At 71.6% G+C, this 56,219-nt stretch carries 55 protein-coding genes and 1 pseudogene (1 of these 56 running past the window's edge); 32 read left to right on the top strand and 24 right to left on the bottom strand.

Features of this window, described 5'->3' with window-relative positions:
• From AB0368_RS22635 to AB0368_RS22620, 4 genes are all read left to right on the top strand, one after another.
• A protein-coding gene (locus AB0368_RS22635; RefSeq protein WP_366155917.1) for a cytochrome c oxidase assembly protein crosses the window boundary here: on the top strand, positions 1 to 133 show its final stretch. 854 nt of this gene lie to the left of the window's left edge; 133 of the gene's 987 nt are visible here — the last part of the coding sequence; its start codon lies off the left edge, out of view; its stop codon occupies positions 131 to 133.
• Positions 134 to 186: 53 nt separating this feature from the next.
• Positions 187 to 633, top strand: coding sequence for a hypothetical protein (locus AB0368_RS22630; RefSeq protein WP_366155916.1), 447 nt, complete (start codon positions 187 to 189; stop codon positions 631 to 633).
• 44 nt (positions 634 to 677) lie between these two features.
• Positions 678 to 1,742 (top strand): anthranilate phosphoribosyltransferase, encoded by a 1,065-nt coding sequence (gene trpD, locus AB0368_RS22625; protein ID WP_366155915.1) that lies wholly within the window; start codon positions 678 to 680, stop codon positions 1,740 to 1,742.
• A 133-nt stretch (positions 1,743 to 1,875) separates the two neighbouring features.
• A complete protein-coding gene (locus AB0368_RS22620; RefSeq protein ID WP_366155914.1) occupies positions 1,876 to 2,082 on the top strand; it encodes a hypothetical protein in 207 nt (68 codons plus the stop codon).
• 106 nt (positions 2,083 to 2,188) lie between these two features.
• On the opposite strand, the gene AB0368_RS22615 is transcribed toward AB0368_RS22620, so the two are convergent.
• Positions 2,189 to 2,611, bottom strand: a complete 423-nt coding sequence (locus tag AB0368_RS22615) for a cytochrome c oxidase subunit 4 (RefSeq protein WP_366155913.1) — start codon at positions 2,609 to 2,611, stop codon at positions 2,189 to 2,191.
• A gap of 10 nt (positions 2,612 to 2,621) precedes the next feature.
• Positions 2,622 to 3,488 carry a cytochrome c oxidase subunit II gene (coxB, locus tag AB0368_RS22610; RefSeq protein ID WP_366156143.1) on the bottom strand — a complete coding sequence of 289 codons (867 nt, stop codon included), beginning with the start codon at positions 3,486 to 3,488 and terminating at the stop codon, positions 2,622 to 2,624.
• Positions 3,489 to 3,730: 242 nt separating this feature from the next.
• Here coxB and AB0368_RS22605 point away from each other — a divergent pair, with 242 nt between their 5' ends.
• Positions 3,731 to 4,879, top strand: coding sequence for an aminotransferase class V-fold PLP-dependent enzyme (locus AB0368_RS22605; RefSeq protein ID WP_366155912.1), 1,149 nt, complete (start codon positions 3,731 to 3,733; stop codon positions 4,877 to 4,879).
• Entirely contained in the window at positions 4,876 to 5,088 is a 213-nt protein-coding gene (locus AB0368_RS22600) for a sulfurtransferase TusA family protein (protein WP_366155911.1), read from the top strand. The genes AB0368_RS22605 and AB0368_RS22600 overlap by 4 nt, the downstream gene beginning before the upstream one ends.
• Here AB0368_RS22600 and AB0368_RS22595 read toward each other — a convergent pair.
• The 4 genes from AB0368_RS22595 to AB0368_RS22580 form a co-directional block, all read right to left on the bottom strand.
• Positions 5,081 to 5,581, bottom strand: a complete 501-nt coding sequence (locus tag AB0368_RS22595; RefSeq protein WP_366155910.1) for an ATP-binding protein — start codon at positions 5,579 to 5,581, stop codon at positions 5,081 to 5,083. The two genes, AB0368_RS22600 and AB0368_RS22595, sit on opposite strands and share 8 nt — an antisense overlap.
• A gap of 5 nt (positions 5,582 to 5,586) precedes the next feature.
• Positions 5,587 to 6,564, bottom strand: coding sequence for a carbohydrate kinase family protein (locus AB0368_RS22590; RefSeq protein ID WP_366155909.1), 978 nt, complete (start codon positions 6,562 to 6,564; stop codon positions 5,587 to 5,589).
• A 132-nt stretch (positions 6,565 to 6,696) separates the two neighbouring features.
• Positions 6,697 to 7,071, bottom strand: a complete 375-nt coding sequence (gene erpA / locus AB0368_RS22585; protein WP_366155908.1) for an iron-sulfur cluster insertion protein ErpA — start codon at positions 7,069 to 7,071, stop codon at positions 6,697 to 6,699.
• 103 nt (positions 7,072 to 7,174) lie between these two features.
• Positions 7,175 to 8,335, bottom strand: a complete 1,161-nt coding sequence (locus tag AB0368_RS22580) for a glycerate kinase (RefSeq protein WP_366155907.1) — start codon at positions 8,333 to 8,335, stop codon at positions 7,175 to 7,177.
• A 1-nt stretch (position 8,336) separates the two neighbouring features.
• Between AB0368_RS22580 and AB0368_RS22575 the strand changes: the two genes are divergently transcribed.
• From AB0368_RS22575 to AB0368_RS22560, 4 genes are all read left to right on the top strand, one after another.
• A complete protein-coding gene (locus tag AB0368_RS22575) occupies positions 8,337 to 8,486 on the top strand; it encodes a hypothetical protein (protein WP_366155906.1) in 150 nt (49 codons plus the stop codon).
• 52 nt (positions 8,487 to 8,538) lie between these two features.
• Positions 8,539 to 9,717, top strand: a complete 1,179-nt coding sequence (gene nadA, locus AB0368_RS22570; protein ID WP_366155905.1) for a quinolinate synthase NadA — start codon at positions 8,539 to 8,541, stop codon at positions 9,715 to 9,717.
• A 217-nt stretch (positions 9,718 to 9,934) separates the two neighbouring features.
• Positions 9,935 to 11,290, top strand: coding sequence for a UDP-N-acetylglucosamine 1-carboxyvinyltransferase (gene murA, locus AB0368_RS22565; protein ID WP_366155904.1), 1,356 nt, complete (start codon positions 9,935 to 9,937; stop codon positions 11,288 to 11,290).
• A 121-nt stretch (positions 11,291 to 11,411) separates the two neighbouring features.
• On the top strand, positions 11,412 to 12,044 hold the full coding sequence (locus AB0368_RS22560; RefSeq protein ID WP_366155903.1) for a DUF3043 domain-containing protein: 633 nt from the start codon (positions 11,412 to 11,414) through the stop codon (positions 12,042 to 12,044).
• A 1-nt stretch (position 12,045) separates the two neighbouring features.
• Here AB0368_RS22560 and AB0368_RS22555 read toward each other — a convergent pair whose 3' ends face one another.
• Entirely contained in the window at positions 12,046 to 12,354 is a 309-nt protein-coding gene (locus tag AB0368_RS22555; RefSeq protein WP_366155902.1) for an AzlD domain-containing protein, read from the bottom strand.
• Positions 12,348 to 13,055 (bottom strand): AzlC family ABC transporter permease, encoded by a 708-nt coding sequence (locus AB0368_RS22550; protein WP_366155901.1) that lies wholly within the window; start codon positions 13,053 to 13,055, stop codon positions 12,348 to 12,350. Before AB0368_RS22550 ends, AB0368_RS22555 begins: the two co-directional genes overlap by 7 nt.
• Positions 13,056 to 13,120: 65 nt before the next feature.
• Here AB0368_RS22550 and AB0368_RS22545 point away from each other — a divergent pair, with 65 nt between their 5' ends.
• A complete protein-coding gene (locus tag AB0368_RS22545; RefSeq protein WP_366155900.1) occupies positions 13,121 to 13,669 on the top strand; it encodes an XRE family transcriptional regulator in 549 nt (182 codons plus the stop codon).
• A gap of 33 nt (positions 13,670 to 13,702) precedes the next feature.
• Here the strand turns inward: AB0368_RS22545 and AB0368_RS22540 are convergent, their stop codons facing one another.
• Positions 13,703 to 15,028, bottom strand: coding sequence for a helix-turn-helix domain-containing protein (locus AB0368_RS22540; protein WP_366155899.1), 1,326 nt, complete (start codon positions 15,026 to 15,028; stop codon positions 13,703 to 13,705).
• Positions 15,029 to 15,324: 296 nt separating this feature from the next.
• Positions 15,325 to 16,312: pseudogene (locus tag AB0368_RS22535) on the bottom strand (ABC-2 family transporter protein).
• 2,413 nt (positions 16,313 to 18,725) lie between these two features.
• Here AB0368_RS22535 and AB0368_RS22530 point away from each other — a divergent pair.
• Positions 18,726 to 21,344 carry a WG repeat-containing protein gene (locus tag AB0368_RS22530; RefSeq protein ID WP_366155898.1) on the top strand — a complete coding sequence of 873 codons (2,619 nt, stop codon included), beginning with the start codon at positions 18,726 to 18,728 and terminating at the stop codon, positions 21,342 to 21,344.
• Between the two features lie 21 nt (positions 21,345 to 21,365).
• Positions 21,366 to 22,364 (top strand): aldo/keto reductase family protein, encoded by a 999-nt coding sequence (locus AB0368_RS22525; RefSeq protein WP_366155897.1) that lies wholly within the window; start codon positions 21,366 to 21,368, stop codon positions 22,362 to 22,364.
• A gap of 51 nt (positions 22,365 to 22,415) precedes the next feature.
• Here AB0368_RS22525 and AB0368_RS22520 read toward each other — a convergent pair whose 3' ends face one another.
• Both AB0368_RS22520 and AB0368_RS22515 read right to left on the bottom strand, forming a co-directional pair.
• Complete coding sequence (locus AB0368_RS22520; protein WP_366156142.1) at positions 22,416 to 23,189, bottom strand: site-2 protease family protein; 774 nt, start codon at positions 23,187 to 23,189, stop codon at positions 22,416 to 22,418.
• A 41-nt stretch (positions 23,190 to 23,230) separates the two neighbouring features.
• On the bottom strand, positions 23,231 to 23,428 hold the full coding sequence (locus AB0368_RS22515; RefSeq protein ID WP_106126848.1) for a hypothetical protein: 198 nt from the start codon (positions 23,426 to 23,428) through the stop codon (positions 23,231 to 23,233).
• Positions 23,429 to 23,693: 265 nt separating this feature from the next.
• Between AB0368_RS22515 and AB0368_RS22510 the strand changes: the two genes are divergently transcribed.
• Both AB0368_RS22510 and cobS read left to right on the top strand, forming a co-directional pair.
• Entirely contained in the window at positions 23,694 to 25,535 is a 1,842-nt protein-coding gene (locus AB0368_RS22510; RefSeq protein ID WP_366155896.1) for a bifunctional adenosylcobinamide kinase/adenosylcobinamide-phosphate guanylyltransferase, read from the top strand.
• The gene (cobS, locus tag AB0368_RS22505; RefSeq protein ID WP_366155895.1) at positions 25,528 to 26,250 is read left to right on the top strand and encodes an adenosylcobinamide-GDP ribazoletransferase; all 723 of its coding nucleotides are present in this window, start codon (positions 25,528 to 25,530) and stop codon (positions 26,248 to 26,250) included. Before AB0368_RS22510 ends, cobS begins: the two co-directional genes overlap by 8 nt.
• On the opposite strand, the gene AB0368_RS22500 is transcribed toward cobS, so the two are convergent.
• Together AB0368_RS22500 and gcvT are read right to left on the bottom strand one after the other, a co-directional pair.
• A complete protein-coding gene (locus AB0368_RS22500; protein WP_366155894.1) occupies positions 26,236 to 26,589 on the bottom strand; it encodes an MmcQ/YjbR family DNA-binding protein in 354 nt (117 codons plus the stop codon). The genes cobS and AB0368_RS22500 overlap by 15 nt on opposite strands.
• Position 26,590: 1 nt before the next feature.
• Positions 26,591 to 27,691, bottom strand: a complete 1,101-nt coding sequence (gene gcvT / locus AB0368_RS22495; protein ID WP_366155893.1) for a glycine cleavage system aminomethyltransferase GcvT — start codon at positions 27,689 to 27,691, stop codon at positions 26,591 to 26,593.
• Between the two features lie 141 nt (positions 27,692 to 27,832).
• Here gcvT and AB0368_RS22490 point away from each other — a divergent pair, with 141 nt between their 5' ends.
• Positions 27,833 to 29,383 (top strand): leucyl aminopeptidase, encoded by a 1,551-nt coding sequence (locus AB0368_RS22490; RefSeq protein ID WP_366155892.1) that lies wholly within the window; start codon positions 27,833 to 27,835, stop codon positions 29,381 to 29,383.
• Between the two features lie 92 nt (positions 29,384 to 29,475).
• Here AB0368_RS22490 and AB0368_RS22485 read toward each other — a convergent pair whose 3' ends face one another.
• The gene (locus tag AB0368_RS22485) at positions 29,476 to 29,796 is read right to left on the bottom strand and encodes a hypothetical protein (protein WP_366155891.1); all 321 of its coding nucleotides are present in this window, start codon (positions 29,794 to 29,796) and stop codon (positions 29,476 to 29,478) included.
• A 131-nt stretch (positions 29,797 to 29,927) separates the two neighbouring features.
• Here AB0368_RS22485 and lpdA point away from each other — a divergent pair, with 131 nt between their 5' ends.
• From lpdA to AB0368_RS22450, 7 genes are all read left to right on the top strand, one after another.
• The gene (gene lpdA / locus AB0368_RS22480; RefSeq protein ID WP_366155890.1) at positions 29,928 to 31,361 is read left to right on the top strand and encodes a dihydrolipoyl dehydrogenase; all 1,434 of its coding nucleotides are present in this window, start codon (positions 29,928 to 29,930) and stop codon (positions 31,359 to 31,361) included.
• A 79-nt stretch (positions 31,362 to 31,440) separates the two neighbouring features.
• Complete coding sequence (gene sucB / locus AB0368_RS22475; RefSeq protein ID WP_366155889.1) at positions 31,441 to 33,342, top strand: 2-oxoglutarate dehydrogenase, E2 component, dihydrolipoamide succinyltransferase; 1,902 nt, start codon at positions 31,441 to 31,443, stop codon at positions 33,340 to 33,342.
• Positions 33,343 to 33,421: 79 nt separating this feature from the next.
• Positions 33,422 to 34,339: a TIGR01777 family oxidoreductase gene (locus AB0368_RS22470; RefSeq protein ID WP_366155888.1), complete on the top strand. Its 918-nt coding sequence runs from the start codon at positions 33,422 to 33,424 to the stop codon at positions 34,337 to 34,339.
• A 61-nt stretch (positions 34,340 to 34,400) separates the two neighbouring features.
• Complete coding sequence (locus AB0368_RS22465) at positions 34,401 to 36,272, top strand: DUF2079 domain-containing protein (RefSeq protein ID WP_366155887.1); 1,872 nt, start codon at positions 34,401 to 34,403, stop codon at positions 36,270 to 36,272.
• A gap of 44 nt (positions 36,273 to 36,316) precedes the next feature.
• Entirely contained in the window at positions 36,317 to 38,218 is a 1,902-nt protein-coding gene (locus AB0368_RS22460; protein ID WP_366155886.1) for a DUF2079 domain-containing protein, read from the top strand.
• Between the two features lie 45 nt (positions 38,219 to 38,263).
• Positions 38,264 to 38,881: a lipoyl(octanoyl) transferase LipB gene (gene lipB / locus AB0368_RS22455; protein WP_366156141.1), complete on the top strand. Its 618-nt coding sequence runs from the start codon at positions 38,264 to 38,266 to the stop codon at positions 38,879 to 38,881.
• Positions 38,878 to 39,042 carry a peptide ABC transporter substrate-binding protein gene (locus AB0368_RS22450; protein WP_366155885.1) on the top strand — a complete coding sequence of 55 codons (165 nt, stop codon included), beginning with the start codon at positions 38,878 to 38,880 and terminating at the stop codon, positions 39,040 to 39,042. The genes lipB and AB0368_RS22450 overlap by 4 nt, the downstream gene beginning before the upstream one ends.
• A 50-nt stretch (positions 39,043 to 39,092) precedes the next feature.
• Here the strand turns inward: AB0368_RS22450 and aspS are convergent, their stop codons facing one another.
• Entirely contained in the window at positions 39,093 to 40,349 is a 1,257-nt protein-coding gene (gene aspS / locus AB0368_RS22445) for an aspartate--tRNA(Asn) ligase (protein ID WP_366155884.1), read from the bottom strand.
• A gap of 383 nt (positions 40,350 to 40,732) precedes the next feature.
• Between aspS and lipA the strand changes: the two genes are divergently transcribed.
• Positions 40,733 to 41,629 carry a lipoyl synthase gene (lipA, locus tag AB0368_RS22440; protein WP_366156140.1) on the top strand — a complete coding sequence of 299 codons (897 nt, stop codon included), beginning with the start codon at positions 40,733 to 40,735 and terminating at the stop codon, positions 41,627 to 41,629.
• 114 nt (positions 41,630 to 41,743) lie between these two features.
• On the opposite strand, the gene AB0368_RS22435 is transcribed toward lipA, so the two are convergent.
• The 3 genes from AB0368_RS22435 to AB0368_RS22425 all read right to left on the bottom strand — a co-directional run bounded on the left by AB0368_RS22435 (position 41,744) and on the right by AB0368_RS22425 (position 46,455).
• A complete protein-coding gene (locus AB0368_RS22435) occupies positions 41,744 to 43,282 on the bottom strand; it encodes an ATP-binding protein (RefSeq protein WP_366155883.1) in 1,539 nt (512 codons plus the stop codon).
• 82 nt (positions 43,283 to 43,364) lie between these two features.
• Positions 43,365 to 46,250: an AAA family ATPase gene (locus AB0368_RS22430; protein ID WP_366155882.1), complete on the bottom strand. Its 2,886-nt coding sequence runs from the start codon at positions 46,248 to 46,250 to the stop codon at positions 43,365 to 43,367.
• Positions 46,251 to 46,269: 19 nt separating this feature from the next.
• The gene (locus AB0368_RS22425) at positions 46,270 to 46,455 is read right to left on the bottom strand and encodes a hypothetical protein (protein ID WP_366155881.1); all 186 of its coding nucleotides are present in this window, start codon (positions 46,453 to 46,455) and stop codon (positions 46,270 to 46,272) included.
• A gap of 157 nt (positions 46,456 to 46,612) precedes the next feature.
• Here AB0368_RS22425 and AB0368_RS22420 point away from each other — a divergent pair, with 157 nt between their 5' ends.
• Complete coding sequence (locus tag AB0368_RS22420; RefSeq protein ID WP_366155880.1) at positions 46,613 to 47,305, top strand: DUF4191 domain-containing protein; 693 nt, start codon at positions 46,613 to 46,615, stop codon at positions 47,303 to 47,305.
• Here the strand turns inward: AB0368_RS22420 and AB0368_RS22415 are convergent, their stop codons facing one another.
• A complete protein-coding gene (locus AB0368_RS22415) occupies positions 47,306 to 48,481 on the bottom strand; it encodes an AI-2E family transporter (RefSeq protein WP_366155879.1) in 1,176 nt (391 codons plus the stop codon). It abuts the gene before it with no gap.
• Positions 48,482 to 48,561: 80 nt separating this feature from the next.
• On the opposite strand from AB0368_RS22415, the gene AB0368_RS22410 reads away from it, so the two are divergent.
• From AB0368_RS22410 to AB0368_RS22390, 5 genes are read left to right on the top strand one after another with little or no spacing between them, the layout of a single operon-like run.
• On the top strand, positions 48,562 to 49,254 hold the full coding sequence (locus AB0368_RS22410; protein WP_366155878.1) for a hypothetical protein: 693 nt from the start codon (positions 48,562 to 48,564) through the stop codon (positions 49,252 to 49,254).
• Positions 49,251 to 49,607 carry a hypothetical protein gene (locus AB0368_RS22405; protein ID WP_366155877.1) on the top strand — a complete coding sequence of 119 codons (357 nt, stop codon included), beginning with the start codon at positions 49,251 to 49,253 and terminating at the stop codon, positions 49,605 to 49,607. The genes AB0368_RS22410 and AB0368_RS22405 overlap by 4 nt, the downstream gene beginning before the upstream one ends.
• Positions 49,608 to 49,620: 13 nt before the next feature.
• Positions 49,621 to 50,478, top strand: coding sequence for a hypothetical protein (locus AB0368_RS22400; protein WP_366155876.1), 858 nt, complete (start codon positions 49,621 to 49,623; stop codon positions 50,476 to 50,478).
• Positions 50,475 to 51,053, top strand: a complete 579-nt coding sequence (locus AB0368_RS22395) for a hypothetical protein (RefSeq protein ID WP_366155875.1) — start codon at positions 50,475 to 50,477, stop codon at positions 51,051 to 51,053. The genes AB0368_RS22400 and AB0368_RS22395 overlap by 4 nt, the downstream gene beginning before the upstream one ends.
• Positions 51,050 to 51,292, top strand: a complete 243-nt coding sequence (locus tag AB0368_RS22390; RefSeq protein ID WP_366155874.1) for a hypothetical protein — start codon at positions 51,050 to 51,052, stop codon at positions 51,290 to 51,292. The genes AB0368_RS22395 and AB0368_RS22390 overlap by 4 nt, the downstream gene beginning before the upstream one ends.
• A gap of 13 nt (positions 51,293 to 51,305) precedes the next feature.
• Here AB0368_RS22390 and AB0368_RS22385 read toward each other — a convergent pair whose 3' ends face one another.
• The 3 genes from AB0368_RS22385 to AB0368_RS22375 form a co-directional block, all read right to left on the bottom strand.
• Entirely contained in the window at positions 51,306 to 52,691 is a 1,386-nt protein-coding gene (locus tag AB0368_RS22385; protein WP_366155873.1) for a TIR domain-containing protein, read from the bottom strand.
• Complete coding sequence (locus AB0368_RS22380; RefSeq protein WP_366155872.1) at positions 52,673 to 53,305, bottom strand: toll/interleukin-1 receptor domain-containing protein; 633 nt, start codon at positions 53,303 to 53,305, stop codon at positions 52,673 to 52,675. Before AB0368_RS22380 ends, AB0368_RS22385 begins: the two co-directional genes overlap by 19 nt.
• Positions 53,306 to 53,405: 100 nt before the next feature.
• Complete coding sequence (locus AB0368_RS22375) at positions 53,406 to 53,759, bottom strand: hypothetical protein (RefSeq protein WP_366155871.1); 354 nt, start codon at positions 53,757 to 53,759, stop codon at positions 53,406 to 53,408.
• 60 nt (positions 53,760 to 53,819) lie between these two features.
• On the opposite strand from AB0368_RS22375, the gene AB0368_RS22370 reads away from it, so the two are divergent.
• A complete protein-coding gene (locus AB0368_RS22370) occupies positions 53,820 to 54,518 on the top strand; it encodes a hypothetical protein (protein ID WP_366155870.1) in 699 nt (232 codons plus the stop codon).
• Complete coding sequence (locus AB0368_RS22365; protein WP_366155869.1) at positions 54,515 to 54,853, top strand: transcriptional regulator; 339 nt, start codon at positions 54,515 to 54,517, stop codon at positions 54,851 to 54,853. The genes AB0368_RS22370 and AB0368_RS22365 overlap by 4 nt, the downstream gene beginning before the upstream one ends.
• Positions 54,854 to 54,897: 44 nt before the next feature.
• Here the strand turns inward: AB0368_RS22365 and fxsT are convergent.
• Positions 54,898 to 56,219, bottom strand: a 1,322-nt coding sequence (fxsT, locus tag AB0368_RS22360) for an FxSxx-COOH system tetratricopeptide repeat protein (RefSeq protein ID WP_366155868.1), incomplete at its 5' end; no start/stop codon positions are given.

Here is a 56,219-nt window from a genome sequence, read left to right as displayed (position 1 = left end):
CGAGCGCGAGGCCAAGCGGATCGACCGCGCCCTGGACCGGGCGGAGGCCGAGGAACGCGCCGCGGCCGCGCCTGCCGCGACCAAGATCACAACCGAGACGACGACGGTACGCCCACAGCCCGACGCCGAATGACCGGTTGGGTACGATCAGCTCGCACCTACGAGCGTGGGAACCGGGGCACATTCATGAGCGACGTCACCAAGCGTGAGCCGGACAAGTACACGGTCCTGCTGTACAGCGACGACATCAAGGTCCGCGACAAGATCCGGCTGGCGATCGGCGTACGCCCCGCGGTCGATCTCGCCGTCGAGTTCGTCGACGCCTCCACCTGGGAGGAGTGCCGGCGCCTGCTCGACGACTACGAGATCGACCTGATGGTCCTCGACGGCGAGGCCTCCCCCGCCGGCGGCCTGGGCATCGCCCGCCAGACCAAGGACGAGTACGCCGAGCCGCCGCCCGTCTGCGTGGTGATCGCCCGCGCGGCCGACCGCTGGCTGGCCGCGTACGCCCAGGTCGACGCGACCCTGATCTACCCACTCGACCCGGTGGCCACGGGCCAGACGATCGCCGGCATGCTGCGCGCCCGCCGCAACGGTGCGGTCCCGCTCGGCACCCTCGGCACGCTGGGCTGACCGCTCCACACCCCCCGCACGCACCTCGCCCTCCGGAGGCCCCCATGGGCGCACCTACCTGGCCCGATCTGCTGAGCGCCCTGCTGCGGGGCGAGGAGCTGCCGACCCAGGACACCGCCTGGGCCATGGGCGAGATCATGGCGGGCAACGCCACCCCGGTCCAGGTGGCCGGGTTCGCCGTGGCCCTGCGGGCGAAGGGCGAGACGCCGGTGGAGCTCGCCGGCCTGGTCCAGGCGATGCTGGCCAACGCCACCGTTGTCGACCTCCCCGAGGACGTCCGGACCGACGCGGTCGACGTGGTGGGCACCGGCGGCGACCGGGCCCACACGGTGAACATCTCCACGATGGCCGCGATCATCGTGGCGGCGGCCGGCGTCAAGGTGGTCAAGCACGGCAACCGCGCGGCCTCCTCGGCCTGCGGCACCGCCGACCTGCTGGAGTACTTCGGCATCCCGCTCGACCTCGGCCCCGCGGGCGTGGCCCGCACCGTGGCCGAGGCGGGCATCGGCTTCTGCTTCGCGGCCCGCTTCCACCCGGGCATGCGGCACGCCTCGGTGACCCGCCGCGAACTGGGCCACCCGACGTTCTTCAACGTGCTCGGACCGCTGACCAACCCGGCGCGCCCGCGCAGCGCCGCGGTCGGCTGCTTCGACCAGCGGATGGCCCCGGTGATGGCCGAGGTCTTCGCCCGCCGCGGCGACTCGGCCCTGGTCATGCGCGGCGAGGACGGCCTGGACGAGTTCACCACGGCCGCGCCGACCCGGGTGTGGACGGTCAAGGACGGCACGGTCACCGAGTCGGTGGTGGACGCCGTAGACCTGGGCATCCCCCGCAGCAACCCGGGCGACCTGCGCGGCGGCGATGCGGCGTTCAACGCCGACGCGGCCCTGCGCACGTTCGCCGGCGAGAGCGGGCCGGTCCGCGACGCGGTGCTCGTCAACGCGGCGGCGGCGTTCGCGGCCCACGCGGGATTCCCGGGCAGCTTCGCCGACACGATGCGGGCCGGCATCGCCCGGGCGGCCGAGGCCGTCGACTCGGGCGCGGCCACCGCACTGCTCGGCCGCTGGGTCGAGGCGGCGAAGGCGGCCAAGGCCGCCGAACATGCGTGACCCCGGCCCGCCGACCGGCGGGACCGGCTTTTGTCCCAACACGCCGGGGCGCGTCCACCGCTGCCCGGCCAACCCGTGACAACGTTTGAATGACATTCGGGTAATTCCACCTTCCGACGAAGAGGAGCCACCCGTGGACGAACGAGAGCTGCGCTGCATCATCTGCGATGCGGAGATGCCGTTCGAGGTGCCGCCCTGCGGCGACGGCCACGACAAGGACTGTCCCGAGCTGGTCTGCACCCGCTGCGGTGCCGCCGAGATCCTGGCCCCGCTGGAGATCCGGGTCTGGCTGCGGCCCGGCGGCGACCGCATCGCCCCGCTGCAGCGCCGCGCCGCCTGAGGGTTGGTTCAGGGATACCGAGCGCTTCCGGCACCCGCAGCGCGCCGCTCAGCCCATGCAAAAGGCCCGCACCTAGTTCAGGTGCGGGCCTTTCGACGTCGAAAGCTCAGTGCTCGGCGGGGTGCCGGCTTCCCGAGTAGTACTCGAACAGCAGGCCGCAGGCGGCGAAGATCACCATGATCAGGCCGACCATGATCAGCCACCACTGCCAGTACACCAGGCCCATGGCGGCGGTCGCCGCGGACAGCGCCAGCCCGAACGGCCAGTAGCTGCCCGGGCTGAAGAAGCCCACCTCGCCGGCGCCCTCGGCGATCTCGCCGTCCTCGCGGTCCTCCGGGCGCAGGTCGATGCGCCGGGCGACGAACCAGAAGAAGCCGCCGCACATCGCGCACAGCAGGCCGGAGAGGATCAGCGCCACGGTGCCGACCCACTCGGTGTGGCCGGTGCCCTTGGTGTAGAGGCTGTAGACGATGGCGGCGCCGAAGAGGAATGCGGAGACGCCCGCGAAGATCTTGTATTCGGTCTTCAACTCGGTTCCCCTACTTCCGTGCGGCCGCGGACTCGCCGGACTGGTTCCACGAGTGCCCGTGGCGGCGCGTGTCGAACGGGCGGGTCTTCACGGCGAAGCGCTCGTCGCCGGAGTAGCCGATCGCCTCCATGGCGTCCTGCGTGTTCTTGCCGCCCTGCTTGGCCTTCAGGAACTGGTCGAAGCGATCCGGCGACACCACGACGAGCTCGAACTGCATGAAGGCGTGGTAGGTGCCGCACAGCTCGGCGCACCGGCCGACGTAGCGGCCCTCCTTGTCGAGGGTGACCTCGAAGACGTTGCGCACGCTGCCGGGGAAGACGTCCCGCTTGAACAGCATCTCCGGCACCCAGAACGAGTGGATGACGTCGCGGCTGGTCTCCTCGAACCGGATCTTGCGTCCGGTGGGGAGCACGAGCAGCGGGATGACGTCGGACGAGCCGAGCGTCGACGCCACCGTGTGGGCGTCCTCGCCGGGCGCGTCACGGTAGTTGAACTGCCAGTTCCACTTGAACGCGACGACCTCGACGGTCTGGTCCGGCTTGGCCGACAGCTTGTCCACATCGGTCTGCACGATCGCCGTGTAGTAGAAGAGCACCGCGACGATCAGCACCGGCGTGACCGTGTACAGGACCTCCATCGGCATGTTGAACCGCGTCTGCACGGGGAGGTTGTCGCCACGCTTGCGGTAGCGGATCACGCACCAGAAGATCAGGCCCCACACGAAACAGCCGACGACCAGGGCCGCGATGGTGGCGGCGATCCACATGTCGTACATCTTGTGGGCCTGCAGCGTGATGCCGTGCCGGGGCCAGCCGAAGCCGCCCAGCTTGTCACCGATCGCGTTGGCGGAACAGCCGGACAGCAGGGCCAGCAGCATGGCACCGCCGACACCGAGCCCGGCGAGCCGTACGACCCGGGGCCGTGCGACCGAACTCCTTGAGACCACCTGCTCCTGCCTCCCTAGAGCACCGCCCGGTGCGGCTTAATCCGGACACCGGCGGCAAGGTGTCACCGACGGTCGCACACTACTCGACCTGGCCCGGCCGTCCGGTTACCGGGGGTCGGATCTTCGACCGGGCGTGCGTACCCCCCGATCCTGTGGACGATACCGTTCCGGAGGTGGAATACACGCCGGAACAAGCCGGTGCACCCGCCTACCTGGACGCGGCCGGCGGGGCACCGATGCATCCCGTGGCGCGGCAGGCCCTCCTCGCCGCCCTGGACGACGGCTGGGCCGACCCGGACCGGCTCTATTCCGCCGGCCGGCGGGCCCAGCAGCTGAGGGAGGCGGCGACGGCCACGGCGGCCGAATGCCTGGGGGTACGCCCGGACGAACTGACCTTCCTCTCCTCGGGCACGGCCGCGGTGCACGCCGCCGTCCTGGGTGGGCTCGCCGGACGTGTCCGAGCTGGTCAGACGTTCGTCCACTCGGCCATCGAGCATTCCTCGGTGCTGCACGCGGCGGCCCGGCACGGCACGTCCGCGGAGGTCGGTGTGGACCGGCTGGGGCGCCTCGATCTGGACGCCTGGCGGGACGCCGTGGCGGACCCTGGCGTCGCCCTCGCGAGCCTGATCAGCGCCAGCCACGAGGCCGGTACGGTGCAGCCGGTCGCGGCCGCCGCGGAGGCCTGCGCGGAGGCGGGGGTGCCGCTGCACGTGGACGCCGCCCAGTCGATCGGTCACGCGCCGGTGCCGCCGGGCTGGTCCCTGCTCACCGCCAGCGCCCGCAAGTGGGGCGGGCCGGCCGGGGTGGGGCTGCTCGTGGTCCGCAAGGGCGTTCGCTGGCTGTCCCCGTACCCCGGTGATGATCTTCACAGGCCGCACCCACAGGGTGCGCTGAACCTGCCCGCCGTGGTCGCCGCCGCAGCGAGCCTGCGGGCCGTGCTGGCCGAGGCGCAGACCGAGGCCGTACGCCTGTCCGCCCTGGTCGACCGGATCCGGACGACCGTGGCGGCGACCGTGGCGGACGTCGAGATCGTCGGCGACCCGGTGGAACGGTTGCCGCACCTGGTCACGTTCTCGTGCCTGTACGCCGACGGCGAGGCGCTGCTGCACGCGCTGGACCGGCACGGCTTCGCGGTGTCGTCCGGCTCCTCGTGCACGGCGTCCACGCTGCGGCCCAGTCACGTGCTGGAGGCGATGGGGGTGCTCAGCCACGGCAATGTTCGGGTCTCGCTGCACCGGGGCACCACGGAGGCCGACGTCGACAGGTTCCTGGCGGTGCTGCCCGGCGTGGTCGAGGAGATCCGAAAGGAGGCGGGGATGTGATCGAGGTGGACTCCCGGGGCCGGCGCTGCCCGCTGCCCGTCATCGACCTCGCGAAGCGGATGCCGACCGTGGACGTCGGCGAGGTGGTGCGGGTCCTGGCCGACGACCCGGCGGCGGCCAACGACATCCCGGCCTGGTGCCGGATGAAGGGCCAGGAGTACGTGGGCAGCCCCGCCCCGGACGCCTACGACGTGCGCCGGCTCACCTGAGGTAGTCGACGACCGGCCCGACCGGGTCCTCCGCCAGGTGCGTGTCGACGACCAGGCGGGGACCCAGGTACGGCTCGTACTCCTTCTGCCGCTCGACGACCCGCACCCAGTCCGGGACGCCGTCGTGGTCGCGGGCCGCGTACCGGGCCTCGACCCGGCGGCGGTGCTCGGCGTCGTCGGCGCAGACCACCTCGACGACCCGCAGCGGGACGCCGAGGCGCTCGGCGAGCTCGATCCAGAGCTGCCGGGCCGCCTTCACCGGGTTGACCGCGTCGATGATCACACTGTGGCCCATGGTGAGCTGCGTCTCGGCGAGCGCCGCCACCACCCCGTACGCGGCGTAGCCGGGACGGGGCTCGGTGACGTCGTAGGCCTGGAGCGTGAAGTCGACGGTGTCGACGGCGAGGACGGCTGCTGGCAGCGCCGTCCCCACCTTGTGCGCGAGCGTGCTCTTGCCCACGCCCGGCAGGCCGGCGAAGACGGCGAGGACCATCGTCGTTACGCGGGCAGGTGCGGCTGGATCTCGGCGGCGGCCTCGTCACCGTACGAGTCGGCGAGGCGCTTGAGGAACTCGTCGGCCCTGACGTCGTACTCCTGCGGGCCGACGGTCTCCAGCACCAGGGCGGCGACCAGCGAACCCACCTGCGCGGCGCGCTCGAGGCCGATCCCCCAGCTGAGGGCGGAGAAGAAGCCGGCCCGGAAGCCGTCGCCGACGCCCGTCGGGTCGTCCGGCACCACGCCGCGGGCGACCGGCACGTGGATGCGCTCGAGCGCGCGCCCGGTGATCTCCACGCCGTCCTTGCCCAGCGTGGTGACCCGGATCTTGACGTGCTGAAGCACCTGGTCCGCGCTCAGGCCGGCCTTGGTCTCGAGCAGCGAGCGCTCGTAGTCGTTGGTGAGCAGATACTCCGCGCCCTCGATGAGCGCCATCACGTCGCTGCCCTCCATGCGGGCGAGCTGCTGCGACGGGTCGGCGGCGAAGGCGTAGCCGCGGGCACGGCACTCCTGCGAGTGGCGGATCATCGCGGCCGGGTCGTTGGCGCTGACCAGGACCAGATCCAGGCCGCCGGCGCGGGCGGCGACCGGCGCGAGCTCGATGTTGCGGGCCTCAGCCATCGCACCCGCGTAGAACGAGGCGATCTGGTTGAGGTCGTCGTCGGTGGTGCACACGAAGCGTGCGGTGTGCGCGACCTCGCTGACGTGCACCGAGTCGCAGTCGACCCCGTGCCGCTCGAGCCACGAACGGTAGTCGGCGAAGTCCGCGCCGACCGCGCCGACCAGGATCGGCCGCAGGCCCAGCTTGCCCATGCCGTACGCGATGTTCGACGCCACGCCGCCGCGGCGGACCACGAGGTCGTCGACGAGGAAGGAGAGCGAGACCTTGTGGAGCTGATCGGCGATGAGCTGCTCGGCGAACCTGCCCGGGAAGTGCATCAGATGGTCGGTGGCGATCGAGCCGGTGACGGCGATCTTCATGTCGGCCCTCGGGGGTCGGGTGCGATTACCCCCGGAGCCTACCGGCCGTTCGCACGCCGGACATCCCCGCGTCACGGCGGAGGGCCGCCCACCCCGGCGGGATGGACGGCCCTCGAAGCCTTGCGCAGCAGGTCAGTGGAAGGAGTCACCGCAGGCGCAGGAATTCTGCGCGTTCGGGTTGTCGATCGTGAAGCCCTGCGCGTCGATGCGGTCGGCGAAGTCGATCGTGGCACCCGCCAGGTAGGGGGAGCTCATCCGGTCGACGACGACCTCGACGCCGTCGAAGTCGCTGACGACGTCCCCGTCGAGGGAACGCTCGTCGAAGAACAGCTGGTACCGCAGGCCGGAACAGCCGCCGGGCTGCACGGCGATGCGCAGGCGCAGGTCGTCGCGGCCTTCCTGCTCGATCAGGGCCTTGACCTTGGTCGCCGCGAAATCGGTCAAAATGACGCCGGTCGGCGGAGCCGTGGTGGCCTCGGTCGCCTCGGTGTGCGCTTCAGTAGACACGTGCGGTTCTCCCTGCCGGTCCGGTGATGTGCCGTACCGGCTAACGCTAGCTCTCCCGGGCCCTATTCCCAATTCGGTAGGGCGAGATGTCCGACACCGTCCCTCACCTGCTCCATTGCCCGGCCAGGCGGGCCGCGACCTCGCGCAGGCCCCGGGCCGGCTCGGCAAGCGCCCGTTCCTCCGAGCCGAAGTGTTCCACCAGGGCGTACGTCTCCGTGACGCCCGCGTTGGCGGCTTCGCGGTAGCCGGTCTCGTTGCGCCCGGCGACCACCACGCAGGGCAGCCCCCGGTCGCGGGCGCCGTTCGCGATCCCGGCCGCCACCTTGCCGCGCAGCGACTGGTGGTCGAAGGACCCCTCCCCCGTGATCACCAGGTCGGCCCGGTCGAGCTGCTCCTCGAGGCCGATGAGGCGGCTGACCAGGCCGATACCGGACACCACCCGGCCACCGAGGGCCAGCAGGGCGGCGCCGATCCCGCCGGCCGCACCGGCGCCGGGCATCGCTGCCAGGCCCCCGATGCCGAACGCCCGCTCCAGGACGCCGGAGAAGTGCTCCAGCGCGGCGTCCAGCCGCAGCACGTCCTCCCTGGTGGCACCCTTCTGCGGGCCGTACACGTTGCTGGCGCCGTGCAGGCCGAGCAGCGGGTTGTCGACGTCGGTGGCGGCGACCAGGCGCACCTGACGCAGCCGGGGCTCTCCCTCGAGGCCGGCCGCCACGCCGAGGGCCGCACCGCCGTACGGCAGCGCGTACCCGCTCTCGTCCAGGGGGGCGGCACCCAGCGCGGCCAGCATCCCGGCGCCGGCGTCGTTGACGGCGGAGCCGCCCAGCCCGACCACCACCTCGGCCGCGCCCGCCTCCACGGCCGCCGTCAGCAGCAGGCCCAGGCCGTACGAGGTGGCGGCGTTGGGGTCCCGCTCGTCCCTGCTCAGCAGGTGCAGGCCGCAGGCCTGGGCGCTCTCGACGTAGGCGGTGGTGCCCACGACGAGCACCTCACCCCGGGCCGGGCGGCCGAGCGGGTCGACGGTTTCGACCGGGATCCGCCGGCCGTCCAGCGCCGCGCCGACGACCTCCAGGAAGCCGGGGCCGCCGTCGGAGAGCGGCCGCAGCACGCAGTCGTCGTCCGGGGCCACGGAACGCCATCCCTCGACGAGCGCGGCGGCCACCTCGGAGGCGGTCAGCGTGCCGGCGAACTTGTCCGGACAGATCAGTACGCGCACGAGGAGAAAGTACAGGTTTCGCGCAGGCACGCCCGGCAACGTTGGCATCATGGCCACTCTCATGCAGCGACTCCAGAAGTTCCTCCGCAGCCCCCAGGGGCAGCGCCTGATCCATGAGGGTCAGCGCCAGCTGGCGAAGCCGGAGAACCAGGCCCGGCTGCGCCGGCTGGCGACCCGTATCCAGGGCCGCCGCCGCTGAGTGGTCCACAACACCGCTGCGACCGGCCAGAGCGGTGCGCCGTTGTGGAACCATGGTTGGCGTGACGTCGACCTGGACCGAACCCGCGAACACCCCTCTCGCGCTGCTGCTGCTCGGCAAGGGCACCGATCCCGCCAGCGAGCGCGGCGTCGACTGCCCCGGCGACCTCCCCGCGCCCAGCGACCCGGACCTGGTCGCCCGGGCCGCCGCCGCCAAGGCCGCGCTCGGTGACCGAGTCTTCGTGCTCGGCCACCACTACCAGCGCGACGAGGTCATCCAGTTCGCTGACGTCACCGGCGACTCGTTCAAGCTGGCCCGCGAGGCCGCCGCGCGCCCCGGCGCCGAGTTCATCGTCTTCTGCGGCGTGCACTTCATGGCCGAGAGCGCCGACATCCTCACCGGCGACGCCCAGAAGGTGGTGCTCCCCGACCTGGCGGCCGGCTGCTCGATGGCCGACATGGCGGTGCTGGGCCAGGTCGAGACGGCCTGGGACCACTTCACCGACCTGGGGATCGCGGACGAGGTCGTCCCGGTCACGTACATGAACAGCTCGGCCGACATCAAGGGCTTCGTGGGCCGCAACGGCGGGGTGGTCTGCACCTCGTCCAACGCCAAGCGTGCCCTGACCTGGGCCTTCGAGCAGGGCCAGAAGGTGTTCTTCCTGCCCGACCAGCACCTGGGCCGCAACACGGCGGTGCTGGAGATGGGCTTCTCGCTCGACGACTGCGTGCTCTACGACCCGCACAAGCCGCAGGGCGGCCTCACCCCCGAGCAGCTGCGCGACGCCCGGATGATCCTCTGGCGCGGCCACTGCTCGGTGCACGGGCGCTTCACGGTCGACAGCGTCCGCGAGGTCCGCGAGCGGGTTCCCGAGGTCACGGTCCTCGTCCACCCGGAATGCCGGCATGAGGTCGTGCGCGCCGCCGACCAGGTCGGCTCGACCGAGTACATCATCAAGGCCCTGGACGCCGCGCCGGCCGGCTCGGCCTGGGCGATCGGCACCGAGCTCAACCTGGTCCGCCGCCTGGCGCTGGCGCACCCGGACAAGCAGATCATGTTCCTCGACCGGACGGTCTGCTACTGCTCGACGATGAACCGCATCGATCTCCCCCACCTCGTGTGGGCCCTCGAGGAGCTCGTGGCGGGTCGCGTGCCCAACCAGATCACCGTCGACGAGGACACCGCGAAGTACGCCCGGATCGCCCTCGACCAGATGCTGGCACTCCCCTAATTCATCACTCTGGGTGATTGCCAAAGAGCCCTACGCTCCGCCACACCTTTTTGTTGACTTAATCATCAGCAATTCGTGCCGTCCTGGGCGTTCTGATCATTTCTGCAACGGTCACGCAGGGCTATGCTTCCCCGGCGACTGCCGTGGGTCCCCCTCCCGCGCAGCACCCCTCAATCGCTTCGGGCGCGGACCTCCTCGCCCGCCTCTGGAGGTTGCGTTGACCGACGACGTCCTGGCCGTACACGGCGGTGCGCCGCTGCACGGGCAGATCCGGGTCCGTGGCGCCAAGAACCTGGTTTCCAAGGCCATGGTGGCCGCCCTGCTGGGCGAGACACCGAGCCGCCTCTTCGACGTGCCGCGCATCCGCGACGTGGAGGTCGTCCGCGGCCTTCTCGGCCTGCACGGCGTCAAGGTGTCCGACGGCGCCGACGACGGCGAGCTGGTGATGGACCCCACCAACGTGGAGAGCGCCAGCAGCGACGAGATCAACGTGCACGCCGGCTCGTCGCGGATCCCGATCCTGTTCTGCGGCCCGCTGCTGCACCGGCTCGGGCACGCGTTCATCCCGGACCTCGGCGGCTGCCACATCGGCCCGCGCCCGATCGACTTCCACATCCAGGCGCTGCGGCAGTTCGGCGCGGTCGTCGACAAGACGCCCGAGGGCATGCACCTCACCGCCCCCAACGGCCTGCACGGCACGAAGCTCGAGCTGCCGTACCCGAGCGTCGGCGCGACCGAGCAGGTACTGCTGACCGCCGTACGCGCCGAGGGCGTCACCGAGCTGCGCAACGCCGCCATCGAGCCGGAGATCATCGACCTCATCTGCGTGCTGCAGAAGATGGGCGCGATCATCACCGTGCACACCGACCGGGTCATCGAGATCCTCGGCGTACCGAAGCTGCACGGCTACCACCACAAGCCGATCCCGGACCGGATCGAGGCGGCCAGCTGGGCCGCCGCCGCTCTCGCCACCCGCGGCGAGATCGAGGTGCTCGGCGCGCAGCAGGCCGACATGATGACGTTCCTCAACATCTTCCGGTCGATCGGCGGCCAGTTCGAGGTCACAGACGCGCGGGTGCCTCGGCCCGGGGTCACCGGCGTCGAGGGCGGCATCAAGTTCTGGCACCCGGGCGGCGAGCTGCAGGCCGTGGCGCTGGAGACGGACGTGCACCCCGGCTTCATGACCGACTGGCAGCAGCCTCTGGTAGTCGCGCTGACCCAGGCCCGCGGCCTGTCGATCATGCACGAGACCGTCTACGAGCAGCGGCTGGGCTACACCGAGGCGCTGAACAAGATGGGCGCGACCATCCAGGTCTACCGCGACTGCCTCGGCGGCACCCCGTGCCGCTTCGGCCGCCGCAACTTCAAGCACTCCGCGGTGATCGCCGGCCCCAGCAAGCTGCACGCGGCCGACCTGGTCATCCCGGACCTGCGCGCCGGATTCAGCCACCTGATCGCGGCCCTGGCCGCCGAGGGCACCTCCCGGGTGTACGGCGTCGACCTGATCAACCGGGGCTACGAGGACTTCGAGAACAAGCTGGCCGCCCTGGGCGCCCACACCGAACGCCTCTGAGCGTCGCCACCGCACGGACCGCGCCGCCGATCGCTCCTGATCGACGGCGCGGTTTCGCATCCGAGGCGGTGCTCGGCCACGCGGTTTCGGGTTTGCGGCGGCACTTGGCTACTCTGCTGGGGTGCCCTCGCTGTTTCGCCGCAAGTCCGCCGACCTCGTCTCCGACGCCGTCGAGCAGGTGACGCCCGAGTCCGACTCGGCCACCTCCAAGCCCAAGGGCTACACGCCCTCGAAGAAGGAGCTCGGGCTCCAGACCCCGAAGCGGCAGACCGCCCAGCGGCGGCACGATGCGGTGCAGGCCCCCGCGAACCGCCGCGAGGCGATGAAGAACATGCGTGAGCGGCAGCGGTCCGAGCGCGCCGAGGCCTCGGCCGGGATGCGCTCGGGCGACGAGCGCTACCTGCTGGCCCGCGACCGGGGTCCGGAGCGGGCGCTGGTGCGCAACATCGTGGACTCCCGCCGCACGGCCGGCACCTGGTTCTTCGTCGGCGCCATCATCGTCTTCATCGGCTCGACCGGGAAGATGCCGCTGCAGGTCCAGATCGGCGCCAACCTGCTGTGGGCGATCCTGGCGGTCACGGTCGTGGTCGACAGCATCCTGATCTCGCGCCGGATCAAGAAGCTCGTCACCGAGCGCTTCCCGAAGACGACCCAGCGGCTGGGCTCGCTCTACCTGTACGGGATCATGCGCGGCCTGACCTTCCGCAAGATGCGCGTCCCCAAGCCACAGGTCGAGCTCGGCGCCAAGGTCTGAGTCAGGGCACGCCGGCCAGGCGCAGCAGGGCCCCGGTCGCCGCCGCGGCCAGCACGACCACGACGAACGGGGCCCGGCGCCAGGCCAGCAGCGCGCCGACGGCCACCCCGGCGGGCCGCGCCACTCCCGCGAACGCAGCACCCTCCATCAGCGCAGCAGTGGCCGCCAGGGCCGCCAGCAGCGTGGTGGCGGCCATCGGCAGCAGCCGCTGGAGCTGATCGGAGAGCTCGAGGCGGTCGCGAAGCAGGACACCGCTCAGCCGCATCGCGTACGTCCCGACGGCCAGCACCACGATCGACGCGATCAGCACGAGACCTCCTCGAGTTCCCGGGACTCCTCGCGACGCCGGCGCGGCGCGAAGAGGGCGAACAATCCGAGCAGCGCGCTCAGCACAGGCAGCCCGGCCGGCAGGACGGGAGTCAGGACCACCGCCACGACCGCGCCCGCCAGGGCCACCGTGCGCGTCGCCCGGTCCCGCAACGACGGCAGGATCAGGGCGATCAGCCCGGCCGGGAAGGCGGCGTCGAGCCCCAGTGCGGCCGGGTCACCGGTGGCACCGCCCAGCAGGACACCCAGCGCGGAGCCGGCGTTCCACGACGTGAAGAGCGTGATGCCGATCAGCCAGTACGTACGCCGGCGGCGGCCGGGGTCCGCTTCGCGCAGCGTGAACGCCACGACCTCGTCGGTCATCAAATGGCTGCCGATCAGCCGGTCGCGCCACCGGTCGCCCACGGTCCCCGCGACGGCCAGCCCGAACGGCAGGTGCCGGGCGTTCAGCAGCAGGCCCGCAACGATCGCCGCCAGCGGGTTGCCGGCCGCGATCAGGCCCACGGCCAGGAACTGTGCCCCGCCCGCGAACACCGCCGTCGACATGACGAACGGCACCCAGGTCGGCAGCCCGTACGCGACCGCGATGGCGCCGAAGGACGCGCCCACCGCCACCATCGCCGCGGCGATCGCGGCCGCGTCCCGCAGCAGGGCCCGGTCCGGTGTTCGGCGTAACGTACGCATGGTTCAAAATAATGAACGACGGACCTGCGTTCGTCAAACCGAACGAAACGATCGACGGAGCGAACATGGATTCTCCGCTGGCCACCATCGCCGCAGCGCTGCGCGCCGAACGGGAACGCGCCGGCATCTCCCTCGCCGAGCTCGCCCGCCGCGCCGGCCTGGCCAAGTCCACGCTGTCGCAGCTCGAGAACGGCACCGGCAACCCCAGCATCGAGACGCTGTGGTCGCTCGGCGTCGCGCTCGGCGTGCCGTTCAGCCGGCTCGTCGAGCCGCCGGCTCCCGCCGTACGCGTGATCCGGGCCGGCGACAAACCCCGGCTGCGGGCCGACCAGGCGGACTTCGCCGCCAGCCTGCTGGCGGCCGGATCCACCCACGCCCGCCGCGACCTGTACGTGATGGAGCTGGAACCGGGCCAGCCCCGCGAGGCCGAGGCGCACATCCCGGGCAGCATCGAACACGTCGTCGTCGCCGCCGGACGGCTGAGCGCCGGTCCGACGGACGAGCGGGTCGACCTCGGTCCCGGCGACTACGTGGCGTTCCCCGGCGACGTCCCGCACCACTACGAGGCCCTCGAGCCCGGGACCTGGGCCGTCCTGGTGATGGAACACCGCTAGTTGCCGCGCAGCTCACCGACGCCGGTCGCGCGGCTACGCGACGCCCACCCGCGCTGCGAAGTCACGGACGCCGGACAGCCCGTGGCTCGCCGGGGCGGACAGGAGCTCGCGGGTGAGCTGCTGCGCCCAGGGCCGACAGCGGACCTCTTCAGGAACGTCGCGCTCGGCGGCCTGTAGCGCATCGAACGCAGCGTGGGGTCGGCCACGGCCCTGCAGCGCGAGGGCGGTGTCCTCCCAGTAGCGAGCTCGCCGTTCGGCGCTGGTGATCGTCCGGGGGTCGACTTTGCGGGCGAAGTCGACGGCCGCACCGTAGTCGCCGAGCTTGCGGGCAACGCTGATGCGGTAGACCGCGACCTCGGTAGTGTTGAACCGGGCTGACGACCCGGCCTCTCGCACCGGCAGCTCGGCCTCGCCGAGCAGGGTCCAGGCGGTGTCGCGGTCGTCGCGGATCGCCGCGGTGTAGGAGGCGACGGCGAGCAGCTGCCCGTACATCGCGCTGAACGTGGGGTCCTGGGCCGGGCTCACACTGCGCAGCTGCCCGGCGGCGTCGAGCACGAGCTTCTGTGCGCTGTCGCGGTGGTCAATGCGGCGCAGCACCGTAGCGGCCAGGCGCTGACCTTCCGCCATGATCAGGGGGTCGTCGCCGGCGGCCGCCGCCTGCACGGCCCGATCGGCGGTGGCGCAGGCCATGCCGTTGTCGTGCAGCTTGATGAGCAGCTGAGCCGCGATGCCGTACGCCGCGGCGAGCCGTTCGGAGGCGGCCGCAGTCTCGTCGACGGCTGCGGCCGAGCGGCTGGCCACCGCCTGGGCGAGCAGCTTCGGCAAGCGGCGGGCGAGCCGGGTGTAGCGGGCAGCCCGGTAGTCCGCGCGCGCGGCGGCGAGCTGGGCGGCGAGCTGCTGGGCGGGCAGCGGATCCGCGGTGAGCCGGCCGAACAACACGTCCTCGATGGTGCTGCCCGACGGCGCGGCGGCGGCCGGGGCCGCCGGCAATGCGGCGGACACACCAACAGCGGCCGCACAGGCCAGGAAATCACGTCGGTCCACGGTGTCGCCCCCTCCGTCGACGGTTCTGGCCAGGCTAGACCCGTCACCGCCTCCCGGGCTGGTTGCCAGGCCGAGCAGGTGCAGAGGTACGTCGTACAGGTCAGCCAGCCGGCGGAGTTCCTCGAGGTCGCGGATGCGCCGACGGCGGCTCTCCAGCCGCGACAGTGTCGACGGCGAGTAGCCGCCCGCCGCGCCGAGTTGCTCCAGCGTGAGCCCGGCCGCGACCCGCGAAAAGCGCAAGACTGTGGCGTAATCGCGGGCCCGTATCGCCTGCTGGACCGCTGGATGGGCCGTCCACTGCAGAGGTGCGCTCACGGTCGCTCCGTCCCCGCACGGGTCTTTGACAGTGACCCGAAGCTTGCAGATCACGCAAGTCGCTTGCACACAACGTGACATGCCTACTTTGCGAGGGCGCTCCCCGGTGGACTCGACACACAGCCCCGCCTCACCCCCTGGCGGCGGGCGACCGTGGTCTACCACTGAGGCCTAGGTCGGCCGATCGCGGCGCCCACCCCAGGTGATCATCAGAGTTTCTATGTACCGATTTGCCACCCGCACCACTACGAGGCCCTCGAGCCCGGGACCTGGGCCGTCCTGGTGATGAAGCACCGCTAGGAGCGGTAGAGCTGGGCGACCACGTCCTCGATGTCCGGCTCGACCAGGGACAGATCCCGCAGCGACGCGAGCGAGGCCAGCTCGGCGACCACCGCCCCGGCGGACGAGGACAGCAGGTCGAACGACGCCCGGTGCCCGTCGGCCTCCAGCGCGACCAGCTCGGCGCCCGGCACGGAGAATCCCGGCGGCAGCGGGGTGTCCACGTCGACGACCAGCGCCGCCGCCCACACCGCCTGCACCCCGACCAGGCCTACCTGGACCGGGGCCGGATCCCGCTCCACCAACACGTCCAGCGGGGTCTGCAGCAGCCCCGGAAACGGCGTACCGACCCAGAGCGTGACGGCGAGCCAGTCCGGCAGGAACCGCAGCGGGAAGTACAGACCGGCCAGCACCCCCGCCGACAACGTCCACAGCGTGATCGGCCCGCGCGCGTCGTGCAGCCAGTACGCGGTGGCGTTCACCAGGAACCGCAGGCCCAGGCTGGCGACCACGGCCAGCACGATCGACAGCGCGGACAGCGGGACGGCGAACCAGCGGCTGGGGGCGTACAGATCGAAGAAGAGCACGCCGACCGCGAGCGGCGGCAGAAACCGGAAGATCATCGCATGCCCGGCCCGCCCCAGGTCAGCGGCAAGATAGCTGACCAGCGGGGGTACGGGGCGCAGCAGGTCGGCGGCCACGTCACCGGAACGGATCCGGTCGGCAAGCTCCGTCCAGCCCCACAGCGACCCTACGGTGAGCAACCCCCTGCCCCAACCACACGAACGACGCCAGCTGCTCGGGCCCATATCCACCCGGCCGTCCCCCGGCAGCCCCCGCCGCGACGGCCAGGAGGACGTAACACCGGAGGAACCCGAAGACGATGTTCGTGAACGATCCGGCTATGGTCGCCTGCCGGTAGGTCGCGTACCTCCGGAAACCCGACGAAGAAAGCGCACCGAACGTAGTGACGAAGTCCCGGAACGGACGGCGGGGAGAGATCACAGGCACCCTGGCGTCGAGCCCGTCCACGCCGTTAATCTCCTCTCACAACCCCCCGCATCGGAGCCGGGCGACTGTACCCGGTGCACCGCCCTGCCACCGAGCAATTTCCGACAAGGTGGAACGCCGTCGTGACGCACCGTAGCCACCCATCCGGTACCCCGCGGGGCGCCCGATGAACGGCTGGAGCTCGCACCGCGGCGCGGGCGGCTGGGACGACGAACCGGCCTGGGTGTACGAGATCACCTGGGAATGGGAACCACAGCCGGGCCAGCGCTACCCGGGCGACCCGGGCCGCCGCCGAGCCGTCCACCACCCCGTCTACGACGCCGCAGCCGCAGCCGAGGCGGCAGCCTCCTGGGACGCGGACTTCCGGGCGATCGCCCAGGCCTCGGGGCCGCCGGCGGGTCCGGTGTCTCCCGCCCGGCCCATCTCCCCGGCCGCGGGACGGGCGACGGTCGGCCGCCCACCGCAGCCACCGCCGTCCTGGTCCGGACCGTCGGATCCGCCCGCGACCCCTTCGTGGAACCGGCCTGTGCCGCTGCCGGACCATCTGCCGGGGCCGCCTCAGGACGCTCCGCACCACGGGCCGTACGCCCGGCCGGCCGGTGCGTCTCCGACATCGCGGCCGGTGGATTCGCCGCGGTCCGGGGCGCCTTACGGGACGCCACGGTCGCATGATCCGCGGGCGGTCGAGCCTCGGTTCGCTGACCCCCGCTCCGCTGATCCTCGGGCTGCTGATCCTCGGGCTGCTGATCCTCGGGCTGGTGTTCCTCGGGCTTTCGATCCTCGCTCGGCTGACTCCCGGGCCGGCGATCCTCGCTGGGCTGATCCTCGGGCCACCGATCCCCGGTTGGGTGATCCTCGGGGGTCGGGGCATGCCGGTGGGGGTTATCCGCCCGCGGCGCCCGGTGGGGCTCATCCGCCGTCGGCGCATCCCGGGGGGGCTTATCCGTCGTCGGGCCATTCCGGTGAGGCTTATCCGTCGCGGTCCTATCCGGGGCAGCCGGACGGCCGGCAAGCCGCTCCGCACCGGGGTCCGGCGTCGCCCTATCCGGGGCAGGCTTCCCAGCCGGACCAACGGCAGGGCGCGCGCCCCACCCCGATCTCGGCTCAGGACGAACGCCGCATGCCGCCACCCGGGCGCGGGAATCACAGTGGGGAACCACCGACGGATCCTCGGTTCCCCGCACCGTCGCAGGGCCAGCGCAGCTCTCCCCCGGCCCGTCAGCATCCCCGGCCGTCCCAGCCGGTTGGTGGGTATACGCCGGAGACCAACCAGCCCCGGCCGTCCTACGAGGCCCCGCCCGCACCCACCACGCCGCCGTGGGTTCAGCCGGCCGCGGCGTCACACACCCCACCTGCCCCGCCGTCTTGGGCTCCGCCTGCGCAAACTCCACCGACCCCGGAGTCGTGGGCACAGCCGGCCGCCGCGCAAATCCCGCAGTCCTGGGCACAGCCGGCGACCAATCAGACTCCACCGACCCCGGTGTCATGGGCGCAGCAGGCGGACACACCGTCCCGGGCGCAGCATGCGGACGCGCCATCCTGGGCGCAGCAAGCGGACACGCCAACGTCGCCGCCCCAGACGGCCTGGGCACCGCCGGCGGCCGCGCACACGTCGGCGCGGCCCGTCTCGCCAGGGCGCGTCGTTGCCTCCCACTCGGCGCCGCCGGCGCCGCCAGTTGCCGCCCAGCAGCCTCCGGCGCCGGTCGCCCGACCGACCTCGGTCCAGCCGACACCGCCGGTGGTACGTCCGATGCCGGCCCAGCCCGCGACGCCCGTCGTGCGACCGCTGGCCGCCCAGTCCACGCCGCCCGTCATCCGCCCCACGTCGGTCCCACCCACCCCGCCCGTTGTGCGCCCGATGTCGGGCGGGCCCAGCGCGACGCAGGGCGGACGTTCGGAGCCGGCTCAGCCCGCGGCGCAGGGCGGACGTTCGGCGACGGCGGAGCCGGCGCACTATCGTGCGGCTCCGCCCGCGCATCCCTACGAGCCTGAGCCTCGGCACGCCCCGAGACCGGACGAGCGCCAGGCGATCCGTCCGCCTTTTGTCACGCACCCGGCCACGTCAGCCGCTTCGGCATCGGCGGCGCCGTCCACCGTGGGCCCGACGGCACCTGTTACTCCGGCGGTCCCGCCTGTGCACACGCCGCCGAGTCCTTGGGGTCCGCCTCCGGCAGCACCGGTTCCGGCCGCCACCGATCAGGTCCGGCCTCCCTCCGCTGGGCCCATCGCGCCGACATCGGGACGCGCGCCGGCGGAGACCGACGACGTGGAAGTCGTCGCTGAACAGGTCGATGCCGAGGTAGAGGAAGACAGCTCTCGGCCGGTCGATGTCGAGGTTGTCGAGCCTGCTGCCGATGAGCTCATCGTCCTTGCGGCTCTGGAGCCCGCGAATGGTGACGTTCCGCAGGTGTTCGACGTCCCGGTCGTGGAGAGTCCGGCGCCCGTCCTTCCCGAGGTGGTCGACGACATCCCCGCAGATGGGGACGATGGGCCCGGCGAGGAAGACGCCGTCAACTCTCGCGGAACCACCGACCGCGAGAGCACGGATCCGGACAGCACGGATCCGGACAGCGCGGAGCCGGTCAACGCAGAACCCGTCAACGCCGCGCCCATCAGCGCCACCCCCGTCAGCTCCGAGCCGACCAGCGCGGACCCGGTCAGCGCCGCGCCCACCAGCACGGAACCGGTCAGCCCCGCGCCCACCAGCACGGAACCGGTCAGCGCCCCACCCACCAGCACGGAACCGGTCAGCGCCCCGCCCACCAGCGCGGAACCAGTCGGCGACGAATCGGGCAGCGACGAATCGATTGACGTAGCGCCGGTTGTCGTCGAGGTGGTCGTTGGTGCGCCGATCAGTGGTGCGCCCGTTGATGCGGACGGTTCCCTCGGTGGCGAGATTGCCGGGGACGGCCCCAACGACGAGGTTGTCGAGGCCGAGATCGTTGACGACGAGGAAGACGGCGAGGCGGGCGCGGACGCCGGCCGGCAGCCGGTGGATGTCGAGGGGGACGCGGCCGACGAGGGTCGTGGGCTCGGCTGGCTGCTCTCGATGAGCGGTTTGGGCGCCGTCACTCCGCCGGCGGACTCGGCTCCTGTCTCTCCTGCTCCTGTGGCTCCGGTCAGTGCGCCCGCCGCCGTGGATGCTCCGGTGAGCCCGGCGCCTGTGCGGACTGATTGGTTCTCTCCGTCCATCGAGACCGAGGTGGTCGAACCGCGGACGGCATCGCCGGAGGACACCGCCGAAACGCCGGACGCTGCCGCGGAGGTGGAGGGCGGCACCGTCACAGAAGTAGTCGGTGACGACGTCGGAGAAGCGGCGAGCGATGCCGAGGAAACGGCGGACGAGGCCGAGGGAACAGAGGCCGACGCAAGGGCGACCGACGCTGAGGACGCGGCGGCGGATGTCGAGGACACGGCAACCGACCCTGCAGAAGCTGCGGGAGACGTCGAGGAAGCGGCGGCAGAGGAAGCGGCGGAGACCGACCCCGTCCAAGACACGGCGACCACCCAGACCAACCTCCAGGCGCCGGCCCGGCCGGAGACGGCGACCGCCCCCGACGACCCTCAGCTCCAGAACCCACCCGCCACGCCCGAAGAGACACCGGTCCGGGACGCCGCTGCCGGCCGTACCGAAAAAGCGGTCCGGGCTCCGAGCATGCAGTTGCCCACCCTCTCCGTCGCTCCCCCGCCGGAGCCGGAGCTCGAGCCCGAGCGCCGCCTGGCGGACCCCGAACAGCTGCTTGCCGCGTACCCGTGGAAGGTTGATCCGGTCACCCTGCGGGAGACCGCCGACGAGCCGGAGCAGCTGCGGGCCGTTCGGGACCGGCTGACCGACAAGCTGGAGTACGCCGAACGCGACGCCGTCCGGGCCCGGCTGTTGAGTGTGCGTGCCGTGGTGAGCCGGGTGCTCGGCGAGTACGGCCGTGCCCTCGCCGACGGCCGGGAGGCGCTGCGGCATGCGGAGGCGACCGGTGAGCTGCGCCGGATCGCGATCGTGCAGGCTCGGCTGGCTCATGTGCAGCAGTGGCGGGGCGACTACGCCGAGGCCGACCGGCTGTACGAGGAGGCGAACTCCGTCGAGCTGCCCGGGCGGCTGCGGGCCGAGATGCATGTCCATGCCGGGACGTCCTGTTACGAGCAGGGGCGGTATCTCGAGGCTTGCAATCATTTCGAGCTGGCGCTGGAGTTGCGGCGGGTCGAGGATCCCGACCTGGTCGCCCGCACCGAGGCCGCGCTCGATGCCGTGATGGCGCGGGTTCAGGAGGCCGGGTGGGGGCCTTACCCGCGCACGCGGGAGGAGATTCTGCAGCAGAGCCGTCCGCCGCAGCCGGCTCAGGACTACGAGACCGATCTTTTCGGGTACGCCGACAGCAACGGCGATGTGGTGATCCCCGAGGTGTACGCCGAGGCCCAGCCGTTCCACGAGGGCGCCGCCTGGGTCCGCCGGCCCGACGCCGCCGCCTGGGAGTTGATCGACGAGAGCGGGACGCGGCTGCTCGACGACTCGTCCGCGTACCTCCAGGCCCTGCCGTTCTCGGACGGGCTGGCGTGGGTGTCGCGGGATCCGGCCGGCGGGTGGTTCGCCGTCGACTGGCACAACCGGGTCATCGTGCCCGGCGGGTTCGACGAGGTGCGGCCGTTCCGGCGGGGTGTCGCCGCCGTGCGGCGGGGCGGGTGGGGCGCCCTCGATCGGCATGGGCGGATCGTGGTGCAGCTCAAGTACCGGGGGTTCGCCACCGCGTTGACCGCCGGCGGGACCGTCGACGGGTTCACCGAGGAGGGGCTCGCGGTGGTGGACGCCGGCGGGCGGTTCGGGGTCGTCGACCGTACGGGCCGGCTGCCCGTTCCGCCGGTGCACGCCGAGGTGATCATCCATCCGGTGGCGTACGTGATCCGGGACGAGCAGGGGAGCTGGGGTGCCCTGGACCGCAAGGGCGAGCCGATCGTCGACGTCGCGTACGCGAAGCCGGCGGACGTGGTGCGGGAGATCGACCGCCTGCTCTCCGACACCCGGCCGGTCCTGTGAGGCGCGGGTAGGGTCGCGGGCATGGAGTTCCGTCACCTCGGCCGTTCCGGCCTTCTGATCAGCGAGATCGCGTACGGCAACTGGATCACCCACGGTTCCCAGGTCGAGGAGGAGGCCGCCGCCGCGTGCGTGCGGGCCGCGCTCGACGTGGGCATCACCACCTTCGACACCGCGGACGTGTACGCGGGCACCCGCGCCGAGGAGGTCCTCGGCCGCGCGCTGAAGGGTGAGCGCCGGGAGGGGCTGGAGATCTTCACGAAGGTCTTCTGGCCGACCGGGCCCGGCCCGAACGACCGCAGCCTGTCCCGTAAGCACATCATGGAGTCGATCAACGGTTCGCTGCGCCGGCTGCAGCTGGACTATGTCGACCTCTACCAGGCTCACCGCTACGACTACTCGACGCCGCTCGAGGAGACGATGCAGGCGTTCGCCGACATCGTGCACTCCGGCAAGGCGCTCTACATCGGGGTGTCCGAGTGGACGGCGTCGGAGATCCGGGCGGGCTGGGAGCTGGCCCAGGAACTGAAGATCCAGCTGGTCTCCAACCAGCCGCAGTACTCGATGCTGTGGCGGGTCATCGAGCCGGAGGTCGTACCGGCGTGCGAGGAACTCGGCCTCGGCCAGGTGGTCTTCTCACCGATCGCGCAGGGCGTGCTCACCGGCAAGTACGAGCCGGGCAAGCAGCCGCCGGCGGGCTCCCGGGCCACCGACGACAAGTCCGGCGCGCAGTTCATCCAGCGCCTGATGACCGACGAGGTCCTCGGCGCGGTGCAGCAGCTCAAGCCGCTCGCCGAGCAGGCCGGGCTGTCGATGGCCCAGCTGGCGGTCGCCTGGGTGCTGCAGAACCCGAACGTCTCGGCCGCGATCGTCGGGGCGTCGCGCCCCGAGCAGGTTCACGACAACGCCAAGGCCTCCGGGGTACGCCTCGACGCGGATCTCCTGAAGGCGATCGACGAGGTGATCGGCGGCATCGCCGAGCGCGACCCGGCGAAGACGGTCAGCCCGGCCCGGCGCCCCTGACCTCGGTGGGTCCGGCCGGCTTCGGCCGGCCGGGCCCGGCCGGGCTCGTTCTTAGTTGCTCCAGAAGCGCATGTACTCGATGCCGAGCCGGCCCAGGTCCTCGGGCACCCCGATCAGCGAGGCCAGCCACCCCACGGCGTCGAAGAACCACACGTTGACCCGGGACTGCCAGAGCAGCACGAACAGCAGCATGAACCCGTACGGGGCGAACAGGTCGTACGCGCGCTGGTAGGCCTGGTTCAGCCAGGGCCTCAGGGTGTTGCCGCCGTCCAGGCCGGGCACCGGCAGCAGGTTGAGCAGGCTGGCGGTGACCTGCAGGAACCCGAGCGCCGCCAGTGCGAGCCAGAAGGGGCCGTGCGGTCCCAGCGCCACGCCGGCACCGGTGAAGACCAGCGCGTCGTCGCCTCCGCCCAGCGCGAACGGCACCGCCAGCAGCAGGGCGAACAGCACGTTGGTGGCCGGGCCGGCCGCGCTGATCAGGGATTCCTTGAGCTTGCTGCGCACGTGCGCGTGATCCACCCAGACCGCGCCGCCCGGCAGGCCGATGCCGCCGAGCACGACGGCGACCAGCGGAAGCACGATCGACAGCAGCGGGTGGGTGTACTTGAGCGGGTTCAGCCGCAGGTAGCCACGGTCGGCGACGCCGCGGTCGCCCGAGAAGTACGCGACCAGTGCGTGCGCGTATTCGTGCAGGCACAGCGACAGCACCCAGCCGGAGATGACCAGCAGGAACACGTCGACCCGGACGTTGCCGTAGCCGATCCACGTCATCCACGCGCTGGCCGCCACGAGCGCGAGGATGCCGACGAAGACGGGGCTCGGCATGAAGGCGCTGCGCGGCGCCCCGCGGCTGATCTGGAAGCTGCTCACTCGGCCGGCAGCAGACTCATCTTGTAGTCGACCCGGTCGTCCTCGACCAGGGTGACCTGGGTGACCCCGGCGGCGGCCAGCTCACGCCACGCCTGGCCGATCCACGACTCGGCGTCTGCCTGGCTGCTGAACGTCTCGGCCGGCCCGGCCACGGGCTGCCCGTCGACGCCCTCGTACCGCCAACTCCACGGCATGCGGTCGCCCTCCTCGATGTCCGACAGTATGTGCGTCCCACCCTACGGTGTTCACGCGCGGCCGCCCGCGGGGGCGCGCGCGAACCGATCGATCCACGCCGAAGCCGGGCGCGGGCGGAGGACGGCTGACCAGGGCCCCGGCGACCGGACGACGACCGAGACGATTCCGCTGCCGGGCCGCCCGGGGCCGCCCGATGCGGGCGCGAGGCGGACGGGGGCCGGGTCGGGCCGCATGATCACCGGGCGCGGATCTAAGGTACGGGGCATGTCTGCTGACGGGTGGAGTTCGGTCCTGGTGCTAGGCGGGATCCGTTCCGGCAAGTCCGCGTTCGCCGAGTCCCTGGTGGCCGCCGCGCCATCGGTGCGGTACGTCGCCACGGCCGCCGGTGGCGAGGACGACCCCGAGTGGCGCGGGCGGATCGAGGCGCACCAGCGGCGCCGGCCGCAGTCCTGGACCACCGAGGAGACCGGCGCCGACCCGGGCCGCCTCGCCGCTCTGCTGGCCGAGGCGAAGCCCGACGAGACGCTGCTGGTCGACGATCTCGGTGGCTGGGTGGCGACCCTGCTCGACCCGGCGAACCAGCCCAACGACGACGTGGCGACGGTGGCCGCGCTGGCCGAGGCGGTCCACGCCTGCGCCGCCCGGCTCGTCGTGGTGAGCCCCGAGGTCGGCCTCTCCCTGGTCCCGGCGACGGCGGTGGGCCGCGCGTTCGTGGACGCGCTGGGCACGGCCAACCAGGCGCTGGCCGACGCGTGCGACCGGGTCGCCTTCGTGGTCGCGGGCCGGCCCACCTGGCTGAAGTCGACCGCCGCCGACCCGGGGATCGTCACCGACCTCCAGGCGGAAGAAGGAACCACCCAGGTGGAGGGAACCACCCAGGGTGGCAGAGCTCCGCACAACGCGATGGCAGCAGCCACCCCGGCCCGCGTCACCACGGCCGCAGCGGCTGCTCCACTGACCACACCGTCCGCATCCACCACGACGTTCGAGCCCGTCGATCCCGGCACGGTCATCGAGGCCGGCATGGATCTGCCGCTGCCCGACAGCGACGCCGGACCCGACGCCCGGGACCGGCTGGAACGCCTCGACCTGCCCGGCGCCGGGATCGGTGCGCTGCTCGAGGCCGTCGAGTTCGCCGCCGCCACGCAGGGCACCGCCACGCCGCGCCCATGGGGTCCCGTACGCGTGCTGCTGGTCGACGGCCGGCACGCCGGCGGCGCCTCGGCCGGGTCTGATCCTGCCGAGTCGGATCGCCGGGCCGCCGAGGCCGAGTCCGGCGAGGGTGCCCTGGCTCGGCTGGCGGCCACCGCGGACGCCGACATCGCGGTCGTCCGGGTCCCGCCGTCCGGGGCCATGGAGGACGGCGCCGTGCTGGACGCCGCGACCGTCGATGCGGCGCTGCGGCAGGGCTGGGAGCTCGCCGCGACGGCCGCCGAGGACGGGCGGGAGGCGCTGGTCATCGGAGCGTGCGGCACCGGTACGGAGGCCGCCGCGACCGCCGTCGTGGCCGCGACCACCGGCGCCGAGCCGGTCGCGACGCTGCCCCGCGTGCTGGTGCCCGGCGCCCGCTACGACGACGACGCGTGGATGCGGCGCTGTGCGGCCGTGCGTGACGCCATGCACCGCATCCGCCAGGAACCGCGCGGCGCCAAGGACGTACTGGCCCAGCTCGGCGGCGCGGATCTGGCCGTGGCCACCGGCGCGCTGCTCGGCGCGGCGGCCCGGCGGATGCCGGTGTTCCTCGACGGTCCACTGGGCATCGCGGCCGGCCTGGTGGCCCGCGACCTGGCCTCGCAGAGCCGGCACTGGTGCCTGCTCGCCGACGCGGGCCGCCTGCAGCTGGTCCGGCAGGGCGCGGACGTGCTCGGCCTGACCCCCGTGCTCGACCTCGGCCTCGACCTGGGCGAGGGCGCGAACACCCTGGCCGCGCTGCCACTGCTCCGCTCGGCGATCGCCCTGGCCGCCGCCCTCCCGGTGCACCCGACCCTGCTGACGACCCCCGGCGACGCCGGCCTGAGCGAGAACGACGAACCCGGCCAGGGCGACGACGAGGAAGCCACGTTCGCCGAGCCCGAGCCGCACGGCCCCGGCCCGGCCAGTGCTTGACGGGCTGCGCCTGGCACTGACCACCTTCACCGTCCTCCCGGTGCGAGCCGGGCGCATCGACCGCCGGGCCGCGGCGGTGGCGATGGTGCTCGCCCCGCTCATCGGCGCCCTGCTCGGCCTGGTGGTAGCAGGCGTTCACCACCTGCTCCCCGACACCCTCCTCGGCGCCGCGCTGACGGTGGCGACCGGCGTCCTGCTCACCCGCGGCCTGCACCTCGACGGCCTCGCCGACACGGTCGACGCGCTGGGGTCGTACCGGTCGGGGGATGCCGCTCTCGAGATCATGAAGAAGCCCGACATCGGGCCGTTCGGGGTCGCCGCGATCACCCTGACGCTGCTGGTGCAGACGGCCGCGGTAGCGGAGGCCGGCCCGTGGGCGATCGTCGCCGCCTGGGCGACCGGACGGCTCGGCGTCACGCTGGCCTGCCGCCGGAAGGTCCCGGCCGCGCGCCCCGGCGGGCTGGGTGCCCTGGTCGCCTCGACCGTGCCGGCTCCCGTCGTGGCAGTGCTCGGGATCGCAGTCGCCGCCGGCGCGGTGTGGGCGGTGCCGGACCGGCCGTGGGCGGGCCCGGCCGCGGTGGCCGGGGTCGTGCTGGTCGTGCTGCTGCTCCTGCGCCACGCGGTGAAGCGCTTCGGCGGCATCACCGGCGACGTGCTCGGCGCGACGACCGAGCTAGCGACGACCGTCGCCCTGGTCGCCTTAGCCCTGAGCTGAGTCGTACTCCCGGACGAGCTTCTTCGGCGCCGTACGACGCCACGCCTCCACCACGACCTGCCGCAGCTCACCCGGGTCCGCGGCGGACAGTTCGACCCTGACCCAGCCGTAGCGGCCCACGTACGGCGCCGCCGAGTAGACGTCCGGGGTGGCGCCGATCAGTTCGGCCTGGTCCTCCTTGGACGCCTTCACCGTGCAGGCGGACCCCTCCGGCCTGCCGACCACGAAGACCTTGTCGCCGCAGCGGAGGGTCCAGTCCCCCCACTTCTCGACGTACGCCTCGCGGCCGCCGGGCAGGGCCAGCACCCATTCGCGCAGCTCGGACCAGGTGACGGCCATGTCAGCGGACGGAGGTCTGCACGAACGGCGGCTTCACGACGCGGGCCTCGGTGCGCCGGCCCCGGATGTCGATCTCCACCAGGTCGCCCTCGGCGAGGTTCGCGGCGGTGTCCAGCAGCGCCAGCGCGATGCCGACCTTCTTCGTGGGCGAGAACGTGCCGCTGGTCGTCTCGCCGACCAGCGTGCTGCCCGCGTACACCTGCATGTGACCCCGCGGGATGCCGCGGCCCGTCAGCTCAAGGCCGCGCAGCAACCGCCGGGGGCCCGCCTTCTCCGCGAACAGCGTCTCGCGACCCCAGAACGCCGGCTTCGACCACCCGACCGCCCAGCCGGCGCGGGCCTGCACCGGGCTGATCTCCAGGGACAGTTCCTGGCCGTGCAGCGGATAGCCCATCTCGGTACGCAGCGTGTCGCGCGCACCCAGCCCGCACGGGCGCACGCCCGCCGAGACCAGCGCGTCCCACACCCGCGTGGCGTCGTCCCACGGCACCACGAGCTCGTAGCCGTGCTCGCCGGTGTACCCGGTACGGCACACGATCAGGTCGACGCCGTCGATGCGGGCGGGCGAGAACGACATGTACTCGTGGTCGACCGGCAGCCCCAGCGCCTTGACGATGTCCGGCGACTGCGGGCCCTGCACGGCGAGGACGGCGTAGTCGCGGTGCTCGTCCGTGATGGTCAGCGACGACGGTGCGGCGGCGGCCAGTCTGCGCACGACCTCGGCGGTGTTGGCGGCGTTCGGGATGAGGAAGACCTCGTCCGGACCGATCAGGTACGCGATCAGGTCGTCGACCACCCCGCCTGTCGCGTCGTCGCAGCAGAGCGTGTACTGCGCCTTGCCCGGCGCGATGCGCCCCAGGTCGTTGGTGAGGCAGGAGTTGACGAAGTCCGCCGCGCCGGGCCCGGTCACCCGCGCCTTGCCTAGGTGGGACACGTCGAAGACGCCCACGGCCTCGCGTACTGCGGCATGCTCACGAAGGACACCGCCTCCCGCGTACTCCAGCGGCATCTCCCAGCCGCCGAAGGCGGCGAACTTGGCGCCCAGAGCGAGGTGACGCTCGTGCAGGGGCGAACGGAGCAGGGGCGTGGTGTCGGTGGACATGAGTGGCAACTTACCCGTGACCTTGCATGTGGTTAGCATCGGCGGGACACCACTGCGTCCGGCGCGACCCGCGCCGGACGGACCACGCTGTCGGAGCGGCCCACGAGGGAGCTCCGGCCCCAGTCGTCGCGGAGCGCCCGAGTGACCCACCCCGCCCCCTCTTTGAGCCTGGTCGACAGCGACCCCGCCGAGCTGGCCACCGATGCGCTCGTCATCGGCCTGCACAGCCAGCCGGACGAGGACGGCGCGCTGCTGCCGGCCGCCGGCGCGGAGAGCATCGCCGCCGCCTTCGACGGCAAGCTGACCGCGACCCTGGCGCTGCTGGGTGCGACCGGCGCGCCCGGCGAGGTCACCAAGCTGGCCACGCTCGGCACGGTCGCGGCGCCGCTGATCGTCGCGGTCGGGCTCGGCGACGAGCCGTCGGGTTCCGCGCCGGTCACCGAGACGCTGCGCCGCGGCACCGGCGCCGCCGTCCGCGCCCTCGCCGGCAGCGAGACGGTCGCGCTGGCCCTGCCGGTGCCCGACGACGCCGACGCCCCCGGGGCGCTGCGCGGCATTCTCGAGGGTGCACTGCTGGGCTCGTACCGTTTCGCCGGTTACAAGACCAAGCCCCAGCCCACCCGCCGCGACCCGGTCAAGGCGCTGCAGGTCGTCGTGCCGGACGCGGCCGACGAGGCCACGCAGTCCGAGGTCGCCCGCGCGGAGGCCGTCGCCCGGGCGGTCCGCCTGACCCGCGACTGGGTCAACACCGCGCCGAACGACCTGCGGCCCCCGGCGTTCGCCGACGCGGTCGCCGCGGCCGCCGAGGGCACCGGCCTCCAGGTCGAGGTGCTCGACTTCGACCAGCTCAAGGCGGGCGGGTACGGCGGCATCGTGGCGGTCGGCCAGGGCTCCGAGGCGCCGCCGCGGCTGGTGAAGCTCAGCTACACCCCCGAGGGCGTCGAGAACCCGAAGCGGGTCGCGCTGGTCGGCAAGGGCATCACTTTCGACACCGGCGGTATCAGCATCAAGCCGACCGCCGGCATGTGGGAGATGAAGTCGGACATGGCCGGCGCCGCCGCGGTCGGCGCGACGCTGCTGGCCGTCGCCGCCCTCAAGCCGCCGGTGGCGGTCACGGGCTACCTCGCGATGGCCGAGAACATGCCGTCGGGCACCGCGTACCGCCCCGGCGACGTCATCACGATGTTCAACGGCAAGCGGGTCGAGGTCCTCAACACCGACGCCGAGGGCCGCATGGTGCTCGGCGACGCGATCGCCCGCGCCTGCGCCGACGGCACCGACTACGTCTTCGAGACCTCGACGCTGACCGGCGGCCAGGTGGTGGCGCTGGGCAAGCGCATCGCCGGCGTCATGGGCACCCCGGAGACCTGCGAGCGGGTCAAGGCGGCGGGCGAGGCGGTCGGCGAGCCGGCGTGGCCGATGCCGCTGCCGGACGACGTCCGCAAGGGCATGGAGTCGGAGATCGCCGACATCAGCCAGGTCAACGCGAGCATGGACCGCGCCGGGCACATGCTCCAGGGCGGGGTGTTCCTGCGCGAGTTCGTCGCCGAGGGCGTCGAGTGGGCCCACATCGACATCGCCGGGCCGTCGTACCACACCGGCGAGCCGACGGGCTACTGGACGAAGGGCGGCACGGGCGTCCCGGTCCGCACGCTCCTCACCCTGATCGACGACGTCGCGGCCAACGGCTGAGATCTTGCTATGAGTACGGGCACAGCAGGCTCGCGTGGCACACGCCGCGCGCCTGCCGTCCCGGCCTGATCACGCCGCCGCCGGGCGGCGGTTCACGCCGGGCGGCGCTTCTGGCGGGCGTTGTAGTCGCGCATCCGCTGCGGGTAGCCCATCAGCCTGATGTCGTAGATCGGCATCGCCAGCTGGTGGGCGAAGCGCCGGGCGGCCTCGGGTGACTCGATGCGCCGGCGGGTCCATTCGCCGTCGTGCGCGATCAGCAGAATCGTCGTCTCGGTCACCGTGGTCCGCGGCTCGATGAAGGCCTCCACGCCGCGGCGCGACCGCACGAACTCGGCAAGGTACTCCAGGTCGGCCTTGTCCGCGGGCCGTCCGCTCACGCGGGGCTGCTCCCTGCGCCGCCGGAACCAGGCCACGGAGGACTCCTTCGGGTAAGTTGCCGCCAGGGTACTTGTGAGCACGTGTCGTTCGGCACCTGGCTGCATCCATCGGTTCATGAAGTGACAAGATGAGGTGGACAGCTGTGACCGTTTCCACCATGTGACCCATGTGGGAACTGCAGATCACTGGCAAAGATGGCGATCTGGGAGTAGACGTGAGCCAGCCTGGCGGAACCTTCGACATCGTGATCCTCGGCGCCGGCAGCGGCGGGTACGCGGCCGCCCTTCGCGCGGCCGAGCTGAACCTCTCGGTGGCACTGATCGACAAGGCGGAGCTGGGCGGCACCTGCCTGCACCGCGGGTGCATCCCGACGAAGGCGTTGCTGCACGCCGCGGAGGTGGCCGACCAGACGCGCGAGAGCGAGCAGTTCGGCATCAAGGCTGACCTGGTCGGCATCGACATGGCCGGCGTCAACGCGTACAAGGACGGCGTCGTCGCCCGGCTGTACAAGGGGCTGCAGGGCCTGCTCAAGAACGACAAGATCACGGTGGTGCAGGGCGCGGGAAAGCTCGTCGCCAAGGACACCGTCGAGGTCGACGGGCAGCGCTACACCGGCCGCAACGTCATCCTGGCCACCGGCTCGTACTCGCGCTCGCTGCCCGGCCTGGAGGTCGACGGCAAGCGCGTGCTGACCAGCGAGCACGCCCTCCGGCTCGACCGGGTGCCGAGCTCGGCGATCGTGCTGGGCGGCGGCGTCATCGGCGTCGAGTTCGCCAGCGTGTGGAAGTCCTTCGGCGCGGACGTGACGATCCTGGAGGCGCTGCCCCGGCTCGTCGCCGCCGAGGACGAGGAAGTCTCCAAGGTGGTCGAGCGGGCGTTCCGCAAGCGGAAGATCAACTTCAAGGTCGGCAAGCCGTTCGAGAAGGTCGAGCACACCGACAACGGGGTGCGCGCCACCATCGCCGGCGGCGAGACGATCGAGGCCGAGGTCCTGCTGGTGGCGGTCGGCCGCGGCCCGACGACCCAGGGCCTGGGCTACGAGGAGCAGGGCGTCACCCTGGACCGCGGCTTCGTGATCACCAACGAGCGGCTGCACACCGGCGTCGGCAACATCTACGCGGTCGGCGACATCGTTCCCGGCCTCCAGCTCGCGCACCGCGGCTTCCAGCAGGGCATCTTCGTGGCCGAGGAGATCGCGGGCCTGCGCCCGGCGGTCATCGACGAGGCCGGCATCCCCCGCGTCACGTACTCCGACCCCGAGGTCGCCTCGGTCGGCCTCACCGAGGCCAAGGCCAAGGAGCAGTACGGCGCGGACAAGGTCTCGACGTACAACTACAACCTGGGCGGCAACGGCAAGAGCCAGATCCTCAAGACCGCGGGCTTCGTGAAGCTCGTCCGGGTCGAGGACGGCCCGGTCGTCGGCGTGCACATGGTCGGCGCCCGGATGGGCGAGCTCGTCGGCGAGGCCCAGCTCATCTACAACTGGGAGGCCTTCCCGGCGGAGGTGGCCCAGCTGGTGCACGCCCACCCGACGCAGAACGAGGCGCTCGGCGAGGCCTTCCTGGCGCTCGCGGGCAAGCCCCTGCACGCACACGCCTGAAATCCCCCCATCCGACCACCCCACCACCACCCCTGACCGGACTAAAGGCCCGTTCAACGCGGTTAAGGAGTTCTGAGACATGCCGGTATCGGTCACCATGCCGCGGCTGGGTGAGAGCGTCACCGAGGGCACCGTCACGCGCTGGCTCAAGCAGGAGGGCGAGCGGGTCGAGGCCGACGAGCCGCTGCTCGAGGTCTCCACCGACAAGGTCGACACCGAGATCCCCTCGCCGGCCGCCGGCGTGCTCTCGCGCATCGTCGTCGGCGAGGACGAGACGGCCGACGTCGGCAGCGAGCTCGCGGTGATCGCGGGCGACGACGAGGAGGCGGAGTCCTCCGCCCCGGCGCCCGCCGCGCAGCAGGAGGAGCCCGCCCAGCAGGCTCCCGCCGAGCAGCCGCAGGCGGCCGAGCAGCAGCCCGACCCCGAGCCGGCCGCGCTGAACACCCCCTCGACCGAGAAGCCGGTCGAGGGGGAGGCGCCGGCCCCGCAGACCGGGCAGGCCACCGGCGGCGAGGGCACGGCCGTGAAGATGCCGGCCCTGGGCGAGAGCGTCACCGAGGGCACGGTCACCCGCTGGCTCAAGCAGGTCGGCGAGACCATCGAGGTCGACGAGCCGCTGCTCGAGGTCTCCACCGACAAGGTCGACACGGAGATCCCGTCGCCGGTCGCCGGCACGGTCCTGGAGATCAAGGTCCAAGAGGACGAGACCGCGGACGTCGGCGCCGACCTGGCGATCATCGGCACCCCGGGCAGCGCCCCGGCGTCGGCCCCGGCCGCCCCGGCCCCGCAGCAGGCCTCCGCGCCGGCCGAGCAGCAGGCTCCGCAGCAGTCCGCGCCGGCGCCCGCACCGCAGCAGGCACCGGAGCCCACGATCGAGTCGAAGCCGGCCCCGTCGATCGAGCCCGGCGGCTCGTACGCGGACCCGGCCCCCCAGGCCGAGACGGCCGAGAACCCGTCGGCGGCCGAGCGCTCCGCCGAGCCGGCCCCGGCGCAGGCCTCCGCGCCGGCCGCCGAGACGGTCCGGGGCAACGGCGCCGGCGACGCTGGTTACGTGACCCCGCTGGTCCGCAAGCTGGCCGCCGAGAAGGGCGTCGACCTCGGGTCGATCACCGGCACCGGCGTCGGCGGGCGGATCCGCAAGCAGGACGTCATCGAGGCCGCCGACAAGGCCGCCGCGGCGAAGGCACCGGCCGAGCAGGCCCCTGCCGCGGCCGAGCAGGCGTCGCCCGCGCCGAAGCCGGCCGCGAGCCCGCTGCGCGGCCGCACGGAGAAGCTGACCCGGATCCGCGCGACCATCGCCCGCCGCATGGTGGAGTCGCTGCAGATCTCCGCGCAGCTCACCACGGTCGTCGAGGTGGACGTCACGAAGATCGCCCAGCTGCGCGGCCGCGCCAAGGCGGACTTCCAGACGAAGCACGGCGCCAAGCTGACCTTCCTGCCGTTCTTCGCCCTGGCCGCCGTCGAGGCGCTGCGCCAGCACCCGGTGGTCAACTCCTCGATCGACCAGGAGGCCGGCACCGTCACGTACCACGACGGCGAGCACCTGGGCATCGCGGTGGACACGCCGAAGGGCCTGGTCGTACCGGTCCTGCGGGACGCCGGCGACCTCAGCCTGGCCGGCCTGGCCAAGCGGATCGCCGACGTCGCGGAGCGGACCCGCAACAACAAGATCAGCCCGGACGAGCTGTCCGGCGGCACCTTCACGCTGACCAACACGGGCAGCCGCGGTGCGCTCTTCGACACTCCGATCATCAACCAGCCGCAGGTGGGCATCCTCGGCACCGGCGCTGTCGTCAAGCGCGCGGTGGTCGTCGACGATCCCAACCTGGGCGAGCTGATCGTGCCGCGCTCGATGGTCTACCTGGCGCTCAGCTACGACCACCGGATCGTGGACGGCGCCGACGCCGCCCGCTTCCTGGTGACGATCAAGGAGCGCCTGGAGGCCGGCCAGTTCGAGGGCGACCTCGGCCTGCACGCCTAGGCGGAAGATCACAAAGAAGGGGCGCTCCGGCGCCCCTTCTTCTGTTTTGAGCGGGTTCTCCGTCGGGAATGATGGAGACATGCGGATCGTCATGGCCGGCGCGTCGGGTTTCCTGGGCACCACCCTCGTCGAGCGGCTGCGCCGCGGCGGGCACGACGTCTCCCGCCTCGTCCGGCGCCCCGCCGAGGCCCCGGACGAGATCACCTGGAAGCCGTCCGCCGGGCAGCTCGACCCGGCCACGCTGGTCGCCGCCGACGCCGTGATCAATCTGGCCGGCGCCGGGGTGGGCGACAAGCGCTGGACGGCCCGCTACAAGAGCCTCATCCGCAGCAGCCGCGTGGACAGCACCGGCACGATCGCCCGCGCGATCCGGCAGCTCCCGGCCGAGGACCGCCCCAAGATCCTGCTCCAGTCGTCCGCGGTCGGCTGGTACGGCGACACCGGCGGCCGCGAGGTCACCGAGGAGGCCCCCGCGGGCACCGGCTTCCTGGCCGACGTGTGCCGGGTCTGGGAGGCCGCCGCCCGCCCGGCCGAGGACGCCGGCACCCGCGTGGTGCTGCTCCGCACCGGCCTGCCGCTGGACGCGAACGGCGGGCTCCTCAAGCCCCAGATGCCGCTGTTCCGCGCCGGCGCCGGCGCCAAGCTGGGCGGCGGCAAGCAGTGGGTGCCGTGGATCGCGCTCGTCGACTGGCTGGACGCCGCCGAGTTCTTGCTGACCCACGACGACCTCGTCGGCCCGGTCAACATCGTCGGACCCCGGCCCGTCACGAACGCCGAATTCACCCAGGCCCTCGGCCGGGTGCTGCACCGCCCGGCGCTGCTCCAGGTGCCCGGCATCGCGCTGCAGGTGGCGCTCGGCGAGTTCGCCCACGAGGCCCTGCGCAGTCAGCGCGTCCTCCCGGGCGTGCTGAACCGGGCGGGCTTCACCTTCACCCACCCCGACGTCGAGTCGGCCCTCCGGGCGGCGATCGACGACCAGTCCCGCGCAGCCGCCTGACAGAGCCCTGCGGGCCGGGACGGACGGCGGCCGCTCGGTGATTCTTGCTAATCTGCCGCTGGTGTCCGTCGTCGTCGCAGCCCCGTCCGAGTCCGCCGAGCCGCCGGCAACGTCACCGGCCCGCCGCGGCTCCGCGGCCTGGCGCCCGCATGCCGCCGTGGCGGTCGCCGCGCTGTCCCTCGCCACGTACGTGACCAGCGGCCTGTGGTTCGACCCGGGCGGCCGCAGCCTCACCGAGAACCTGGGTGACCAGGCTTTCTTCGAGTGGCTGCTCGGCTACGGCGTCTACACGCTCGGGCACGGCGCCGACCCGTTCTACACGTGGATGCTCAACGCGCCCCTCGGGGTCAACCTCGCCGCGAACACGTCCGTCACCGTCTACACGACGCTGTTCGCCCCGCTCACCTTCCTCGCCGGGCCGCCGGTCAGCTTCGCGACGATCCTGACCCTCAACCTCGCCGGTTCGGCCTTCGCCTGGTACCTGTTCCTGCGCCGCTTCCTGGTCCGGCAGACCGTGGCGGCCGCGCTGGGCGGGCTCTTCTGCGGCTTCGCGCCGGGCTTCATCTCGCACGCGAACGGGCACCTCAACTGGACGGCCGGCTGGATCGCGCCGGTGGTGCTCTGGTGGGTGCTGCGGCTGCGTGAGCCCGGCAGGTGGCTGCTGCACGGGGTGATCCTGGGGCTCCTCGTCGCCGTCGGCTTCTCCATCGCGCCCGAGGGGCTGTTCTTCACCGCGCTGGCCAGCGGCGTCTTCCTGCTCGTCTGGTCGCTGGCGCCGGCGACGCGCGCCGAGGCCCGGGCCGCCGCGCCGCGGGTGCTGGCCGCCCTCGCCGTGACCGCGGTGCAGGCGGGGCTGCTGCTGGCGTACCCGCTCTACATGCACTTCGGCGGGCCGCGGACGTTCACCGGCACGGGTTTCAACCAGTTCCACTACGCCGAGGACGTGGCGGCCTACTTCGAATATCCGAACCGGTCCGTGGCGGGGTGGCTGGGGCTGGGCAGCAAGCTGGCCTCCAATCCCACCGAGGAGACGTCGTTCTTCGGCGTACCGTTGATGATCCTGGTGGTCGTGGCCGTGGTGACGCTCTGGCGGCGTGCGGCACCCGGCCGGCGCGCGACCCTGGCCGCGATCTCCACGGTGGGCGTGGTCTTCCTGGTGCTCTCCTGGGGACCTCATCTGAGGATCTTCAAGGACGAGACGACCATCAATCTCCCGTACGCGGCCCTGCGGCACCTTCCGCTGTTCGACTCCGCGCTGCCCACCCGCTTCGCGCTGGTGGTCGCGGCGGTGATCGGCATCCTGCTCGCCCTCATCGCCGACCGGCTGCTGAGCGAGCCGCTGCCACGGTTCCGCGCCCGGGCCGCCTGGGTGACGGGACTCGCCGTGGCGCTCGTACCGCTGATCCCGCTGCCGGTGCTGACCCGGACGCGGGCCCCGGAGCCCGCGTTCATCGCCGACGGGATCTGGCGCGACTACGTGAGCGACAACGGGGTGATGACGGCGCTGCCGGTCGCCACCACCGACACGCCCGACGGTCAGCGCTGGCAGGCGTACACGATGGCCCGGGCCGGCAAGCAGTTCCGCATCCCCGGCGGCTACTTCCTCGGTCCCGGCGGCCCGGACGGCACCGGGCGCATCGGGGCGGAGGGCCGCACCACCGACTGGCTGTTCTTCCAGGCCGCCTTCTACGGCACGGTCGTCCCGATCGACGACTTCGACCGCAGGAGGGCCCGCGAGGACCTCGCCTACTGGAAGGTGGAGGCCGTCTTCCTGCCGGACGAGATCACCGGCTCGCACACCACGCTCTTCCGGTCGGCCGTGGAGACCACGGCGCGGGACCTGCTCGGCGAGCCGCAACACGTCGGCGGGGTGCTGCTGTGGCGCGTCCGGCCCGGCGTGGACCCGGTGACCCTGGAGCCCCAGGGGCAGTGATGCCGGCGTCAACGCAGTTCGCGCCGCACTGCTAACTTCGCCCGGTGGCCGTAGCAACGACAACAGCTCCCCTCGCCGTCTCCGAACCGGAGGGCTCGACCCGCCCGGAGAGCCGTCGTCAGGGATGGCTCCGGCACACGCTGGTCGCCCTGCTCTGCCTCGGCATGGGCTACTGGGTCAGCTCCGGGCTGTGGGCGGACCCGTTCCGGCGTACGGTCACCTACAACGAGGGCGACCACGCGTTCTTCGAATGGCTGCTCGGCTACGGCGTGCAGATCCTGCGCACGGGCGCGAACCCGTTCTACACCGACCTGCTCAACTCGCCGCACGGCGTGAACCTCGCCGCGAACACCTCCATCACCGTGTACGCGCTCATCTTCGCGCCGCTCACCTATGTGGTCGGACCGCAGATCAGCTACGTGGTGATCCTCACCCTCAATCTCGCCGGCTCGGCCTTCGCGTGGTACCTGCTCTTCCATCGGTACGCGGTGCGGCACCGGGCGGCGGCCATGCTGGGCGGCCTCTTCTGCGGTTTCGCCCCGGGCTGGATCTCGCACGCCAACGGCCATCTGAACTGGACGGCCGGCTGGGTAGCCCCGGTGATCCTCTGGTGGGTGCTGCGGCTGCGCACCTCCCGGCGCTGGCTGCTGAACGGTACGGTCCTCGGCGCCCTCCTGGCGGTCGGCTTCTCCGTCGCCGCCGAACTGCTGTTCTTCACCGCGCTCGCGACCGTGATCTTCGTCGTCACGTGGTGTGCCGGCCGGGGCACCTGGCCGGTGGCGCGGCGGGCGGCGGCCACCACGTTCGCCGCCCTGGGCGTCAGCGCGGCGGTGGCCGGCACGCTGCTCGCGTACCCGCTCTACATGCACTTCGCCGGGCCCGGCTCGTTCCAGGGCACCGGTTTCATCCAGCGCAACTACGTCGAGGACCCGGCCGCGTACCTGTTCTACCCGTACCGTTCGGTCGGTGCTCTCCTGGGCCTGAGCCGCGGCGACCTCGCGCCGAACCAGAGCGAGGGCGCGTCGTTCTTCGGGCTGCCGATGCTGGTGCTCATGGTCGTCGGCACGGCCCTGCTGTGGTGGCGGGCCGGCCCCGCCCGCAAGGCGCTGATGCGATCCCTCACGATCGTCGGCCTGCTGTTCACGGTGCTGTCCTTCGGCCCGCGGTTCAACTGGTTCACCAAGGAGTACCCCGGCGTCCCGCTGCTGTACGCGCCCCTCACCCATCTCCCGCTCTTCGACTCGGCGTTGCCGGGCCGGCTCGCCCTGGTGGTCGCCGGCGTCATCGGTACGACCCTGGCGCTGCTAGCCGACCGCCTGCTGACCCGGCCGCCGTCGCTGCGCGGGCGCTTGCTGTGGGGAGCGGCGTTCACGCTGGCGCTCGTGCCGCTCTTCCCCACTCCGGTGCTGACCGTCGAGCGGTCGCCGGAACCCCGGTTCATCGCAGACGGCATCTGGAAGCGGTACGTCAAGAACGGTGGCGTGATCACTGCGCTCCCGAACGCCTCCGCGTCGGCCCCGGACGGGCAGCGCTGGCAGGCGTACACGCTCGCCCGGGGCAGCAAGCAGTTCCGGCTCCCCGACGGCTACTTCCTGGGCCCCGGCGGCCGGAACGGCACGGGCCGCATCGGTGCGCCCGGACGGTTCACCTCGGTGATGTGGTCGAAGGCGGCGCACACCGGTTACGTCTACGACATCGACAACTCGGAGCGCTACAAGGTACGCAGCGACCTCGCGTACTGGAACGTCCGGGCCGTGTTCATCCCGGACCGGATCACCGGCACCCAGGGCATGATCTTCCACGAGTCGCTGGTGAGGAACATGACCGACCTGTTCGGGCCGGGTGAGCGCGTCGGCGACGTACTGCTCTGGAAGGTCCGGCCCGGCGTCGACCCGAAGCCCGTGCCGGGGCAGGGGCATGACGGCCCCCGCCGCCCCTTCGAGTAGGGCGTGTCGGAAGCCTGGCCTACGCTGGGTGTCGTGACGACTTCCATGCTGCAGGTCCTGCGCCCGGGCCTGGTCGACTACCGCGAGGCCTGGGACGAGCAGCGCCGCCTGCACGACGCCGTGGTGGCGGGCGAGCGGCCCGACACGATCCTGCTGCTCGAGCACCCCAGCGTCTTCACCGCGGGCAAGCGCACCGAGCCGATGGACCGCCCGGTGGACGGCACCCCGGTCGTCGACGTGGACCGCGGCGGCAAGATCACTTGGCACGGCCCGGGGCAGCTCGTCGGCTACCCGATCGTCAAGCTCGCCGACCCGGTCGACGTGGTGGCGTACGTCCGCCGCATCGAGCAGATGCTCATCGACGTGTGCGCAGAGTTCGGCGTGACCGTCGAGCGCGTCGAGGGCCGCAGCGGCGCCTGGGTCCGGGCCGACGACCGCGGCCCCGACCGCAAGGTGGCGGCGATCGGCATCCGCGTCGCCCGAGGCGTGACCCAGCACGGCTTCGCCGTCAACTGCGACTGCGACCTGTCGAACTTCGACCGCTTCGTCCCCTGCGGCATCCGCGACGCGGGCGTCACGTCCCTGAGCGCGGAGCTGGGCCGGCCGGTGCCGGTGGCCGAGGTCATGCCCGTGGTCGAACGACACCTGCCGACGCTGCTGTGAAGCTTTACAACAACCCTCGCGACAAGCGCGTGTTCGTGCCGAACAAGGCGGGCGGGGTGTCGCTGAACTTCGGCCACCCGATCGCATGGTGGATCCTGATCCTGATGACGATCATCCCGCTGATCATCGTCGTCGCCGTCACCGTTGCCGTCGTCGCCTGACCACCGGTCTCGCGGACCGGCCGCAGTTCCTTGGCGAGCCGGCCGCGGCGTTACGGCGTCACGCGGTGCAGGTCCCGCGGGAACGCCGTCACCTCACGCACGTTCGCCGCCCCGGTCAGCCGCGCCACGAACCGCTCCAGCCCGATGGCGAACCCCCCGTGCGGCGGCATCCCGTACCGGAACCCGTCGAGATATCCCGCGATCTGCTCCGGCTGCGGCGCATGAGCGAGATAGTCCTCGTACCGGTGCCGCCGCTGCCCTCCGGTCACCAGCTCCAGCCCCCGGAACAGCAGGTCGAAGCTGTTGCTCCAGCGGGGGTCCGAAGGCTGCGGATGCGTGTAGAACGGGCGTTTCGCCATCGGATACCCGGTGACGAAGACGAACTCGGAGCCGTGCTCGCGCAGCGCCCACTCCCCCAGCGCCCGTTCGTGGGCCGGGGCCAGGTCCGGCTCGTCCGGCGGCGCGCCCGCGATGCGCAACGCCTCCGCGAAGTGCACCGCCGGGATCTCGGCCGGCACCCGCGGCACCGCGACGTCGGTCCGTTCCGCGACCGTCTCCGTCATCCCGGCCACGACCGTGGTCAGCGTCGCCATCACGTCGCGGTGGTCGGCGATGAACCCCATCTCGGCGTCGAGCGACGTGTACTGCGCCAGGTGGCGCGCGGTGTCGTGCGGCTCGGCGCGGAACACCGGGCCGACCTCGTAGACCCGTTCGAAGACGCCGACCATCAGCTGCTTGTAGAACTGCGGCGACTGCGCCAGGAAGGCCGGGCGGCCGAAGTAGTCGAGCGCGAACACGTTCGCCCCGGACTCGGTCGCCGTACCGACGATCTTCGGGGTGTGGATCTCGACGAACCGCTGCCGGTCCAGCGCGGCCCGGAAACCCGCGGTCGCGGCGGCCGCGACCCGCAGAGCCGTCGCCCGCGACGGATGCCGCAGGGCAAGAGCGGCGTGGTCCAGCTGCGTCGCCATGGTCGCGCTCAGCGTCGGCCGGTGCAGATCGAATGGCAACGGTACGGCGGCAGCACCGCTCAATGCGCGTACGGAAGGCCCGGTGAGCTCGACCCCCGACGGCGCCGCCGCGTTCGCGGTGACCGTGGCCGTGACCTCGACGACGGTCTCCTCCGGCAGCGCCTCGACCTGGGCACGGACGCCGGGTTCGGTGACCACCACCTGGCTGAGCCCCGCAGCGTCGCGAACGATCAGGAAGGCGACCGACTTGAGCAGCCGGCGGCGGTGCACCCAACCGGCGATGGTGACGGTCTGTGTCTCGTGGGCGGCCAGTTCGGTGGAGAGGATGCGTTGCATGGCGGGTGACCTCCTCTGGTGTCCGCAACGCGGCCCCAGGGAGGTGTGGGCGAGCGGGATCCTCGCGGTGCCACCACACCTTCGCGCCCCGTGTGGGCGCCTCTTGTGCTGCTCGGCTCGGGAGTGTCTTCGCGCCCCGGCACCGGGCCACCTTCTCAGCTTCCGGTGACTCTCTCGGCCGGCGTGATCGGGGCGCTACTCGGTTCCGTCAATACCGTGGCCTGGACGTTAACAGTGGGGCACGAGTAGCCGCACGAGGTTTTCCGTACGGACGTGAGGGCACTCACAGATCCGCTCTCCGTGAGCCTCGTCGCCCCTGCTCCGGTTGATCTTGCATTCGGCGTAACCTCAGGGTCGTGACTATTGCTCCCGAGGGCCGCCGCATGCTGCGCATCGAGGCGCGCAACGCCGAAACTCCCATTGAGCGGAAGCCGCCGTGGATCAAAGTCAAAGCCAAGATGGGCCCGGAGTACACGCACATGCGTGGCCTGGTCCAGAAGGAAGGCCTGCACACCGTCTGCCAGGAGGCGGGCTGTCCCAACATCTACGAGTGCTGGGAAGACCGCGAGGCGACGTTCCTCATCGGCGGTGACCAGTGCACCCGCCGGTGCGACTTCTGCCAGATCGACACCGGCAAGCCGGCCGAGTTCGACGCCGACGAGCCCCGCCGCGTCGGCGAGTCCGTCGCCACCATGGGCTTGAAGTACGCGACGGTCACCGGCGTGGCCCGCGACGACCTCCCCGACGGCGGCGCCTGGCTCTACGCAGAGACGGTCCGCCAGATCCACAAGCTGCTGCCGGGCTGCGGAGTCGAGCTCCTGATCCCCGACTTCAACGCCGACCCCCAGCAGCTCGCCGAGGTCTTCGGCGCGGCGCCGGAGGTCCTGGCCCACAACGTGGAGACGGTCCCCCGCATCTTCAAGCGCATCCGCCCGGCCTTCCGCTACGAGCGCTCCCTCGACGTGATCACCCGGGCCCGAGCCGCAGGCCTGGTCACCAAGTCCAACCTCATCCTGGGCATGGGCGAGGAGCGCGCCGAGGTGTCGCAGGCCCTGCGCGACCTGCACGGCGCGGGCTGCGAGCTGATCACCATCACGCAGTATCTGCGGCCCACCCCGCGCCACCACCCGGTCGAGCGCTGGGTCAAGCCCGAGGAGTTCGTCGAGCTGCGCGAGGAGGCCGAGCAGATCGGCTTCGCCGGCGTGATGTCCGGCCCGCTGGTCCGGTCGTCGTACCGGGCCGGCCGCCTCTACCAGCAGGCCCTCGCCGCCCGCGGCTGACCGCGAGTCAGCGGGACGGCCCCTCCAGCCCGGCGGACACCAGCCCGGCGTGCACCGGCGCGGCGGACACCAGCCCGGCGGTGTCCCCCCATCGCGACGCCCGGCAAGGTCGTGTCACGGTCCGCCGTCGCGGGGACGGTGGTGGGTGGGCAGGCGCACGGTGAAGGTGGTGGCGGCCTCTTCGGGTTCGCTGACGGTGATGGCGCCGCCGTGCCGTTCGACGACCGCCCGGGCCAGGGTCAGGCCGAGACCGGCGCCCGGGTGCGTGGTGTTGCCGGTGCGGAAGAACAGTTCGAACACGTGCGCACGGTCGTCGGCGGGTATCCGGGCACCGGTGTTGCTCACCGCCAGCACCGTGGTGTGGTCGTCCGCGTGCAGATTTACTCCTACGGTGCTGCCGTCGGGCGCCCAGGTCAGGGCGTTGCGCAGGAGCTCGTCGACGACATGGCGCAGCCGGTGGGGGTCGCCGTCGACGAGCACCTGATCGGCGGCGTTGACCTCGACGGTGACAGTGGCGCCGGGGATACGCGCGGTGTCGGCGGCCTCCCGTACGACCGCGGCCAGGTCGATGCGTCGCGGCTGCAGGGCGATGTGCCCGGAGCGCATCCCGGCGACGTCGAGCAGCTTGGCGATGAGCGCGTGCACCCGCATCGTGTTCCGGTGCATGACCTCCAGCATCTGCGCGCGCTCGCCGGGGTCCATGCCGGGATCGTCGCGCATCGCGTCGGTGTAGGACTGGATGCTGGTCAGCGGCGTACGGAGTTCGTGGCCGACCAGGGCGATGTATTCGTCGCGGGTGCGGTCGAGTTCGACGGTGGCCTGTTCGGCGCGGCGCCGTTCCAGGAGTTCGCCGAAGTGCGCGGCGATGCCGGTCAGCACGGCGGTGCGCATGTCGTCGGGCGTTTCGCGGGTGCTGCTGTAGCAGACCAGCACGCCCAGGGTCGCCGAGCCGCTGGGGATCGGGACCGCGAGGGCGCCGCGGAGGTCCCCCCAGTCGGTGCTCTGCCGGGCGGCATGCGGGTCGGTGTGCAGGTCCGCGGCCCACTGCGAGTCGGAACTCTGCCACGCCATGCCGGGCAGGCCTTCACCCTCGGTCAGCTGGTCCGGGAGGTCGCACGGCATCGCGGAGCCGTCGGACCAGCACGTGGTACGGCGGAGCACCTGACCGACCTGGTCCACGGTCCAGAACTCGGTGGCGCTCCAGCCGAGGAGGTCGCCCAGCAACGCGACCGCGTCGGCGATGACGGTGTCGGCGGGCTCCGGTTTCGACAACCGTTCGGAGATCCGCAGCTCGCACTCCTTGAGCCGGGCCGCCCGGGCCTCGAGCGTGACGTCATGCAACGCGATCACGGTGGCCAGCGTCCCGTCGGACACGGGACGGCCGCGCACCCGGAAGGTTCGCGGCGCCTCGCCGTCCCTGGCCAGCACCAGCTCGGCGTCGCGGACGTGGTCCCCGCGCAACGCCCGCACCAGCGGAACGTCGTCGGGTTCCGCCGGGCGTCCCTGCTCGTCGACGACCCCGAGCCTGCGCGGCCACTGGGCGACCGGGACGTCGAGAACCGCGCCGAGAAGCTCCCGCGCTGCGTTGTTGAACAGCACCAGCCGCCCGTCGAGATCGCAACCCAGCACCGCGGTGTCTAGATTGTCCAACACGGTCTGCAGGGACCCGTGATCGTCCAAGCGTCCCCCAGACCGAAACGGACAATATTCGCGTAAGGGTATCAAGCTCCGACGGTCAGTCCAGCAGCCCGAGACGATGAGCCACCGCCGCCGCCTCGCCCCTGCTCGTCACCGACAGCTTCGCGATGATCCGCGAGACGTGCACGCTCGCCGTCTTCGGAGAGATGTACAACCGTTCCGCGATCCGGCTGTTGCTCTGCCCCTCCGCGACGAGCCGCAGCACCTCGCGCTCCCGGTCCGTCAGCACCTCCGTACCCGTAGGCGCCGGATGGGCCGCCGACCGCAATCCGATCCGGCGGGCCAGCGTGTCCGCCTCCTCCGCGAGCGGCCCGGCACCCAGCGCCCGGGCGATCGCCGCCGCCTCCTCGATCGCCTCCCCCGCGGCCGTCCGGTCCCCGGCCGCCGCTTCCGCCGCCGCGCGGCCCAGGAGCGTCACCGCCAGCGGATACCGCTGGCCGTCGGCCCGCCAGGCCTGCTCCGCCGCCCGCCAGGCCCCCGGGCCGCCGTCCAGCAGGGCGCGGACCTGGGCCGCGTACGCGCGATGGGACGGGTACGGCTGCGGCATGGTCGCCGCGATCCTGCCGACCTCGGCGCGGATGTCCGGCGCGTCGACGGTTGCGGCGGCGGCCAGGAGCGGCCAGCCGTACCGGGGACGTTTGGCGATTGATGGTTCCGATACCGCGACGCGCGCCGCGGCCTCGTCGGCGGGCGGCCGGGCGCCGAGGATGCGCAACTCCAGCAGAGACAGCCTGTTGTCCAGATTCAGGTACGGCTTGCCGAGGTACGCCACCGACCGCTGCACCAGCGGCTCCGCCGCCTCGTGACCCCGAGCCAGCCGCAACCCGGCCCGCAGCCGCAGCCAGGGCAGCGCGAGCGTCCCGGGCGGGTCGTGCCGGGCGGCCTCCTCCAGACGCGCGTCCGCCTCGTCCCAGCGGCCCAGCGCGACCAGCGCCTCCGCGTGGTTGGCCAGCAGGAACACGCCGGTGGTGCGGCTGACCCCGACCCGGTCCGCGTACGGGACGCCTTCGGCCGCGGCCGCCGCCGACTCCTCGTAGCGGCCGAGCTCGAAGAGGGAGTCGGAGATGTTGACCAGGGCACGGGCGAGGTTGGGCAGGTCGCCGGTGGCGCGGGCGCGGACCGCCGCGGCCTCCATCGTGGGCAGGGCCTCCTCCGCGGGGAGCCGGCCGCCGCAGGCTCTGCCGTACACGATGGTGGCCGCCACCTCGGTCGAGACGTCACCGAGTTCCGCGGCCGCCGCCATGGCCTCGGCCGCCACCCGGCCGGCTTCCTCGTCGTCGACGCCACTGAGCTGGTACGACACGTCGGCCAGCAGCACCACCCGCTCCTGAGAGGCCGCCACGCCGTGCAGCAGCCGATAGGCCTCACGTGATTCGTCGGCGCCGTCGCTCTTGCCGGCGTTGTAGAGGAGTTTGGCGCGGCGCACGAGCAGCCGGGCGGCGCGCAGCGGTTCGGCGGCATGGTCGAGGTCGGCCAGCGCAGCCCGGGTCAGCTTGAGCGCGCGCTGGTGGTCCCCGGCGTCGATCGCCGCGAGGGCGCTCTCCTCGAGCAGGTCGATGTGGCCCGCGCCCAGGCGTTCCGCCGCGTCGTCGACGAGTTCCCACAGCTCCAGGACCCGCTCCAGCAGCCGGGACTGTTCCGCGTACGCGTACCGGCGGGCCGCGGCGCCGGCCGCTTGCCGTGCCGCGGTCAGGGCTCTCGGATAGTCGTGGGCGGCGTGCCAGTGGTGGGCGATCTCGGCCGGTGCCCGGCCCATCGCCACGAGATGCGGCTGCGCCTCCACCGTCTCGGCATAGCGGGCATGCAGGCGGGCGTGCTCCCCCGGCAGCAGATCGTCGTGTACGGCCTCCCGCACGAGCGCATGCCGGAACTCGTACCCGCCGTCCGTGTCGACGGTGATGAGCTGGGCCGCGACGACGATGCGCAGGGCCGACTCCAGCTCGCCCTCGTCCATGCCGGCGACGGCGCTGAGCAGTTCGTGACCGAACCTCGTGCCGCCGACCGCCGCGACCCGCAGCACCCGCTGGGCCTGCTCGGGGAGCTGGTCGACGCGGGTCAGCAGCAGGTCGCGCAGGCTGTGCGGGATGTCGCAGCACTCGGGGTCGCCGGAGGCCGCGAACTGTTCGATGAAGAACGGGTTGCCCTGGGCGCGGTCGTGCACGGTGTCGACGAGCGCCGGCTCCGGTTCCGCGCCGAGCAGGTGGGTGAGCATCTGCGCCGTACCGTCGCGGCCGAGGCGGTCCAGCTCGATGCGCTGCACCCCTCGCACCCGATCGAGCTCGGCCAGGAACGGCCGCAGCGGGTGGCCGCGGTGCAGTTCGTCAGTCCGGTACGTGGCCACCAGCAGCACCTGCGGCAGCCGGGCGGAGCGCACCAGGAAGCCGATCAGGTCCCGGGTCGACCGGTCGGCCCAGTGCAGGTCCTCCAGGACGAGCACCAGCGGCCGCTCCGCCGACACCCGCGCGAACAGGGCCGCGACCAGCTCGAACAGGTAGCCGCGCCGGGTCTCCAGCACGGCGTCGCCGGGCGGCCCCAGCTCCGGCAGCAGCCGGGCGAAGTCCTGGTCGCGTCCGTCGAGCACGGCCACGCCGTCGGCGCGTACCAGGTCGCGCAGGGCCGCGGCGAAGGGCGCGAAGGGCAGGCCTTCCTCGCCGAGCTCGAGGCATTGCCCGGTGAGCACGCGGGCGCCGTCGGCGGTGGCGGTGCGGCCGAACTCCTCGACGAGCCGGGTCTTGCCGACGCCGGCCTCGCCGCCGACGAGCACGGCGGTGGGCTCGGCGCCGCGGGTGCGTTTCAGCGCGTCGCGCAGGGCGGCGAGGTCGGCCTCCCGGCCGACCAGGACGTCACTGGTGGCGTACGCGGTCACGCTGTCGAGCATGCCATGCCAGGCCGTCCCGGCACCGGCCCCGAACGTCGCGATCACGTCGATGTCTCCGGCCGGGTCACAAGGCCGCCGGCGCCCGTACCGGGCGCGGGCGCCGCGCGGGACGCGACCACCAGGCGTGCCGGTGCCGGCCGGGGGTGGAGGCCTCGCGGGCGATCCGGTACGCGGCAGCCGCCCGCTGCTCCTCCCCGGCGCGCTGGTGGTAGAGGTCGAGCTGGAATCCTGGGTCCTGGAACGAGAACATCGGTGTCTCCCTCGCTGGTCGTTCTCCGATGTCCAAGACTCTTCGCGCGAAGGCCCCCGGCGGGCATGGGGAAGGTGCCCGATCTTCGGCCCCGGGACCGCCTTACCCGAGGGTCCTGGCCACGTAAGGCACCACGCGGACCCTTACACTTTCGGGTATGGCAAAACCCCAGGAGAAGGTGTCGTTCGTCGAGCGCCTGAAGCAGATCGGCCAGGTGTTCGCGTTCACGGCGAAGCAGGACAAGTGGTTCGTCCCGCTGCTCATCGCGGCGGTGCTGATCCCGCTCGCGGTGATCGTGCTCCTCGTTCTCCTGGACTTCGGCTGGGTCTGGGTCCCGATCGGCATCATGGTGGCCCTGCTGGGCGCGCTGATCGTGCTCAACCTGCGGTCCAACGCCGCCATGATGAACGCGGCGGAGGGCCAGCCCGGCGCGGCCGCCTCGATCATGGAGAACATGCGGGGCGACTGGCGCGTCCGCCCCGCGGCCAGCTCGACCACCCAGTTCGACATGGTCCACGTCGTGATCGGCCGCCCCGGCGTGATCCTGCTCGGTGAGGGCCAGGCGCAGCGCGTCCGCAACCTGATGGGCCAGGAGAAGCGCCGCCTGTCGAAGGTCATCGGCAACGCCCCGATGTACGACTATGTGATCGGCACCCAGGAGGGCGAGCTCTCCATCCGCAAGCTGCGGACGACGATGATGAAGCTGCCCCGCAACCTCACCGGCAAGGACGTCAACGCGCTGGACAAGCGCCTGGCGGCGCTGATGGCCCGGCCGCAGATGCCGAAGGGCGCCATCCCCAAGAACATGCGGCCGTCCAAGGGCGCCTTCCGCCAGCAGCGCCCCCGGTAGCTAGCGGGGCTGCTGCACCGGGTCGGCGCTCCGCGGCACGTCGAGGGAGCGCGCACCCTCGTGGGCGGGAAGGGCAGGCGGCTCTCCCCCGTCCACCGGGGTCCGGTTCTCGCCGATGGTGGGCTCGGACTTCAGGCGGCCCCGGCGGGTGTCCCAGATGTCGCGGGCGATGATCTGCAGGATGCCGGCGACCGGGATAGCCAGCAGCGCACCGAGGATGCCGGCGAGCTCCACCGCGATCAGGATGGCGATCAGCACGGTCAGCGGGTTCACCTTGACCGTACGGGCGAAGATCATCGGCTGCAGCAGGTGGTTCTCCAGCTGCTGGTAGAGCACGAAGAACACGATCACGACGATGCCCGCCGTGGTGGACTCCACGAACGCCGCCAGCGTGGCGATGACCGCGCCGAGCGTGGCACCGACCAGCGGGATGAGGTCGGCGAGCCCGACGAACAGGGCGATCAATCCCGCGTACGGGACGCCCAGGATCGCCAGCACCGCGTACGTGAGCGAGCCGCAGATGACGCTGATGAGCAGGTTGCCGGTGATGTAACCGGTGACGGTCTTCGCGCAGTCGTGACCGACCCGCTGGATCCGCTCGGCCCGCCGGTCTTCGAACAGGGCGAGGAACCCGTGCACGATCTTCGGCGCCTCGAGCACCATCAGGTACGCCAGCACGAAGATCGTCACGATGCCCGCGACGCTGGTCGCCGCCCCGCGCACCAAGGCCAAGGTGGGTGCGCCCAGCCCGGAGGCGTACTCGCGGACGCGGTCGGCGTGACTCTGGGCGTACTCGAGAAGGTTGTAGCGCTCGATGAGCCCCCCGACGGGGCCGCGACCGGACCGCGCGTCCTCGATGATCTTCGGGAAGTCGGAGACGACCTGCGATCCCTCCCGGACCAGCGGCACGATGAAAACGGTGGCGAGGCCACCGAGAAGAAGCAGCGCGACGAGGAAAACCAGCAGCGTGGCCAGCCAGCGCTTACCGAAGGCGGCACGGCGTTCGACCCAGTTGACCGCGGGGTGCAGGGCGACGGCGAAGAAGGCGGCGACCACGATCCAGGTCAGCACCTGAGCGGTCGCCCGGATCAGCGCCAGAACCAGCAGAGTGGCCAGCACCAGCCCGATGACGATCAACGTCCGCCGCGCCGTGATGGCATTGTCTCGGTTACTCACAGTGGTTGGCTACCCGCACGTAACGGCGACAAACGCCTATCCAACCAGCTCAATGCGACCGCATGCCACGTCGTCGTACCATGATCCACGATCATGAAGCGGGGGTCACGGCAACGATGACAGTCAGCGATATGCAGGAGCGGGACGCCAGGCGCTTCGTCGAGAACATCGAGGACATGGTTTCGGGTTCGCGCCCGGGCGATCCGACTCCAGGGCTGGACGCAATCGAAGGCTCGGACAGCTCCGGGACGGTGTACTGCGTGGTCGGCCTGGGCGGCAGCCTGCTACAGGTCGGGATCGTCGAGGGTTGGTGGGATGCCGTCGGACCGCATGGCGTCGCGGCGGCGGTTCTGGAGTCATTGCGCTTCGCCCGCGACAAGGCAGGACTGGCGCGCATCGTGCTGAATCACCACGGGCATTCCTCCGCAGTCTCCGAACCCGGATATCAGACCTTGTTCACGTCCGAGCCGCATCGGGAGCTTCCGCCCTACGACTCGCCGGATTTCCCTTCGGAGCTGTCCCGCAAAGTCGAGAGGGCGGCGCAGATCCTGGCGAACGCCGAGCGTTTCGCTCGTGAGCGCGACAGCGGTGTGCGATCCGAGATCACCGGCCCGCGGGGGCTGTTCCGGGTCGTGCTGTCCGGTTTCGCCGTGGTGGGGGCGGCAGTCAGCGAGCAGGGCCTTCGCGCCGCCGACGGCTCGGCCCTGGCGGCTGACGCATGCGACGCGCTTCTGGCCGCCCGGCGTCGATTCGAAGATGGAGAGACGAGATGACCGACTACGACTGGTTCTCGGACCAGGCCATCGAGGTGGCTGTCGACGGCCTCGAGAAAGAGGCCGAGAAGTGGCACGGCTTGGCTGCCCGGATGCGAGAGGTCTCGCAAGGCGCGCAGGGCCAGAGTCTGCAGGCGACCGCCTTCGTCGTCACCGACGCCCTGACCGGCGTCGTCACCGCCATGGACCTCAAGGCCGGCTACGACAAGATGTACGAATGGCTCAACTCGCTGTTCGCACAAGCCGGCGTCGAGTTCGACAACATGGGTGCCGCCCTCACCAAGAACGCCAAGTGGTACGCGAACGCCGACGCGAACGTGGCGCAGAACTTCGACGCGATCGCGTCATCCTGACCATGGAGCTGATGTGACGCAACCCGAACCGAAGACCCCTGGCCAGACCGGCACCGATCAGACGTTCGCGCCCGCCATCATGGGAACGTTCCGCGCCGGCGTGAGCGTGCTGGAAGGCGGCGTCCAAGGCATCCAGCGGGAGTGGAACAATCTGATCAACGCGATCAATGCGTTTCTCCTCCGAGTACAGGAGGCGCTCGAAGCCGACCACTGGTGGGAGAAGGTCGCCGAATGGATCACCGATGACATCCGGGAAGGTATCGACCGGATCCGGACCCTGATCGAGCAGGCTCGGCAGAAGGTCGAGGTCATTCTCCAGACCTCGGAGAAAGCCATCAACGGGTCCTTCCCGGTGCTGTCGTTGTTCGAGGTCGGCTTGGACTGGGCGACCAAGGTCAACACACCGCTGTCCGACATCGGCCCCGATCTCTCCCCCACCTCCGGTGCCCTCTACAACTGGCGCGGACCTGCCCATGAGGCCTACAAGTCGCGGGTACAGGATCAGGGTGACGCGGTCGGGGCGGTCGTCGACAAGGTCAAGTCCACAAGCCTGTGGCTGGCCGACGTGGCTCAAGCGAACACGGCCTACGTCGTGGAACTTGCCGACCGGGTCGCCGAAATCGTCGGTGTCCTGGTAGCCATCGTCAGTGACGTCGGGGAAGCCGCGGCCGGCGATATCCCCGCCGTGCAGCAGGGCGCCCTGCACCTCTCCGAGCTCTTCGGCGAGTGCACCACCCAGCTGGCGCAGTACCTGACCAACCTCGCCAACCGGCTGGCCGACGTGCTGCAGAAGATCACCGAACTCGCCGTGGATTACGGCGACCACACCGGCCTGCCGCAGGGTAAGTGGCCGCAGGCGGTCAACCCGTGAGGGCCGTCCGGGCCGCCTCGGGCCTGCTCGCCGCGTCGACGTTTCTCACCGGCTGCACCGACGTGAACACGTCACCGATCGACAGTGGCATCCCCATCCCCTCGGGCTCCGTTGCCACCCGGGCCCTGCCGCCACCCGGCGGCCACTGGAAAGGGCTGGGGTCGAAATGCCCGCAGCTCACCAGCCCCGCGGCGCAGCGGATCGGCTCCGATGGTGCCGGCGCTCCCACGGATCAGTACGCCGCCAGCAGCACCCTTACGAATGCCGACTGCCACTGGGGCTCCACCGACGGCCGAGGCACCGCCGTGAACGCACGAATCAGCATCTGGGCACGGCAGGAGGCCGCTGACGCGCAATGGCAGACGCTGAGCACCGGTCAGATCAACCGGATCCAGGTGGGCGACACGGGGTTCGTCACGGAAGAGGGCGACGCGATCGTCGTGCGCACCCGTTCGGGAAATGCGGTGGCCACCGTACGACTCGTCGCCGCGCCCGAAGCATCCGATAAAACGGAACTGAGCAAGGCGGCGGGCGAGGTGGCCGAGGACGTCCTCGATGACTTGGTGCCCGGATGAGCCTGCCTCGTCCGCCGCGGTGGTTCATCGCCGACGACATCCTCGCCGGCCGCGTCAATCTGGACGGATACCCGCTCCGCTACGTCTACATCTCCGTCAACCCGACGATCATTGACCCTTCCGGACACGCGATTCGCGTCGACGCCGTCTTCACCGCCGTCGAGATGCTGGAGGCGCACGGTTGGGAATTGATCAATTTCGAACAAAGCGGGAAGGTGGCCTATCTCCGTCGTGGGTAGGCCGAACAACGGCTCAGGGCGTGGTGGCGCCGATGGCGCGGATGATCTCCGCGGCCGCCATCTTCACGTCCGCCGCCTCGACCCGGACCGCCTGGATGCTGACGAAGAAGCCCGGCAGCGTCTCGCTCCGGGTGCCGGGCAGGTACGCCGGGATCAGCAGGCGTCGGGTGTCGTCGTCGAGCGTCTGCCGGAAGAACCGGTCGACCGCCATGAAGTCCTCCCGGCCGCTGTGGCCGCTGACCAACGCCACCATGTGCCGGGACTGGGTGATCGCCTCCTCGAGCGTCTTCGTCCACCCGCTGCCGGCCGAGACGGTCTGGTCGGAGAACACGCTCAGGCCTCCGCGGCGCTCCAGCTCGCCGCGCAGCGCGACGGCGACTGTCCGGTCGGCGTCGGCGTAGTTCAGGAAGACGTCGTACGTCATGCCGCTGCGCCGCAGGAGCCCCTCGCGTTCGGCCGCGGCCACGTACGAGTCCCGCCCGGTGTCGAGGAGCTCGGTGCGGCTCAGCTTGTGCGCCAGGAGCGCGGCGATCGTCTCCAGGGAGTACGAGATCTGCCGCGGCGTCGGCTGTCGTTCGGTCAGGGCGGCGAGCCGCTCGCCGAACGTCCAGTTGGACACGTATGGCACGGTCGTATGCGATATCACCTTCTTGATCGGCATGTCCCGCCAGAGCCAGCCCGAGTACAGCCCCTCCAGCCGCGACGCGAACCGGTCCTTCCACGTCGCCGCGCGGTCGTACTCCTCGGTCTCGTCGAACCGCGACGGCACCGGCACGATCGACAGGCGCGCCCGGTCGTACGGAAGGGCATTGCGCGCCTTCTCGACCCGCCCGGCGACGTCCAGCGTGCCGTCCAGGCTCTGTTCGTTGGCCGTGAAGAGCATGATCAAGACATCGGGCAGCTGCGCGGTGCAGACCGCCCCGATGTCGGTGATTCCGGTACGACTGTCGATGAGCACGAAGTCGTACGCGGCCGCCCACCGCTCCCGGCACTCCTCGAGGAAACGGCCGAGGTCCCGTCTCTCGTACAGCTCCGACCAGTCGATGGACTGCGCGATCTCGATGTAGTCACCGCCGCGTCCACCGGCGGCCAGCAGACCGAGACGACCCCGGATCCCCGGCAGGCCCACGTCCACGATGTACCGGTCGACGTGGCCCGGCTCGCCCCGCGCCCACTCGGTGATCAGATCCACGACGCCGCCGGCCGGTTGCTCCGCCAGAAACTCCCGGAAGTAGTAGCCGAGACCCGGCGCATCCAGATCCCAGTCCACGCACAGCACCCGGAAACCCCACCGGCTCAGAATCGTGGCCACGTTGGCGAGCGCGAAACTCCGGCCCACCCCACCCTTGTACGAATAGAAGGTCACCACGGTGCCGGGCATCAGGCGGCCCCCAGCCACGTCTTCGGACCTCGAGCCGGCGGCGCGTCCGGCACCACCTGGGGGTCCGGGATCAGGACGGGCCACTCCTGCCACGGCGGAACCCCGCGAAGCCGATCGGCCAACTCCTCGGCAAGGTTTCGCACGCAGCGTTCGAAGTCGTTGTAGTCGGCCGACGCGGAGAAGGCGGGACCGATCCGGGCCCACGGCTGCATGTCGGTCTTGGTGCGTACCCGGGCCTCGGCATCGAAATGGTCCCCGTCGGCGTACCGCAAAGGGATGACGAGTCCGTCCGGATTCCCCGCCCCGGCGAAATCCAGCAACCGCTCCCGCTGCTGCATCGTGTACCACTCAGCCAGGCACCACGGCGAATAGAAGTAGGGGACGTTCCAGACCGCGACCATCAGCTTCGACAGCGACAACCCGCGGCGCAGATGGTCGGGCCAGCGGCTACCGGTCTCCATCCGGGTGTCCAGATAGATGCGCGGGGCCGTCGGCATCAGGTCGCCGAGGAACTTCTCCAGCAGCTCGCAGAACTGCTGCGTGACCCATTCCTGAGCACTGCCGCTGCGGCGGCAGTAACTGAGGAAGATGTCGTACTCGTACCGGTCGGTCGGCTCGTCGTCGACGGACATGGATCCCCCGCGGATGGCGCTGGCAGAGCCTCGACCATACCGCCGTACGTCGGCGTCTTCGCACTCTGCCGTCGGGACTCCGACTTCCGTGGCCGGTCCGTCATGGGCGGACCAGCCGCACCGCGTGGTCGGTCGGGATCAGCATGATCGGGCCCGCCCCGACGGCGGGCAGCCAGGTCGCCCGGTCGGCGAGCGCGGCCTCGACGTCGGCACCGGTCATGGGCTGATCGGTACGCACGAGCTCGACGAGGCCGCGCCCGATCATGTCCCGGACGACGGCGGCGAACCGCGGGATCAGGGCTTCGATGGCGTCGGCGTCGTTGCCGGACCTCCAGATGCCACCTTCCTCGCGGTGTCCGAGGTAGTCGCCGATGACCTGATTGAGCCAGGCCTCCTCGAGCGCGTTGGTGAGGACGACGGTCTCCTCGCGGCTCAGTTCCTCCCAAATGTTCACCGGTCGATCGTCGCACTTCTCATGGTTGCGCCAATTGGTTTGTCATGCAAACCTGTTGGCATGACTTCCGAAGCGGTTCCCGCCGGCGGTGATCCCCGCCGGCTCCTGGCTGACGCGCGCGACCTCGCGCGCCGGGTACGTCTCGCCCAGCGGGTGACCTGGCTCCCGCTGCTCGTCCTGGCCCTGGTGACGTTCGGGGCGATCCCGGCCTACCGGTACGGCCACGAGGTCGTGAGCGAATGCCACACGATCGGCGACGGGCAGGCGTGCAAGGTCTGGTTCGCCACCGTGACGTTCTACTGGCTGGCAGCGGTGGTGGTGGCCTACGTGGTGATCGCGGCCGGGTATCTACGGGTCGCCCGGGCGCGGGGAGTGGACGCCCGGGTCATGCCGTACGTGCTCACCGGCGTCGCGCTCGTCGGGCTGGGCTTCGCCTTCGCGGCCGTGTGGGCCCGCCTCGGCCTGCTGGCGTACCCCGAGGAGCCGTCCACCCCCGTCCAGGTCCTGTTCCGGCTGCTCGACCCGCCCGGCGCGATCGGATTGGCCCTGCTGGTGCTGGCCTGGCTGGAACGGCACGTCGCGCTGCTGCTGTTCGCCCTCGCCTACCTGGTCGTGGTGCTGGTGCCGATCAACTTCGGCTGGGGCGCACACTGGGGACCGCACACCTGGTTCGTACCCCAACTGGCCATCAACGGCGGCGTGCTGTTGCTGGGCGGCGCCGGCTTCGCCCTGGCCCAACGACTGCGGCGCCCCCGGTGACCAACCCCATCGACGCACCGGCGCCGCATCCGGTCACCGGCCTCGATGACGTGGTGCACCAGCGGGTCCGGCTCGGCATCCTCACCATCGCGCACGAGGCTCGGCGGGTGGAGTTCGGCTATCTGCGTACCCAATTGGGGCTGACCGCCGGCAACCTCTCCCAGCACCTGAGCGTGCTGGAGACGGCCGGCCTGGTCGAGGTCGAGAAGGGTTACGCCGGGCGGCGCGGCCGGACCTGGATCTCGCTCACCGCGGCTGGTGACGTCGCGCTCGCCGAGGAGATCGCGCGACTCAAGCAGCTCATCGCCCGCGTCGAATTCACGAACGGGCAGTAGCAGCGACGGCCGAGACAGGTACGGGTCCCTTACGGCTGCGCAGATCAGCGATCACTCCGCCACTGTGCCACGTTCTGCTCCAACCGATCCGCCTGCTCGTGCTCACCCAGCTGGCGCAGGTCGATGGCGAGGTTCATGGCGGAGGTGAAAGTGTGGGGATGGTCGTCGCCGAGGAATCGACGGCGCCGGTCGAGGACGTCTTCGTTGAGGCGGCGGGCCTGCTCGTGCTCACCCAGGTTGGTCAAGCTCTCCGCGAGGTTACTCGCAGAGATGAGGGTGTCGGGGTGGTCGTCGCCGAGGACGCGGCGGCGCCGCTCGAGGACGTCTTCGATGAGGCGGCGAGCCTGCTCGTGCTCACCCAGCTCGTGCAGGTCGATGGCGAGGTTGCTGGCGGAGATGAGGGTGTCGGGGTGGTCGTCGCCGAGGATGCGGCGGAGCCGGCCGAGGACGTCTTCGTTGAGACGGCGGGCCTGCTCGTGCTCACCCAGCCGGCGCAGGTCGACGGCGAGGGCGCCGGCGGAGGTGAGGGTGTTGTGGTGCTCATTGCCGAGGACGCGGCGGCGCCGTTCCAGGACGTCTTCGTCGAGGCGCCGGGCCTGCTCGTACTGCCCCAGCTCGCGCAGGTCGATGGCGAGGTTGTGGGCGGAGGTGAGAGTGTCCGGGTGGTCGTCGCCGCAGATGCGCCGACGGCGGTCGAGGGCGTCTTGGTCGAGGCGGCGGGCCTGTTCGTAGTGGCCGAGTTCGCGGTGGGCGTAGGCGAGCAGTCCGGTGGCGGCCAGCGTGGTGGAGTCGTCGGGGCCGTGCCGGCGGGTCCAGGCGGTGTGTAGCTGCTCGGCAAGCGGCAGGGCGGTGCGGGCGTCGCCGCGGGCGAGCAGGTGCCACCCGGCGCTGTAGGCCAGCCACCGCAGCCGGGTGTTGTCGGTGCCGGCCGGATCGCAGGCCAGGATGTGCGGCATCAGCAGGCTCCACCGGGGCCAGAAGGCGGGGTTGGTGCCGTCGTCGGGTTGGGCGGTGACCAGCAGGCGTTCGACGGTGCTGCGGTGCACACCGGATCGGGGGTCGGTGTCGCGCAGGATGGCTTGGGTGAGCCGGTGCAGCTGCAACCCGTGGGTGGTGGTGCGGGCCAGGCCGTAGCGGGTCAGCCGACCGGCGGTGCGTCCCAGCGCCAGGATGCTGCCGGCTGCGGCGGCCAGCTCCGCCGGCAGGCCGGCGGCGGCGGTGAACAGGTCGAGCGGGACGGGTTCCGGGGCCAGGTGCGCGCACAGAGCCAGCAGCTGCCTGGCGGCGGGAGCATCGGCGGCGAGCCGGTCGGCGGCCACGGTGACGGCGGCGGCCAGCGGCACCGGATATCCCGCCGGTGGACTGT

Source organism: Actinoplanes sp. NPDC051475 (assembly GCF_040689425.1).
Taxonomy (GTDB): domain Bacteria; phylum Actinomycetota; class Actinomycetes; order Mycobacteriales; family Micromonosporaceae; genus Actinoplanes.
The sequence above is the reverse complement of the archived record's forward strand: the minus strand, read 5'-3'. Positions and strand labels throughout refer to the sequence as shown.

Bases quoted from the DNA above. Each gene is read 5' to 3' on its own strand.
- aspS (WP_366155884.1), bottom strand. From the start codon at position 40,349: ATGCAACGCATCCTCTCCACCGAACTGGCCGCCCACGAGACACAGACC.
- AB0368_RS22595 (WP_366155910.1), bottom strand. From the start codon at position 5,581: ATGGTCCTCGCCGTCTTCGCCGGCCTGCCGGGCGTGGGCAAGAGCACG.
- AB0368_RS22510 (WP_366155896.1), top strand. From the start codon at position 23,694: ATGTCTGCTGACGGGTGGAGTTCGGTCCTGGTGCTAGGCGGGATCCGT.
- trpD (WP_366155915.1), top strand. From the start codon at position 678: ATGGGCGCACCTACCTGGCCCGATCTGCTGAGCGCCCTGCTGCGGGGC.
- nadA (WP_366155905.1), top strand. From the start codon at position 8,539: ATGGTTGGCGTGACGTCGACCTGGACCGAACCCGCGAACACCCCTCTC.
- AB0368_RS22370 (WP_366155870.1), top strand. From the start codon at position 53,820: ATGACTTCCGAAGCGGTTCCCGCCGGCGGTGATCCCCGCCGGCTCCTG.
- AB0368_RS22500 (WP_366155894.1), bottom strand. From the start codon at position 26,589: ATGGCCGTCACCTGGTCCGAGCTGCGCGAATGGGTGCTGGCCCTGCCC.
- AB0368_RS22550 (WP_366155901.1), bottom strand. From the start codon at position 13,055: ATGCGTACGTTACGCCGAACACCGGACCGGGCCCTGCTGCGGGACGCG.
- AB0368_RS22390 (WP_366155874.1), top strand. From the start codon at position 51,050: ATGAGCCTGCCTCGTCCGCCGCGGTGGTTCATCGCCGACGACATCCTC.
- AB0368_RS22590 (WP_366155909.1), bottom strand. From the start codon at position 6,564: ATGAAGATCGCCGTCACCGGCTCGATCGCCACCGACCATCTGATGCAC.
- AB0368_RS22575 (WP_366155906.1), top strand. From the start codon at position 8,337: ATGGCCACTCTCATGCAGCGACTCCAGAAGTTCCTCCGCAGCCCCCAG.
- gcvT (WP_366155893.1), bottom strand. From the start codon at position 27,691: ATGTCCACCGACACCACGCCCCTGCTCCGTTCGCCCCTGCACGAGCGT.
- lipB (WP_366156141.1), top strand. From the start codon at position 38,264: ATGCTGCAGGTCCTGCGCCCGGGCCTGGTCGACTACCGCGAGGCCTGG.
- AB0368_RS22420 (WP_366155880.1), top strand. From the start codon at position 46,613: ATGGCAAAACCCCAGGAGAAGGTGTCGTTCGTCGAGCGCCTGAAGCAG.
- AB0368_RS22580 (WP_366155907.1), bottom strand. From the start codon at position 8,335: ATGCCAACGTTGCCGGGCGTGCCTGCGCGAAACCTGTACTTTCTCCTC.
- AB0368_RS22425 (WP_366155881.1), bottom strand. From the start codon at position 46,455: ATGTTCTCGTTCCAGGACCCAGGATTCCAGCTCGACCTCTACCACCAG.
- AB0368_RS22515 (WP_106126848.1), bottom strand. From the start codon at position 23,428: ATGCCGTGGAGTTGGCGGTACGAGGGCGTCGACGGGCAGCCCGTGGCC.
- AB0368_RS22520 (WP_366156142.1), bottom strand. From the start codon at position 23,189: ATGCCGAGCCCCGTCTTCGTCGGCATCCTCGCGCTCGTGGCGGCCAGC.
- lpdA (WP_366155890.1), top strand. From the start codon at position 29,928: ATGTGGGAACTGCAGATCACTGGCAAAGATGGCGATCTGGGAGTAGAC.
- AB0368_RS22405 (WP_366155877.1), top strand. From the start codon at position 49,251: ATGACCGACTACGACTGGTTCTCGGACCAGGCCATCGAGGTGGCTGTC.
- AB0368_RS22630 (WP_366155916.1), top strand. From the start codon at position 187: ATGAGCGACGTCACCAAGCGTGAGCCGGACAAGTACACGGTCCTGCTG.
- sucB (WP_366155889.1), top strand. From the start codon at position 31,441: ATGCCGGTATCGGTCACCATGCCGCGGCTGGGTGAGAGCGTCACCGAG.
- AB0368_RS22470 (WP_366155888.1), top strand. From the start codon at position 33,422: ATGCGGATCGTCATGGCCGGCGCGTCGGGTTTCCTGGGCACCACCCTC.
- AB0368_RS22410 (WP_366155878.1), top strand. From the start codon at position 48,562: ATGATCCACGATCATGAAGCGGGGGTCACGGCAACGATGACAGTCAGC.
- AB0368_RS22380 (WP_366155872.1), bottom strand. From the start codon at position 53,305: ATGTCCGTCGACGACGAGCCGACCGACCGGTACGAGTACGACATCTTC.
- AB0368_RS22545 (WP_366155900.1), top strand. From the start codon at position 13,121: ATGGATTCTCCGCTGGCCACCATCGCCGCAGCGCTGCGCGCCGAACGG.
- lipA (WP_366156140.1), top strand. From the start codon at position 40,733: ATGCTGCGCATCGAGGCGCGCAACGCCGAAACTCCCATTGAGCGGAAG.
- AB0368_RS22525 (WP_366155897.1), top strand. From the start codon at position 21,366: ATGGAGTTCCGTCACCTCGGCCGTTCCGGCCTTCTGATCAGCGAGATC.
- coxB (WP_366156143.1), bottom strand. From the start codon at position 3,488: ATGCTGCTGGCCCTGCTGTCCGGCTGTTCCGCCAACGCGATCGGTGAC.